Annotated in this window: 41 protein-coding genes; 31 read left to right on the top strand and 10 right to left on the bottom strand. The window is 57.2% G+C overall.

The features are described 5' to 3' along the window. Positions 1 to 98: 98 nt before the first annotated feature. Together clpS and clpA are read left to right on the top strand one after the other, a co-directional pair. Positions 99 to 416 carry an ATP-dependent Clp protease adapter ClpS gene (gene clpS, locus ACKLKD_RS21105; RefSeq protein WP_025712978.1) on the top strand — a complete coding sequence of 106 codons (318 nt, stop codon included), beginning with the start codon at positions 99 to 101 and terminating at the stop codon, positions 414 to 416. A gap of 30 nt (positions 417 to 446) precedes the next feature. Beyond that, positions 447 to 2726, top strand: a complete 2280-nt coding sequence (gene clpA, locus ACKLKD_RS21110) for an ATP-dependent Clp protease ATP-binding subunit ClpA (RefSeq protein ID WP_025712977.1) — start codon at positions 447 to 449, stop codon at positions 2724 to 2726. 113 nt (positions 2727 to 2839) lie between these two features. Here the strand turns inward: clpA and infA are convergent, their stop codons facing one another. The 5 genes from infA to trxB all read right to left on the bottom strand — a co-directional run bounded on the left by infA (position 2840) and on the right by trxB (position 8724). Further along, the gene (gene infA, locus ACKLKD_RS21115) at positions 2840 to 3058 is read right to left on the bottom strand and encodes a translation initiation factor IF-1 (RefSeq protein WP_001040187.1); all 219 of its coding nucleotides are present in this window, start codon (positions 3056 to 3058) and stop codon (positions 2840 to 2842) included. Between the two features lie 350 nt (positions 3059 to 3408). Then, complete coding sequence (gene aat, locus ACKLKD_RS21120; RefSeq protein ID WP_025712976.1) at positions 3409 to 4113, bottom strand: leucyl/phenylalanyl-tRNA--protein transferase; 705 nt, start codon at positions 4111 to 4113, stop codon at positions 3409 to 3411. A 39-nt stretch (positions 4114 to 4152) separates the two neighbouring features. After that, the gene (cydC, locus tag ACKLKD_RS21125; protein ID WP_080897567.1) at positions 4153 to 5874 is read right to left on the bottom strand and encodes a heme ABC transporter ATP-binding protein/permease CydC; all 1722 of its coding nucleotides are present in this window, start codon (positions 5872 to 5874) and stop codon (positions 4153 to 4155) included. Continuing rightward, positions 5875 to 7641, bottom strand: a complete 1767-nt coding sequence (gene cydD, locus ACKLKD_RS21130) for a heme ABC transporter permease/ATP-binding protein CydD (RefSeq protein WP_080897566.1) — start codon at positions 7639 to 7641, stop codon at positions 5875 to 5877. A 114-nt stretch (positions 7642 to 7755) separates the two neighbouring features. Then, positions 7756 to 8724: a thioredoxin-disulfide reductase gene (gene trxB / locus ACKLKD_RS21135; protein WP_004201366.1), complete on the bottom strand. Its 969-nt coding sequence runs from the start codon at positions 8722 to 8724 to the stop codon at positions 7756 to 7758. Positions 8725 to 9258: 534 nt separating this feature from the next. Here trxB and lrp point away from each other — a divergent pair. From lrp to ACKLKD_RS21180, 9 genes are all read left to right on the top strand, one after another. Beyond that, positions 9259 to 9753: a leucine-responsive transcriptional regulator Lrp gene (lrp, locus tag ACKLKD_RS21140; protein WP_000228469.1), complete on the top strand. Its 495-nt coding sequence runs from the start codon at positions 9259 to 9261 to the stop codon at positions 9751 to 9753. A 135-nt stretch (positions 9754 to 9888) separates the two neighbouring features. Then, positions 9889 to 14118 carry a DNA translocase FtsK gene (gene ftsK / locus ACKLKD_RS21145; protein ID WP_080897565.1) on the top strand — a complete coding sequence of 1410 codons (4230 nt, stop codon included), beginning with the start codon at positions 9889 to 9891 and terminating at the stop codon, positions 14116 to 14118. A gap of 122 nt (positions 14119 to 14240) precedes the next feature. Next, positions 14241 to 14852 carry an outer membrane lipoprotein chaperone LolA gene (gene lolA, locus ACKLKD_RS21150; protein ID WP_004201368.1) on the top strand — a complete coding sequence of 204 codons (612 nt, stop codon included), beginning with the start codon at positions 14241 to 14243 and terminating at the stop codon, positions 14850 to 14852. Positions 14853 to 14860: 8 nt separating this feature from the next. Further along, positions 14861 to 16204, top strand: coding sequence for a replication-associated recombination protein RarA (gene rarA, locus ACKLKD_RS21155; protein ID WP_025712972.1), 1344 nt, complete (start codon positions 14861 to 14863; stop codon positions 16202 to 16204). A gap of 91 nt (positions 16205 to 16295) precedes the next feature. Continuing rightward, positions 16296 to 17588 carry a serine--tRNA ligase gene (gene serS / locus ACKLKD_RS21160; RefSeq protein WP_049162601.1) on the top strand — a complete coding sequence of 431 codons (1293 nt, stop codon included), beginning with the start codon at positions 16296 to 16298 and terminating at the stop codon, positions 17586 to 17588. Positions 17589 to 17785: 197 nt separating this feature from the next. Next, positions 17786 to 20224, top strand: a complete 2439-nt coding sequence (gene dmsA / locus ACKLKD_RS21165; RefSeq protein ID WP_080897564.1) for a dimethylsulfoxide reductase subunit A — start codon at positions 17786 to 17788, stop codon at positions 20222 to 20224. A gap of 10 nt (positions 20225 to 20234) precedes the next feature. Next, positions 20235 to 20852, top strand: a complete 618-nt coding sequence (locus tag ACKLKD_RS21170; RefSeq protein WP_025712969.1) for a DMSO/selenate family reductase complex B subunit — start codon at positions 20235 to 20237, stop codon at positions 20850 to 20852. 1 nt (position 20853) lies between these two features. Continuing rightward, positions 20854 to 21717 (top strand): dimethyl sulfoxide reductase anchor subunit family protein, encoded by an 864-nt coding sequence (locus tag ACKLKD_RS21175; RefSeq protein WP_025712968.1) that lies wholly within the window; start codon positions 20854 to 20856, stop codon positions 21715 to 21717. A gap of 275 nt (positions 21718 to 21992) precedes the next feature. Then, positions 21993 to 23141 carry an MFS transporter gene (locus tag ACKLKD_RS21180; protein ID WP_025712967.1) on the top strand — a complete coding sequence of 383 codons (1149 nt, stop codon included), beginning with the start codon at positions 21993 to 21995 and terminating at the stop codon, positions 23139 to 23141. Positions 23142 to 23304: 163 nt separating this feature from the next. Here ACKLKD_RS21180 and pflA read toward each other — a convergent pair whose 3' ends face one another. The 4 genes from pflA to ycaO all read right to left on the bottom strand — a co-directional run bounded on the left by pflA (position 23305) and on the right by ycaO (position 29575). Beyond that, on the bottom strand, positions 23305 to 24045 hold the full coding sequence (gene pflA, locus ACKLKD_RS21185) for a pyruvate formate lyase 1-activating protein (RefSeq protein WP_002898145.1): 741 nt from the start codon (positions 24043 to 24045) through the stop codon (positions 23305 to 23307). A gap of 192 nt (positions 24046 to 24237) precedes the next feature. Further along, positions 24238 to 26520: a formate C-acetyltransferase gene (gene pflB / locus ACKLKD_RS21190; protein ID WP_025712966.1), complete on the bottom strand. Its 2283-nt coding sequence runs from the start codon at positions 26518 to 26520 to the stop codon at positions 24238 to 24240. A 51-nt stretch (positions 26521 to 26571) separates the two neighbouring features. Then, entirely contained in the window at positions 26572 to 27429 is an 858-nt protein-coding gene (gene focA / locus ACKLKD_RS21195; RefSeq protein WP_025712965.1) for a formate transporter FocA, read from the bottom strand. A 385-nt stretch (positions 27430 to 27814) separates the two neighbouring features. Next, on the bottom strand, positions 27815 to 29575 hold the full coding sequence (gene ycaO / locus ACKLKD_RS21200; RefSeq protein ID WP_087805792.1) for a 30S ribosomal protein S12 methylthiotransferase accessory factor YcaO: 1761 nt from the start codon (positions 29573 to 29575) through the stop codon (positions 27815 to 27817). Between the two features lie 116 nt (positions 29576 to 29691). On the opposite strand from ycaO, the gene ACKLKD_RS21205 reads away from it, so the two are divergent. From ACKLKD_RS21205 to ACKLKD_RS21265, 13 genes are all read left to right on the top strand, one after another. After that, complete coding sequence (locus tag ACKLKD_RS21205; RefSeq protein ID WP_080897561.1) at positions 29692 to 30384, top strand: DUF421 domain-containing protein; 693 nt, start codon at positions 29692 to 29694, stop codon at positions 30382 to 30384. A gap of 188 nt (positions 30385 to 30572) precedes the next feature. After that, positions 30573 to 31661, top strand: a complete 1089-nt coding sequence (gene serC / locus ACKLKD_RS21210; RefSeq protein WP_025712962.1) for a 3-phosphoserine/phosphohydroxythreonine transaminase — start codon at positions 30573 to 30575, stop codon at positions 31659 to 31661. A gap of 73 nt (positions 31662 to 31734) precedes the next feature. Continuing rightward, the gene (gene aroA / locus ACKLKD_RS21215; protein WP_087805786.1) at positions 31735 to 33018 is read left to right on the top strand and encodes a 3-phosphoshikimate 1-carboxyvinyltransferase; all 1284 of its coding nucleotides are present in this window, start codon (positions 31735 to 31737) and stop codon (positions 33016 to 33018) included. 174 nt (positions 33019 to 33192) lie between these two features. Continuing rightward, positions 33193 to 33876: a (d)CMP kinase gene (gene cmk, locus ACKLKD_RS21220; protein ID WP_080924437.1), complete on the top strand. Its 684-nt coding sequence runs from the start codon at positions 33193 to 33195 to the stop codon at positions 33874 to 33876. Between the two features lie 133 nt (positions 33877 to 34009). Then, positions 34010 to 35683: a 30S ribosomal protein S1 gene (rpsA, locus tag ACKLKD_RS21225; RefSeq protein ID WP_002898162.1), complete on the top strand. Its 1674-nt coding sequence runs from the start codon at positions 34010 to 34012 to the stop codon at positions 35681 to 35683. Positions 35684 to 35834: 151 nt separating this feature from the next. Continuing rightward, positions 35835 to 36122, top strand: coding sequence for an integration host factor subunit beta (ihfB, locus tag ACKLKD_RS21230; RefSeq protein ID WP_002898165.1), 288 nt, complete (start codon positions 35835 to 35837; stop codon positions 36120 to 36122). Positions 36123 to 36325: 203 nt separating this feature from the next. Further along, entirely contained in the window at positions 36326 to 38584 is a 2259-nt protein-coding gene (locus ACKLKD_RS21235) for a ComEC family protein (RefSeq protein ID WP_087805788.1), read from the top strand. A 36-nt stretch (positions 38585 to 38620) separates the two neighbouring features. Continuing rightward, the gene (gene msbA / locus ACKLKD_RS21240) at positions 38621 to 40369 is read left to right on the top strand and encodes a lipid A ABC transporter ATP-binding protein/permease MsbA (protein WP_004201387.1); all 1749 of its coding nucleotides are present in this window, start codon (positions 38621 to 38623) and stop codon (positions 40367 to 40369) included. Next, positions 40366 to 41346 carry a tetraacyldisaccharide 4'-kinase gene (lpxK, locus tag ACKLKD_RS21245; protein WP_025712958.1) on the top strand — a complete coding sequence of 327 codons (981 nt, stop codon included), beginning with the start codon at positions 40366 to 40368 and terminating at the stop codon, positions 41344 to 41346. Before msbA ends, lpxK begins: the two co-directional genes overlap by 4 nt. A gap of 54 nt (positions 41347 to 41400) precedes the next feature. Then, positions 41401 to 42630, top strand: a complete 1230-nt coding sequence (locus ACKLKD_RS21250) for a winged helix-turn-helix domain-containing protein (protein ID WP_080897557.1) — start codon at positions 41401 to 41403, stop codon at positions 42628 to 42630. A 63-nt stretch (positions 42631 to 42693) separates the two neighbouring features. Further along, positions 42694 to 42876, top strand: a complete 183-nt coding sequence (gene ycaR / locus ACKLKD_RS21255; protein ID WP_012542316.1) for a protein YcaR — start codon at positions 42694 to 42696, stop codon at positions 42874 to 42876. Beyond that, positions 42873 to 43619, top strand: a complete 747-nt coding sequence (kdsB, locus tag ACKLKD_RS21260) for a 3-deoxy-manno-octulosonate cytidylyltransferase (protein ID WP_025712956.1) — start codon at positions 42873 to 42875, stop codon at positions 43617 to 43619. The genes ycaR and kdsB overlap by 4 nt, the downstream gene beginning before the upstream one ends. Before the next feature lie 136 nt (positions 43620 to 43755). Further along, positions 43756 to 44649, top strand: coding sequence for a YcbJ family phosphotransferase (locus ACKLKD_RS21265; RefSeq protein ID WP_080924439.1), 894 nt, complete (start codon positions 43756 to 43758; stop codon positions 44647 to 44649). Here the strand turns inward: ACKLKD_RS21265 and elyC are convergent. Continuing rightward, complete coding sequence (elyC, locus tag ACKLKD_RS21270; RefSeq protein WP_025712954.1) at positions 44626 to 45405, bottom strand: envelope biogenesis factor ElyC; 780 nt, start codon at positions 45403 to 45405, stop codon at positions 44626 to 44628. The genes ACKLKD_RS21265 and elyC overlap by 24 nt on opposite strands. A gap of 121 nt (positions 45406 to 45526) precedes the next feature. On the opposite strand from elyC, the gene cmoM reads away from it, so the two are divergent. From cmoM to ACKLKD_RS21305, 7 genes are all read left to right on the top strand, one after another. Continuing rightward, positions 45527 to 46327 carry a tRNA uridine 5-oxyacetic acid(34) methyltransferase CmoM gene (gene cmoM / locus ACKLKD_RS21275; protein WP_080897555.1) on the top strand — a complete coding sequence of 267 codons (801 nt, stop codon included), beginning with the start codon at positions 45527 to 45529 and terminating at the stop codon, positions 46325 to 46327. After that, positions 46324 to 47646, top strand: a complete 1323-nt coding sequence (mukF, locus tag ACKLKD_RS21280) for a chromosome partition protein MukF (RefSeq protein ID WP_087805790.1) — start codon at positions 46324 to 46326, stop codon at positions 47644 to 47646. The genes cmoM and mukF overlap by 4 nt, the downstream gene beginning before the upstream one ends. Further along, on the top strand, positions 47627 to 48331 hold the full coding sequence (gene mukE / locus ACKLKD_RS21285; RefSeq protein ID WP_025712951.1) for a chromosome partition protein MukE: 705 nt from the start codon (positions 47627 to 47629) through the stop codon (positions 48329 to 48331). Before mukF ends, mukE begins: the two co-directional genes overlap by 20 nt. Next, the gene (gene mukB / locus ACKLKD_RS21290; protein WP_025712950.1) at positions 48331 to 52779 is read left to right on the top strand and encodes a chromosome partition protein MukB; all 4449 of its coding nucleotides are present in this window, start codon (positions 48331 to 48333) and stop codon (positions 52777 to 52779) included. Before mukE ends, mukB begins: the two co-directional genes overlap by 1 nt. Before the next feature lie 199 nt (positions 52780 to 52978). Next, on the top strand, positions 52979 to 54769 hold the full coding sequence (gene ldtD, locus ACKLKD_RS21295) for a L,D-transpeptidase (protein ID WP_025712949.1): 1791 nt from the start codon (positions 52979 to 52981) through the stop codon (positions 54767 to 54769). A gap of 301 nt (positions 54770 to 55070) precedes the next feature. After that, complete coding sequence (locus ACKLKD_RS21300) at positions 55071 to 55622, top strand: YcbK family protein (protein ID WP_087805794.1); 552 nt, start codon at positions 55071 to 55073, stop codon at positions 55620 to 55622. 13 nt (positions 55623 to 55635) lie between these two features. Next, positions 55636 to 56283, top strand: a complete 648-nt coding sequence (locus ACKLKD_RS21305; protein WP_025712948.1) for an MBL fold metallo-hydrolase — start codon at positions 55636 to 55638, stop codon at positions 56281 to 56283. Positions 56284 to 56344: the final 61 nt, after the last annotated feature.

A 56344-nucleotide genomic window follows, 5' to 3' on the forward strand; every position in this document is an offset into this window, starting at 1 on the left:
GTTATCTATGATCTATTGTAGATTTGTGATGAGCATAACCTCTGGTCATCGACAGGCCTCCGCCTGTTGGCAACAGCAACCGATGATGAACACTGACGATGAGTAAGAGAGATTGGCTGGACTTCGAGCAACTGGTTGACGACGAAGTTCGTGATGCGATTAAACCGCCATCTATGTATAAAGTGATATTGGTCAATGATGACTACACTCCAATGGAGTTTGTTATTGACGTGTTACAAAAATTCTTTTCTTATGATGTTGAACGTGCAACGCAACTGATGCTCACGGTTCACTATGAAGGTAAGGCGATTTGTGGCGTATTTACCGCGGAAGTGGCGGAGACCAAAGTCGCTATGGTGAATCAGTACGCGAGGGAGAACGAGCATCCATTGCTGTGTACGCTGGAAAAAGCCTGAATACAGGCATGAAAATTGGGGGAGGTGCCTATGCTCAATCAAGAACTGGAACTCAGTTTAAATATGGCTTTCGCCAGAGCGCGCGAGCACCGTCATGAGTTTATGACTGTCGAGCACTTGCTGCTGGCTCTGCTAAGCAACCCCTCGGCCCGTGAGGCCCTGGAAGCGTGTTCTGTGGACCTGGTGGCATTGCGTCAGGAACTTGAAGCCTTCATCGAACAAACCACACCCGTCCTGCCGGCAACGGAAGAAGAGCGCGACACCCAGCCGACGCTGAGCTTTCAGCGTGTGCTGCAGCGCGCTGTCTTCCACGTGCAATCTTCTGGCCGCAGCGAAGTAACCGGCGCTAACGTGCTGGTGGCGATTTTTAGCGAGCAGGAGTCGCAGGCCGCCTACCTGCTGCGTAAACATGAAGTGAGCCGACTTGATGTGGTGAACTTCATTTCTCATGGCACACGCAAAGACGAGCCGAGCCAGTCTTCCGACAACAGCGGAAGCCAGCCTGGTAATGAAGAGCAAGCCGGCGGGGAGGAACGTATGGAAAACTTCACCACCAACCTCAATCAGCTTGCTCGCGTTGGCGGCATTGATCCCCTGATTGGCCGTGAAAAAGAGCTGGAGCGCGCCATTCAGGTTCTGTGCCGTCGGCGTAAAAATAACCCGCTGTTGGTGGGTGAATCCGGCGTCGGCAAAACTGCAATCGCCGAAGGCCTTGCCTGGCGTATTGTGCAGGGTGATGTGCCGGAAGTGATGGCCGACTGCACTATTTACTCGCTCGACATTGGTTCTCTGCTGGCAGGCACCAAATATCGTGGCGATTTTGAAAAACGCTTTAAAGCGTTGCTCAAACAGCTGGAACAGGATACCAACAGCATCCTGTTTATTGATGAAATCCACACCATTATCGGTGCGGGAGCGGCGTCTGGCGGGCAGGTCGATGCGGCTAACCTGATCAAACCGCTGCTTTCCAGCGGCAAGATCCGGGTAATTGGCTCCACCACCTACCAGGAGTTCAGCAACATCTTTGAGAAAGATCGTGCGCTGGCCCGTCGTTTCCAGAAGATCGATATCACCGAACCGTCGGTGGAAGAGACTGTCCAGATCATCAATGGCCTGAAGCCGAAGTACGAAGCGCACCATGACGTGCGTTATACCGCTAAAGCGGTGCGTGCGGCGGTTGAGCTGGCGGTGAAATACATTAACGATCGTCATCTGCCGGATAAGGCAATTGACGTCATTGACGAAGCGGGCGCGCGGGCGCGCTTAATGCCGGTCAGCAAGCGTAAGAAAACGGTCAACGTGGCGGATATCGAATCAGTGGTAGCGCGCATTGCGCGGATCCCTGAGAAGAGCGTCTCCCAGAGCGATCGCGATACGCTGAAAAACCTGGGCGATCGTCTGAAAATGCTGGTCTTTGGTCAGGACAAAGCCATTGAGGCGCTGACCGAAGCCATCAAAATGGCGCGCGCCGGGCTGGGCCATGAGCACAAACCGGTTGGGTCATTCCTGTTCGCCGGGCCTACCGGGGTTGGGAAAACCGAAGTGACCGTGCAGCTGGCGAAGGCGCTGGGTATTGAGCTGCTGCGTTTTGACATGTCCGAATATATGGAACGTCATACCGTCAGCCGTTTAATCGGGGCGCCTCCGGGCTACGTTGGCTTCGATCAGGGCGGGCTGCTGACCGATGCGGTGATTAAACATCCGCACGCGGTGCTGCTGCTCGATGAGATCGAAAAAGCGCATCCGGATGTGTTCAACCTGCTGCTGCAGGTGATGGATAACGGGACGCTGACCGATAACAACGGCCGTAAAGCGGACTTCCGCAACGTGGTGCTGGTGATGACCACCAATGCCGGGGTGCGGGAAACTGAACGTAAATCGATTGGTCTTATCCAGCAGGACAACAGTCCGGATGCGATGGATGAGATCAAGAAGATCTTTACGCCGGAGTTCCGTAACCGCCTCGACAACATTATCTGGTTCGATCATCTGTCTACCACGGTGATCCATCAGGTTGTCGATAAGTTTATCGTCGAGCTGCAGGTTCAGCTGGATCAGAAAGGCGTCTCCCTGGAAGTAAGTCAGGAAGCGCGCGACTGGCTGGCAGAGAAAGGCTACGACCGGGCAATGGGGGCACGGCCAATGGGACGCGTCATTCAGGACAACCTGAAAAAACCGCTGGCGAACGAGCTGCTGTTTGGCTCGCTGGTCGATGGTGGTCAGGTGACGGTTGCCCTGGACAGCGCGAAAAACACGCTGACCTACGACTTCCAGAGCGCACCGAAGCACAAACCGGAAGCCGCCCACTAAGCATCTCTCCCGCATAAAAACCGGCCTCAGGCCGGTTTTTTTTGCTGATGCAGAAATGAAAAGACCGGGAATATCCCGGCCTTCAGCATCTGACGCCTTAGCGGCGAAAACAATCAGCGACTACGGAAGACAATGCGGCCTTTGCTCAGGTCGTACGGGGTCAGCTCAACAGTCACTTTGTCGCCCGTCAGAATGCGGATGTAGTTTTTACGCATTTTACCGGAGATATGCGCGGTTACCACGTGACCGTTTTCCAGTTCTACGCGGAACATAGTGTTAGGCAACGTTTCAAGTACGGTGCCCTGCATTTCAATATTGTCTTCTTTGGCCATCTAGTCCTCTGGGGTATCACTACCGTAGTTTTGAACCGGCAAGATAATGCCGAAGTTCATCATGTAAGTAAAGTTTTACGTATCTACCCTGAATCATTCACCTTGCCGTAAGGCGCATAGTCAGCACACCGGCAACGGAAATATGACGGGTATGAATCGCCGAAGTAGTTTTGGCGCATTGCCCGGGACACACACGGCCATGCCGCGTGACAGGCGCAAACGTAAAGGGGAGTGACAGAACGATGGGCGTTATCTGACTCTTATTATTCCCAAACGGCGGCGGGGCAACAGGCAGAAGCTACTCTACCGCGCAATTATACCATCCTGACGCAAAATGTGCTGAAAACATTTTATTGCACGCCGGGAAATAGCACCCGCGGTACCCAAAATCGTTCAGGCAGACGGTAACCACGTAATACCGAGAGATAGTCCAGATAATCGCGGCGAGGAATATCCATTGCCCCTAATGAAGCGGTATGGTTGTTCAGCACCTGACAGTCAATTAATTTACCGCCGCTCTGCGCAAAAGCCTGGCAGAATACCAGCAGCGCAGTTTTAGAGGCATTTTCCGCCCGGCTGAACATCGACTCGCCGCAAAACAGCGCCCCCTGCGCTACGCCGTACATTCCTCCCACCAGCGTATTCTCCTGCCAGACTTCAATGGAGTGAGCATGGCCCAGCTCATGTAGTTGATGATAGGCGCGAACGATACTGCTGGTTATCCAGGTGCCTTCGTCACGATCGCTGGCGCAGCCTTCAATCACCGCGCCAAAGGCGTGATTGAGTGTGACGCGGTAGGGCGAACGCTGATGAAAGCGTTTCATGCTGCGGCTGAGATGGAACCGCTCCGGCCAGAGTACCGCCCGGGGATCGGGCGACCACCAGAGGATCGGGTCGCCGGGAGAAAACCAGGGGAAAATACCGCGCTGATAGGCCATCAGCAGCCGCGCGGGGCTCAGATCGCCGCCGAGCGCCAGCAGGCCGTTAGGTTCTCGCAGGGCGCCTTCCGGAGAGGGGAAGGCGATAGAGTGCCGGGAGAGCTGAACCAGACGCATTTTAACCTCAATACGCATCAGCAAAAATTAGATAATAGCCTACAGACGCTGTTTAAACTGGAAGTACCGGCCCTGTTTAGCGAGCAGCTCCGCGTGACTACCTTGCTCAATTATCTGGCCGTTGTCCATGACTATTATCTGTTTAAAACGCGCCAGGCCCCGCAGGCGGTGGGTGACCATCAGCACAGTTTTCTCGCGCATCACTTCCGCCAGCAGATGCAGGATCTGGCTTTCGGTGCCCGCATCCAGGCCTTCTGTCGGTTCATCGAGCAACATCAGCGGCGCATCGTGGAGCAATGCACGGGCAATGGCCAGCCGGCGCAGTTCGCCGCCGGAGAGCTGGCGTCCGCCTTCGCCCAACCAGCTGTTCAGTCCGCTATCTTCCAGCAGTTTTTCCAGACCCACTTTCTCGAGCGTCGCGCAGAGCGTTGCGTCATCAGAACCAGGCGCCGCCAGCAACAGGTTGTCGCGCAGGGTGGCGCTGAACAGATGCACCCGCTGCGGCACCACGCTCATCGCCTGACGCAGGCTGGCTTCGCTGATCTGTGACAGCGGCTGGTCGTTGAGCAAGATCTCCCCCTGTGTCGGGTCCCAGGCGCGGGTAAGCAACTGCAACAGCGTCGATTTTCCGCAGCCGGTTCGCCCAAGGATGGCGATATGCTCTCCGGCGGCAATCTGCAGGGAGATATCCTCCAGAGCAGGGGAGGGCTGCTGCGGGTAGCGGAACGTGACCTGTCTGAAGGTTAAGGCCACCTGTGCTGGCACGTTGGCTTCACTCTCAACAAAGGTAACCTCCGGCTGCTGATCGATGATCTGCGAAATCCGCCGCGCGGAGGCGATCACCTGGCCTAAATGCTGGAAAGCGCCAGTGACCGGTGCCAGAGCTTCGAAGGCCGCCAGCGCGCAGAACACGAACAGGGCGATCAGCGCCCCTGGCTGACTGTTGCCGCCGATGCCGGCGGAGGCCAGCCAGAGCATGGCCACTACGGCGATGCCACCGATTAACAGCATTACCGCCTGCGAAAGCGCGGTCAGCTCGGCCTGACGGCGCTGTGCGTCCTGCCAGCTGAGCTCGGTCTTTTCCATTTGTGCGCGGTAGCGGTCGCTGGCGTTAAATACCATCAGCTCCGCCTGACCCTGCAGCCAGGCGGTGAGCTGTTGGCGATACTGGCCGCGCAGCTGCGTCATACTCTCTCCGGCCGGTTTACCCGCGCGATAGAACAGCGGCGGCATGACCAGCAGGGTCACCAGCATGATGCCGCCGAGTGTCAGCGCGAGGGTGACGTCGAGCAGGCTTAATCCGCAGGTCACCACCACAATCACCACCAGGGCGCCGACCAGCGGCGAAATGACCCGCAGGTAGAGATGATCCAGGGTATCGACGTCGGCTACCACGCGGTTGAGCAGTTCACCCTGGCGAAAACGCGCCAGCCCCGCTGGCGAGAGGGGGAGTAGTTTGCTGAAGGTGAAGACGCGCAGGTGCTGCAGCACGCGGAAGGTCGCGTCGTGGCTAACCAGGCGCTCAAAATAGCGCCCGGCGGTACGGATAATCGCCGCGCCGCGAACGCCCGCGGCAGGCAGCATATAGTTAAAACTGTAGATCCCGGCGACGCCCACCACCGCTGAGGCGGAGAGGAACCAGCCGGAGAGCGTCAGCAGGCCGATGCTGGCCAGCAAGGTCACAATGGCCAGCACGACGCCAAGCAGCAGCATCCATTTATGGCGTTTATAGAGTGCCAGATAGGGTAAGAGCGCGCGCATTTAAATCTCCTCCTGACGATGGGCCAGCAGCGCCGAGAAGACCCCGCCAGCGCGGGCCAGCGTGGCGTAGTCGCCCTGTTCGATTATCTGTCCGTTCTGCATCACCCAGACGGCGTCCCAGTCTGCCAGCCCCTCGAGCTGGTGGGTGACCAGCAGCGTGGTTTGTTGGGTGGAGGCGTGGGTCAGGGCCTGCATGACCCGCTGTTCGCTATGGGCGTCGAGGCTGGCGGCGGGCTCATCCAGCAGCAGCAGGCGGCAGGGCACCAATAGCGCGCGGGCGACCGCGATACGCTGCGCCTGGCCAACCGACAGACGACCCGCCTGATCGCCCACGGCGGTATGGATCCCCTGTGGCAGCAGAGAGATGAATTCGCTGACCCAGGCCTTGTCGAGCGCCAGCCGAAGCTGCGCTTCGCTGGCTTCGGGCCATGCCAGCAGCACATTCTCCCGCAGCGTGGCGGCAGGTAGCTGGGGATTCTGCCCCACCCAGCTCAGCAGGCGGCGCCAGCGTTCGGCGTCCAGCTCGCGCAGCTCTGTGCCGTTGATCTTCAGCGAACCCTCATAGGGCAAAAAGCCGAGCAGTGTGTTGAGTAAAGAGCTTTTCCCGGATCCGCTCTGGCCGACCAGCACCACACGAGCGCCGGCCGGCAGTGAAAAGTTAAGCGGCCCGGCCAGGACTTTACCTTCCGGAGATTTGATCACCAGATCGCGCGCTTCCACGCCAATCAAATCGTTATCATTTAAGGTTTTCTCGCCGCGCTCCACCTGGGTCAGCGGGGTTTCCATAAACGTTTTCAGGCTATCCGCGGCGCCTACGGCCTGGGCTTTGGCATGGTAGAAGGTGCCCAGATCACGTAAGGGCTGGAAAAATTCCGGGGCGAGGATCAGCGTCAGAAATCCCGCCATCAGCGTAACGCCCGCGCCATAGTGGCCGAAGTTCAGCTCGCCAAGATAAGAGAAGCCGAAGTAGACCGCTACCAGCGCAATGGACAGGGAGGTGAAAAACTCCAGAACCCCGGAGGAGAGGAAGGCCAGGCGCAGGACTTCCATGGTGCGTTGGCGAAAATCCTGCGAGGCGTCGCGAATATTATCGGTTTCTGCCTGACCGCGATGAAAAATACGTAAGGTTTCCATGCCGCGCAGGCGGTCGAGGAAGTGGCCGCTGAGGCGGGCCAGCGCCTGGAAGTTACGCCGGTTGGCGTCGGCGGCGCCCATTCCGACCAGCGCCATGAAAAGCGGGATCAGCGGGGCGGTGCCGAGAAGGATTAGCGCGGCGGCCCAGTTAATCGGAAAAATCGTGATAACGATCAGCAGCGGCACGCAGGCCGCCAGCGTCATCTGGGGCAGGTAGCGGGCATAATAATCGTGCATGTCGTCGATTTGCTCAAGAATAAGCGTTGCCCAGCTGCCGGCCGGTTTGCCCTGAATCCACGCCGGGCCTGCCTGCTGGAGACGGTCAAGAACCTGGCGGCGAATCTCATAGCGGATATGCTGCCCGGCCTGAAAGCCGACCCGCTCACGCAGCCAGACCACCCAGGCGCGCAGCACAAAGGTGAGTATCAGCAGGGTCAGCGGGAGCAGCAGGGCGGTCGCTGGAATATTCTCCATCACCATTCGGTGCAGGATCCGCGCCAGGAACCAGGCCTGCGCCACGATCAGCAGACCGCTCGCCACGCCAAGCAGGCGGGAAATCATCAACCAGCGACGGGAGATAATACTTTGCTGTTTTAACCAGCGGGTTAACTCTTGTTGACGGGTTTTATTCATTGCGCGCTTTGCAGGTGTCGTTATGGGAATATTAGGCACGGCAATGTTACATCGCGGCAAAAATAAAGGCGACTTTTCGTCGCCTTCTTTACCTTTGTTACTGACTTGTAAAGATTATTTGCAAGCGTCAGCCAGACCGTCGAGGTACCGTTCGGCGTCCAGCGCCGCCATACAGCCGGTGCCCGCAGAGGTGATCGCCTGACGGTAGATATGGTCCATGACATCGCCAGCGGCGAATACACCCGGAATGCTGGTCTGAGTGGCGTTGCCATGGATCCCGGACTGCACTTTGATATAGCCGTTTTCCAGTTCCAGCTGACCTTCAAAGATGGCGGTGTTCGGGCTGTGGCCAATGGCAACGAACAGGCCTGCCACTTCCAGAGACTCGACGTTGTCGCTGTTTTTGGTATCGCGCAGACGCAGGCCGCTGACGCCCATCTGGTCGCCAGTCACTTCTTCGAGGGTACGGTCGGTATGCAGCACGATGTTACCGCTTTCGACTTTGTCCATTAGACGCTTGATGAGGATTTTTTCCGCACGGAAAGAATCGCGGCGGTGGATCAGATGTACCTCAGAGGCGATATTCGACAGATACAGAGCCTCTTCAACTGCGGTGTTGCCGCCGCCGATGACTGCTACTTTCTGGTTGCGATAGAAGAATCCGTCACAGGTGGCGCAAGCGGAAACGCCGCGGCCTTTGAATGCCTCTTCGGAAGGCAGACCCAGGTAACGGGCGGAAGCGCCAGTGGCGATGATCAGGGCGTCACAGGTGTACTCGCCGCTGTCGCCTGTCAGACGGAACGGGCGGTTTTGCAGATCGACGCGGCTGATATGGTCGAAAATGATCTCGGTTTCAAATTTGGTGGCATGCTCGTGCATGCGCTCCATCAGCAGCGGACCGGTGAGATCGTTCGGATCGCCTGGCCAGTTTTCCACTTCCGTCGTGGTGGTCAGCTGACCGCCTTTTTCCATCCCGGTGATCAGCACCGGCTGCAGGTTGGCGCGTGCGGCATAGACCGCCGCGGTGTATCCCGCAGGTCCAGAACCAAGGATAAGCAGTTTACTGTGTTTGGCTGTGCCCATGAGATCCCCATAATAATTGGCATACATTGGGCTGGGATTGTAGGGAATTTGTTGTCGTAAAAAAAGAGCACAGCGATTTTGTTAACGATGTATGCAATAGAAGCGACCGATGAATGGGGGGGTTTACCGGCGAACAATATAACTATTTCTACTGTCGGCGGGACAATTATAAGACGAAAAAATGAGAATCAACCAGGGCGGATGATGAATATCTGGCATCTTGTACTAAAAATCGATGTTTTGCTTTGACAATCCCCTGTGCTTTTGCGAAAACATTCAAGGAAGAAGAAAAGCAGTATTTGGCGTGCGGCGAATTTTCATGCACGCAAATGCCATTTTTATCCGGGTTAACGAAATCTACGCATGGTGTGGACAGACGCCATGCGTGATGTCGGTGACTGCCGTCAGGCAACGGGCTTCTCACGTACCCCTGGGTTACCCAATGTCGTACGCGGGTAATAACAGGATGGGCTCTGGCAGTGAAGGCACAGGGCCGGAACAGGAGTAGGGAAGGAATACAGAGAGACAATAATAATGGTAGATAGCAAGAAGCGCCCTGGCAAAGATCTCGACCGCATTGATCGTAACATCCTGAATGAATTGCAAAAAGATGGGCGAATTTCTAACGTCGAGCTTTCTAAACGGGTGGGACTTTCTCCGACGCCTTGCCTTGAGCGTGTGCGTCGTCTTGAAAGACAGGGTTTTATTCAGGGCTATACGGCGCTGCTCAATCCGCATTATCTGGATGCATCACTTCTGGTATTTGTTGAGATTACTCTGAATCGTGGCGCACCGGATGTGTTTGAGCAATTTAACGCCGCAGTGCAAAAACTTGAAGAAATTCAAGAGTGTCATCTGGTTTCCGGTGATTTCGACTATCTGTTGAAAACCCGCGTGCCGGATATGTCAGCGTATCGTAAATTACTGGGTGAGACCTTGCTGCGCCTGCCGGGCGTTAACGACACCCGTACCTACGTGGTGATGGAAGAAGTCAAGCAAAGTAATCGTCTGGTTATTAAGACGCGCTAACACGGAACAGGTGCAAAATCGACGTAGTTTGATTACACTCCTGTTAATCCATACAGCAACAGTGCCGGGGAGACCCGGCGCTGTTGTCCGTTTTAGCAGCAGGCAGGAAACAGCCTGATACCTGGAGAGCCTTTCTTGAGCCAGGAATACACCGAAGACAAAGAAGTCAAACTAACCAAACTCAGCAGCGGGCGCCGACTCCTTGAGGCGATGCTCATCCTTTGCTCCCTCTTCGCCATCTGGCTGATGGCGGCACTACTGAGCTTTAACCCCTCGGATCCAAGCTGGTCGCAAACGGCATGGCATGAGCCTATTCATAATTTAGGCGGTGCTCCCGGCGCGTGGCTTGCCGATACCCTCTTTTTTATTTTTGGCGTCATGGCCTACACCATCCCGGTGATCATTATCGGGGGATGCTGGTTTGCCTGGCGACACCAGGAAAACGACGAATACATTGATTACTTTGCCGTTTCCCTACGCCTCATTGGCGCGTTAGCTCTGATTCTGACCTCTTGTGGTCTGGCGGCGATTAACGCCGATGATATCTGGTACTTTGCCTCAGGCGGGGTGATCGGCAGTCTGCTGAGCACCACGCTGCAACCGCTGTTGCACAGTAGCGGCGGCACTATCGCCCTGTTGTGCATTTGGGCTGCCGGCCTGACGCTATTCACCGGCTGGTCATGGGTCAGTATTGCGGAAAAACTGGGCGGCGGTATCTTGTCGGTGCTCACCTTTGCCAGCAACCGTACCCGCCGGGACGATACCTGGGTCGATGAAGGCGAATACGAAGACGACGAGGAAGAGTACGACGACGAAGAGGCGGCCAAGCCGCAGGAGTCGCGTCGCACCCGCATCTTACGCAGCGCGCTGGCGCGGCGTAAGCGTCTGGCCGAGAAGTTTACTAATCCCATGGGGCGTAAAACTGACGCTGCGCTTTTCTCCGGCAAACGGATGGACGACGGGGAAGAGGCGGTGCAATACAGCGCCAGCGGGGCGCCTGTCGCCGCCGACGATGTACTGTTTTCCGGGGCCAGCGCCGCGCGACCTGCGGATGATGATGTCCTTTTCTCCGGCGCCAGCGCCGTTCGTCCCGGTGATTTCGACCCTTACGATCCGTTGCTGAATGGCCACAGTATCGCTGAGCCGGTGGGCGCAGCGGCGGCGGCGACTGCCGCGCCGCAGGCGTGGGCGGAATCACCTGCGGGCCATCAGGGCGCAGCGCCGGTTTACCAGCCGGAAGCCAGCTATCCGCCGCAGCCGGCGTACCAGCCAGAGCCCGCGCCTTTCCAGCAGACCGCCTATCAGCCTCCTGCTGGCCAGCCTGCGCCGCAGGCGTACGATCCGCTTACCGGGCAACCTGTAACACAGACGTATCAGCCAGCGCCAAACCAGCAGCCGGCTTACGATCCGTATGCCGGACAACCGGCGCCGCAGGCGTATCAGCCTGAACCCGCGCCGTACCAGCAGCCGGCTTACGATCCGTATGGCGGACAACCGGCGCCGCAGGCGTATCAGCCAGAGCCAGCGCCGTTCCAGCAGCCGGCTTACGATCCGTATGGCGGACAACCGGCGCCGCAGGCGTATCAGCCAGAGCCAGCGCCGTTCCAGCAGCCGGCTTACGATCCGTATGCCGGTCAGCCAGCGCCGCAGACGTATCAGCCAGAGCCTGTGCCAAATCAGCAGCCGGCTTACGATCCGTATGCCGGGCAGACAGCGCCGCAGGCGTATCAGCCAGAGCCCGTGTCAAATCAGCCGCCGGCTTACGATCCGTATGCCGGACAACCAGCGACACAGACATATCAGCCAGAGCCAGGGCCGGTGCCTGCAGCGGAGCCAGAGCCTGAGGTTGTCCAGGAAGAAGTGAAGCGTCCGCCGCTCTATTACTTCGAGGAAGTGGAAGAGAAGCGCGCGCGTGAACGGGAGCTGCTGGCTTCCTGGTATCAGCCTATTCCTGAACCAGAAAGCCCGATCGCCACCAAACCATTGACGTCGCCTGCCGCACCGTCCAAACCGCCGGTGGAGTCAACCGTGGTCTCTGCGGTCGCGGCAGGGGTGCATCAGGCAACGGCCGCCAGCGGCGGCGCGGCAGCGGCAACCTCTGCGACGGCGGCGTCCGCTGCGGCTGCGCCATTATTTAGCCCGGCGTCGAGCGGACCGCGAGTTCAGGTGAAAGAAGGCATTGGGCCAAAACTACCGCGGCCAAACCGCGTTCGTGTCCCGACGCGTCGGGAGCTGGCCTCCTACGGCATCAAGCTACCGTCGCAGCGGGAAGCTGAACAGCGTGCGCGACAGGCGGAGCGTAACCCGCATTACGATGATGAGCTGCTCTCGGATGAGGAAGCGGATGCTATGGAGCAGGATGAACTGGCTCGCCAGTTCGCTGCCACTCAACAGCAACGCTATGGTCATCGCTGGGAAGACGATAGCGCGACGGATGATGATGATGCCGACACCGCGGCGGAAGCGGAGCTGGCGCGCCAGTTTGCCGCTACCCAGCAGCAGCGCTACGCTACCGAGCAGCCGCCCGGAGCCAACCCGTTCTCGCCGGCGGATTACGAATTCTCGCCGATGAAGGCGCTGGTCAATGACGGACCGAGCGAGCCGCTGTTTACGCCGACGCCGGAAGCCCAGCCGCCGCAACCGGCTCCGCACTATCAACAACCGGCCGTTGCTCCGCAGCAGGGTTATCAACCTGCGCAGCATCAGCCTGTACACCATCAGCCAGTGTCGCCGCCGCCGCAGTCATACCAGACTGCGCCGCCTGTGCAGCACCAACAACCGGTTGCCCAGCAGGGGCATCAGCCGGCCGCGCCTGCGCCGCAGGAGAGCCTGATCCACCCGCTGCTGATGCGTAATGGCGATAGCCGTCCGCTGCAAAGACCGACTACGCCATTGCCGTCGCTGGATCTGTTAACCCCACCGCCGAGCGAAGTCGAACCGGTGGATACGTTTGCTCTTGAGCAGATGGCGCGCCTGGTAGAAGCGCGTCTGGCCGATTTCCGTATTAAAGCGGATGTCGTCAACTACTCGCCGGGGCCGGTGATCACCCGTTTCGAGCTTAATCTCGCGCCAGGGGTGAAGGCCGCGCGTATCTCTAACCTGTCGCGCGACCTGGCGCGTTCACTGTCCACGGTTGCCGTGCGCGTGGTGGAAGTTATTCCGGGCAAACCGTATGTCGGCCTGGAATTACCAAACAAAAAGCGCCAGACCGTCTACCTGCGTGAAGTGCTCGACAACGCCAAGTTCCGTGATAACCCATCGCCATTGACCGTGGTGTTGGGTAAAGACATCGCAGGCGATCCGGTGGTAGCCGATCTGGCGAAAATGCCGCATCTGCTGGTGGCTGGTACCACCGGTTCTGGTAAGTCAGTCGGCGTCAACGCCATGATCCTCAGCATGCTCTACAAGGCGCAACCGGAAGATGTGCGTTTCATCATGATCGACCCGAAAATGCTCGAGCTGTCGGTCTACGAAGGTATTCCGCATCTGCTGACCGAAGTGGTCACCGACATGAAAGACGCCGCCAATGCGCTGCGCTGGAGCGTCAACGAGATGGAGCGCCGCTACAAGCTGATGTCGGCGTTGGGCGTGCGTAACCTGGCGGGCTATAACGAGAAAATCGCTGAGGCCGCGCGCATGGGGCGTCCGATCCCGGATCCGTACTGGAAGCCAGGCGATAGTATGGATGCCGTGCATCCGGTGCTGGAAAAACTGCCGTATATCGTGGTGCTGGTGGATGAATTCGCCGACCTGATGATGACCGTCGGTAAGAAGGTGGAAGAGCTGATTGCTCGCCTGGCGCAGAAAGCGCGTGCCGCGGGGATCCACCTGGTGCTGGCGACGCAGCGTCCGTCAGTGGATGTTATTACCGGCCTGATTAAGGCCAACATCCCGACGCGTATCGCCTTTACCGTATCGAGTAAAATTGACTCGCGTACCATTCTCGATCAGGGCGGTGCGGAATCGCTGCTCGGGATGGGGGATATGCTCTACTCCGGGCCGAATTCCACTACGCCGGTACGTGTCCACGGCGCATTTGTGCGCGACCAGGAAGTCCACGCCGTGGTTCAGGACTGGAAAGCCCGCGGCCGTCCGCAGTACGTCGATGGCATTACCTCGGACAGCGAAAGCGAAGGCGGCGGCGGTGGCTTTGATGGCGGCGAAGAGCTGGACCCGCTGTTCGATCAGGCGGTCAGTTTTGTGACCGAGAAGCGTAAAGCGTCGATTTCCGGCGTGCAGCGTCAGTTCCGCATCGGCTATAACCGTGCCGCGCGCATTATCGAACAGATGGAAGCGCAGGGCATCGTCAGCGAGCAGGGCCACAATGGTAACCGCGAAGTGCTGGCGCCACCGCCCTTTGAATGAGTGCAAAGTTGGGTAAATAAGCGCAAAATCAGCCAATTCTTCTGTCCCGCCGCCGTCGGCGGTCCTACATTAGGGACAGAAGAGGCTCCCGCGTCGGGAGTGACGCACATTAAGGAAGAACAATGAAAAAACTCGCAATCACCTGTGCATTACTGTCTGGTATGGTCGTCAGCCAGGTCTGGGCAGATGCGGCCAGTGACTTGAAAAGCCGTCTTGATAAAGTGAGCAGCTTCCATGCCAGCTTCACGCAAAAAGTGACCGACGGCAGCGGTAACGCCGTGCAGGACGGACAGGGCGACCTGTGGGTAAAACGCCCTAATCTGTTTAACTGGCATATGACCCAGCCGGATGAAAGCGTTCTTGTCTCGGACGGCAAAACGCTGTGGTTCTACAACCCGTTCGTGGAGCAGGCTACGGCAACCTGGCTGAAAGACGCCACCAGCAACACGCCGTTTATGCTGATCGCTCGCAATCAGTCCAGCGACTGGCAGCAGTACAATATCAAGCAAAACGGCGATGATTTTGTTCTGACACCGAAAAGCGGCAGCGGTAACCTGAAGCAGTTCACGATCAACGTCGGTCGGGACGGCACCATCCATCAGTTCAGCGCCGTCGAGCAGGACGATCAGCGCAGCAGCTATCAGCTGAAATCGCAGCAGAACGGCGCCGTCGACGCATCTAAGTTCACCTTTACGCCGCCGAAAGGGGTGACGGTGGACGATCAACGTAAGTAGAGGCGAAAGTGAGCAATCTGTCGCTCGATTTTTCCGACAATGCGTTTCAACCTCTGGCCGCTCGCATGCGGCCAGAAAATTTAGCGCAGTATATTGGCCAGCAGCATCTGCTGGCGCCGGGTAAACCCCTGCCGCGGGCCATTGAGGCCGGGCACCTGCATTCGATGATCCTCTGGGGACCGCCGGGTACCGGCAAGACCACCCTCGCGGAAGTGATTGCCCGCTACGCCAGCGCCGATGTCGAACGGATCTCGGCGGTAACCTCCGGCGTGAAAGAGATCCGCGAGGCTATTGAGCGCGCGCGGCAGAATCGCAACGCTGGCCGGCGAACCATCCTGTTTGTTGACGAAGTGCATCGCTTTAATAAAAGTCAACAGGATGCCTTTCTGCCGCATATTGAAGACGGCACCATCACTTTTATCGGTGCGACCACCGAAAACCCCTCCTTTGAGCTTAACTCGGCGCTGCTCTCCCGCGCTCGCGTCTACTTACTGAAATCGCTGACCACCGACGATATCGAGCAGGTGCTTGACCAGGCGATGAACGATAAGTCCCGCGGCTACGGCGACCAGGATATTATTCTGCCGGATGAGACCCGCAAGGCCATCGCCGAACTGGTGAACGGCGACGCGCGTCGGGCGCTGAATACCCTGGAAATGATGGCCGATATGGCCGAGAGCGATGACTCGGGCAAGCGGGTGCTGAAGGCGGAACTGCTGACCGAGATCGCCGGTGAGCGCAGCGCGCGTTTTGATAACAAAGGCGACCGGTTCTACGATTTGATTTCCGCCCTGCATAAGTCGGTGCGCGGCAGCGCGCCGGATGCGGCGCTCTACTGGTACGCGCGGATCATCACCGCCGGGGGCGATCCGCTGTACGTTGCTCGCCGCTGCCTGGCAATTGCCTCGGAAGATGTCGGCAACGCCGACCCGCGGGCGATGCAGGTCGCTATTTCGGCCTGGGATTGCTTTACCCGCGTCGGGCCGGCGGAAGGCGAACGGGCGATTGCTCAGGCCATTGTCTATCTGGCCTGCGCGCCGAAAAGCAACGCCGTCTACACTGCCTTTAAAGCGGCGCTGGCCGACGCGCGGGAGCGTCCTGACTATGACGTTCCGGTGCATCTGCGCAATGCGCCGACGAAGCTGATGAAAGAGATGGGTTACGGGCAGGAGTATCGTTACGCTCATGACGAACCCAACGCCTATGCCGCCGGCGAGCAGTACTTCCCGCAGGAAATGGCGCAAACGCGCTATTATCGCCCGACAAACCGGGGGCTTGAGGGCAAAATTGGCGAAAAGCTCGCCTGGCTCGCTGAACAGGATCAAAATAGCCCGATAAAACGCTACCGCTAATTGAGGCGTTGCGGTAAGGTTATTACTCTATTTCCGTGGCCGTAGTCTGCGGCCATTTTTCTTTATTTAATTCGATAAGCACAGGATAAGCATGCTCGATCCCAATCTGCTGCGTACCGAGCCAGACGCAGTCGCAGAAAAACTGGCACGCCGGGGCTTTAAGCTGGATGTAGATAAACTTCGCGCGCTTGAAGAGCGTCGTAAAGTTCTGCAGGTGCAAACGGAAAACCTGCAGGCGGAGCGTAACTCCCGATCGAAATCCATTGGCCAGGCGAAAGCGCGCGGGGAAGACATCGAGCCATTACGCCTGGAAGTGAATAAACTTGGCGAACAGCTGGATGCCGCGAAATCCGAGCTGGAAACGTTGCTGGCAGAAATTCGCGATATCGCGCTGGCAATCCCGAATATTCCTCATGATGACGTACCGGTTGGCCGTGATGAAAACGACAACGTCGAAGTTAGCCGCTGGGGAACGCCGCGCCAGTTCGATTTCGACGTGCGCGATCACGTCACGCTGGGTGAAATGCACGGGGGACTGGATTTTGCCGCCGCCGTTAAGCTGACCGGCTCGCGCTTTGTGGTGATGAAAGGCCAGCTGGCCCGCCTGCACCGTGCTCTGGCGCAGTTCATGCTGGATCTGCACACTGAACAGCATGGCTATAGCGAAAACTATGTCCCGTACCTGGTAAACCAGGACACCCTGTATGGCACCGGTCAGCTGCCGAAATTCGCCGGCGACCTGTTCCATACTCGTCCGCTGGAAGAAGAAGCTGACAGCAGCAACTACGCGCTGATCCCGACGGCAGAAGTGCCGCTGACCAACCTGGTGCGCGATGAAATCATCGACGAAGACGACCTGCCGATCAAAATGACTGCCCATACACCGTGCTTCCGCTCTGAAGCCGGGTCTTATGGTCGTGACACCCGTGGTCTGATCCGTATGCACCAGTTCGACAAGGTTGAAATGGTGCAGATCGTCCGTCCGGAAGACTCCATGGCGGCGCTGGAAGAGATGACCGGCCACGCTGAGAAAGTGCTGCAGCTGCTGGGCCTGCCGTACCGTAAGGTCGCGCTGTGCACCGGCGATATGGGCTTCAGCGCCTGTAAAACCTACGATCTGGAAGTGTGGGTCCCGGCGCAGAACACCTACCGTGAAATCTCTTCCTGCTCTAACGTCTGGGATTTCCAGGCGCGGCGTATGCAGGCTCGCTGCCGCAGCAAGTCCGACAAGAAGACCCGTCTCGTTCATACCCTGAATGGTTCTGGCCTGGCGGTCGGTCGTACCCTGGTGGCGCTGATGGAAAACTATCAGCAGGCCGATGGCCGTATCGAAATTCCGGAAATTCTGCGCCCGTATATGCGCGGCCTCGAATATATCGGCTAAACGTTTCTCTCTCCCTAAAAGCGCCTGCGGGCGCTTTTTTTACGCCCTTATTGATACCGGGCAATAATCCATTCTACGAATGCAGTGATACTCCCTTTGGATTAAATCAGCATAAAAAACCAATAATATTTCAAAGCATTATATATATGACTATATAGCGCTTATCAGTTTATTGTGAGCAACCAAAGCGAGTATCCATGAAAATTAAAGCCCCCGATGCTTTACTGGCTGCTGAGGTAAGCCGCCGTGGTTTAATGAAAACCACGGCGATTGGCGGCCTGGCGCTGGCCAGCAACGCACTAACGTTACCCTTTACCCGGATGGCGCATGCCGCAGATACGCCTGCCCCGACCAGCGAGAAGGTGGTCTGGAGCGCCTGCACTGTCAACTGCGGTAGCCGCTGCCCGCTGCGTATGCACGTGGTGGATGATGCGATTAAGTACGTAGAAACCGATAATACCGGCGATGACAACTACGATGGCCTGCATCAGGTTCGCGCTTGTCTGCGTGGCCGCTCGATGCGCCGTCGTGTCTATAATCCGGATCGCCTGAAGTACCCGATGAAGCGCGTTGGTAAACGCGGTGAAGGGAAATTCGAGCAAATCAGCTGGGAAGAGGCCTTCGATATCATCGCCAGCACTACGCAGCGGCTGATTAAAGAGTACGGCAATGAATCTATCTATCTGAACTACGGCACCGGTACGCTCGGCGGGACGCTGACTCGTTCCTGGCCGCCGGGCAAAACGCTGATTGCCCGCCTGATGAACTGCTGCGGCGGCTATCTCAACCACTACGGCGATTACTCGTCAGCGCAGATTGCCGAGGGCCTCAATTATACCTACGGCGGCTGGGCCGACGGCAATAGCCCGTCGGATATTGAAAACAGCCAGCTGGTGGTGCTGTTCGGCAATAACCCCGGCGAAACGCGGATGAGCGGCGGCGGGGTGACCTACTACCTTGAGCAGGCGCGGCAGAAATCTAATGCCCGCATGATCATCATCGACCCGCGCTATACCGATACCGGCGCCGGGCGCGAAGATGAGTGGATCCCGATTCGCCCAGGTACCGATGCGGCGCTGGTATCGGGTCTGGCGTGGGTGATGATCACCGAGAATCTGGTCGATCAGCCGTTCCTTGATAAATACTGCGTGGGATACGACGAGAAAACTTTGCCCGCCGATGCGCCAGCCAATGGTCACTACAAAGCTTACATTCTTGGCCAGGGCGCTGATGGTATCGCCAAAACGCCGGAGTGGGCCTCGACGATTACCGGTATTCCGCGCGAACGCATTGTTAAACTGGCGCGCGAAATTGCCACCGCCAAACCGGCCTATATCAGCCAGGGCTGGGGCCCGCAGCGTCACGCCAACGGCGAAATCGCCACCCGGGCTATCTCGATGCTGGCTATCCTGACGGGTAACGTCGGGATCAACGGCGGCAACAGCGGCGCGCGCGAGGGCTCCTACAGCCTGCCGTTTGAGCGCATGCCGACGCTGGAGAATCCGGTTCAGACCAGCATCTCGATGTTTATGTGGACAGATGCGATTGAACGCGGTCCGGAAATGACCGCGTTGCGTGACGGGGTGCGTGGTAAAGATAAGCTCGACGTGCCGATCAAAATGATCTGGAACTATGCGGGCAACTGTCTGATCAACCAACACTCCGAGATCAACCGTACTCACGAGATCCTGCAGGACGACAAGAAGTGCGAGATGATTGTAGTCATCGACTGCCATATGACTTCGTCAGCGAAATACGCCGATATTCTGCTGCCGGACTGCACTGCCTCCGAGCAGATGGATTTCGCGCTGGATGCTTCCTGCGGCAACATGTCCTATGTCATCTTTGCCGATCAGGCCATCAAACCGCGTTTCGAATGCAAAACCATCTATGAGATGACCACCGAGCTGGCTAAGCGCCTCGGCGTGGAAGAGAAGTTTACTGAAGGCCGTACCCAGGAAGGGTGGATGCGCTATCTGTATGAGCAGTCGCGTAAAGCGATGCCCGACCTGCCGGATTTCGACACCTTCCGCCAGCAGGGCATTTATAAGCAGCGCGATCCGCAAGGACACCATGTGGCCTACAAAGCCTTCCGCGAGGATCCGCAGGCCAATCCGCTGACCACGCCGTCGGGCAAGATTGAAATCTATTCGCAGGCGCTGGCGAAAATCGCCGCCACCTGGGAACTGCCGGAAGGGGATGTCATCGATCCGTTGCCGATATACACCCCGGGCTTCGAAAACTATAACGACCCGCTGACGGCGAAATACCCGCTTCAGTTAACCGGCTTCCACTATAAATCGCGCGTTCACTCGACCTACGGCAACGTTGATGTGCTGAAGGCCGCCTGTCGGCAGGAGATGTGGATTAACCCCATCGACGCCCGCAAGCGCGGCATTGCCAACGGCGATCGCATTCGCATCTTCAACGACCGTGGTGAAGTGCATATCGAAGCGAAAGTAACGCCGCGCATGATGCCCGGCGTTGTCGCGCTGGGGGAAGGGGCCTGGTATAACCCGGACGCCTCGCGCGTGGATCAGGCGGGCAGCATTAATGTGCTGACTACCCAGCGTCCGTCGCCGCTGGCGAAGGGGAACCCGTCGCATACCAACCTCGTTCAGGTTGAGAAGCTGTAAGGAGTAACCGATGACAACTCAGTATGGATTTTTTATTGATTCCGCCCGTTGCACCGGTTGCAAGACCTGCGAACTGGCCTGTAAGGACTACAAGAACCTGACCCCGGAGGTCAGTTTCCGCCGCATCTATGAGTATGCCGGCGGTGACTGGCAGGAAGACAACGGTGTCTGGCAGCAGAACGTTTTTGCTTATTACCTCTCCATCGCCTGCAACCACTGCGAAGATCCGGCCTGTACCAAGGTTTGTCCGAGCGGCGCAATGCACAAGCGCGAAGATGGTTTTGTGGTGGTCAACGAAGATGTCTGTATTGGCTGCCGCTACTGCCATATGGCCTGTCCGTATGGCGCGCCGCAGTACAACGCCGACAAAGGCCATATGACCAAGTGCGATGGCTGCCATGAGCGCGTCGCCGAGGGGAAAAAACCGATCTGCGTCGAGTCCTGCCCGCTGCGGGCGCTCGATTTCGGTCCGATTGCCGAGCTGCGCGCAAAGCACGGCCAGCTGGCCGCGGTGGCGCCGCTGCCGTCGGCGCATTTCACCCGGCCGAGCATTGTGATCAAACCTAACGCCAATGCCCGGCCGTGTGGTGATACCACCGGTTACCTGGCGAATCCGAAGGAGGTGTGAGATGGGTAACGGATGGCATGAATGGCCGCTGATGATCTTTACAGTCTTTGGCCAGTGCGTCGTGGGCGGCTTTATCGTCCTGGCGCTGGCGCTGATGACGGGCAAACTTTCCCGTGAGCAGGAGCAGCGCGTCGTGGGGAGCATGTTCGGCCTGTGGGTATTGATGGGGATCGGTTTTGTTGCCTCGACGATGCATCTCGGTTCACCGCTACGGGCCTTTAACTCGCTCAATCGTGTGGGGGCTTCATCGCTGAGTAATGAAATAGCCAGCGGGGCGATCTTCTTCGCTGTCGGCGGAATTGGCTGGCTGCTGGCGGTGTTCAAAAAGTTGCCAGCCAGTTTGCGTAGCCTGTGGCTGGTGGTGACCATGGTGCTGGGCGTGATCTTCGTCTGGATGATGGTGCGGGTCTACAACACCATCGACACGGTGCCGACCTGGTACACCGTCTGGACGCCGCTGAGCTTCTTCCTGACGCTGTTTATCGGCGGTCCACTGTTGGGCTACCTGCTGCTGCGCGTCGCAGGTGTTGACGGTTGGGCGCTGCGCCTTCTGCCGGTGGTGACTTTGCTGGCGCTGCTGGTCAGTATGATTGTGGTGCTGATGCAGGGGAGTGAGCTCTCTACCATCCGCAGCTCAATCCAGCAGGCCTCCAGCCTGGTGCCAGATTACGGCGCGCTTATGGCCTGGCGCGTGGTGCTGTTGGCGCTGGCCCTGGCCTGCTGGTGTGTGCCGCAGCTTCGTGGGCGTAAACCGGCGGTTTCGCTGCTCGGCCTGGCCTTTGTTCTGGTGCTGGCGGGCGAGATGATTGGCCGCGGCGTATTCTATGGTCTGCATATGACCGTGGGGATGGCTGTCGCCAGTTAATCGGCGTCATCATGCCGGCGCAGGCGTGCCGGCATGATGAAAACGTGCTGTCGATAGATGAAATTTTTCGACTGTAATTAACGCCGGGATTTATTAATAAATTAAGAAAAACAACAGCGTATTATCTGTTGCCTCACCTTTCCCCCTTCTGTGGATAAAAAACTTCTATCGTGCCCTGCAAAACCGCGTCAGGCCTGATTTCAGGTGGATTGACAATGTTTTTAGCGGTGGCATGATGCGCTCGCGATCTGAACATTCCTCACGGTTTTTTACCCATGACCATCTATACCCGGCCAGTGCAAATGCTGCTCTGTGGCCTGCTTTTACTGACCCTGGCGATAGCGGTGCTGAATACGCTCGTCCCGCTCTGGCTCGCCCATGAAAATATGCCAACCTGGCAGGTCGGCATGGTGGGGTCATCCTATTTTACCGGCAACCTGGCCGGTACGTTGCTGGCTGGCTGGGTGATTAAACGCCTGGGGTTTAACCGCAGCTATTATCTTGCGTCGTTAATTTTCGCCGTCGGCTGCGTAGGGCTGGGGATCACCGTTGGCTTCTGGACGTGGCTAAGCTGGCGTTTTATCGCTGGTGTAGGTTGTGCAATGATCTGGGTGGTGGTGGAAAGCGCGCTGGTTTGCAGCGGGACTTCCCGCAGCCGTGGTCGCCTGCTGGCGGCATATATGATGGTCTATTATGTCGGAACGGTGCTGGGCCAGCTGATGGTCAGTAAATTACCCACCGATTTAATGAGCGTCCTGCCGTGGGTGACCGGGCTGGCGCTGGCGGCGATCCTGCCGCTGCTGTTTACCCGCATTATGGGGCAGGCTGAGGAGCCACATGAAACGGTACGTATCTGGCCGATGCTGAAGCTGCGCCAGGCGCGCCACGGGGTCAATGGCTGCATTATTTCGGGTATTGTCCTCGGTTCGCTGTATGGCCTGATGCCGCTGTGGCTGAACCATCAGGGCGTCAGCGACGCCGGTATCGGCTTCTGGATGGCGGTGATGGTTAGTGCGGGTATCCTCGGCCAGTGGCCGGTAGGGCGCCTGGCTGACCGCTATGGTCGCCTGCTGGTGCTGCGGGTGCAGGTTTTTGTAGTGATCATCGGCTGTCTGGCGATGCTTAGTCAGGCGGCAATGGCGCCGGCGCTGTTTGTGCTTGGGGCATCCGGTTTCACGCTGTATCCGGTGGCGATGGCCTGGGCCTGTGAGAAAGTGGAGCACCATCAGCTGGTGGCGATGAATCAGGCGCTGCTGATGAGCTATACCATCGGTAGTCTGCTGGGTCCGACTCTGACGGCGATGCTGATGCAGAACTTCTCCGACAACCTGCTGTTTATCATGATCGCCAGCGTGTCGTTTATCTATCTGCTGACGCTGCTGCGCAAAGCCGGACATCATCCGACGCCGGTGGCGCACGCATAACCATTCTGACGTGTAGCGAAGGCTGCACGTCAGCTGTTTCTATCGCATGCTTTCCACTGCAAAGACGGCATTGCGCTTTTCATGAGGATCAATGGCGGGGCTGGAACGATTTCCAGTGTCGCTTCGGGCCGGCGTAAGCGCACCACCGACCCTGATGAGGCTCTTAGTACATCACCTTGTGACCATACTGCTCAAGAATACCTTTCACCCGCTCCATGGTCTCTTTCTTCGGCGGGTGGACGCCGTCCAGCTTGTACTCTTCACCCATCGCCACCCATTTGTGTTTGCCCAGCTCATGGTAGGGCAGCAGCTCGATTTTCTCGACGTTGCCCATATCGCGGGTAAATTCGCCCAGACGATGCGCGGAGTCATCATCGTCTGACCACCCCGGAACCACGACGTAGCGGATCCAGACATTGATATTCTTTTTCGCCAGATACTGGGCAAACTCAAGGGTACGGTGGTTAGAAACGCCGACCAGGTTCTGGTGGATTTCATCGTTCATCTGCTTGAGATCCAACATCACCAGGTCAGTCACTTCCAGCAGCTCGTCGATAACCGGATCGTAGCGACGGACGAAGCCGTTGGTATCCAGACAGGTATGAATCCCTTCTTTTTTACAGGCGCGGAACCAGTCGCGAACAAACTCCGCCTGCAGGATCGCCTCGCCGCCCGACGCAGTAACGCCACCGCCGGAAGCGTTCATAAAGTGACGATAGGTCACCACCTCTTTCATTAACTCTTCAACGGTAATTTCTTTGCCGCCGTGGGTATCCCAGGTGTCACGGTTATGGCAGTACAGGCAGCGCATCAGGCAGCCCTGGAAAAAGGTAATAAAACGGATGCCCGGGCCATCGACGGTGCCACAGGATTCAAAGGAGTGAATGCGACCAATAACTGACATTGCGGTGTTTTCTCCAGATGTGGCCCATCCGGGGCCGTGTTGGTGCACAGCTCAGCGGCTGTGTCGAGTCTGTTTTGACAGGTACCCAAAGTATAGATAACTGGCAAAGCAGGCTGGGGCAGGGAAGCACTTGTTAAAAAGGCCCCACTGGTGTGGGGCCTTTATTGTACGCTTTTTCAGTCAGACTGGGAATTACATGGTCTGAGTGAAGGTACGGGTAATAACGTCCTGCTGCTGTTCTTTAGTCAGGGAGTTAAAACGTACAGCGTAGCCAGATACGCGGATGGTCAGCTGCGGATATTTTTCCGGGTTTTCCATCGCGTCGAGCAGCATTTCGCGGTTCATGACGTTCACGTTCAGGTGCTGACCACCTTCGATGGACGCTTCATGATGGAAGTAACCATCCATCAGGCCCGCCAGGTTGGTCTTACGAACTTCGTCATCTTTACCCAGCGCGTTCGGTACGATAGAGAAGGTATAAGAGATACCATCTTTCGCGTAAGCAAACGGCAGTTTAGCTACGGAGGTCAGAGAGGCAACAGCACCTTTCTGGTCACGGCCGTGCATTGGGTTAGCACCTGGTCCGAACGGCGCGCCAGCGCGACGACCGTCTGGGGTGTTACCGGTTTTCTTACCATACACGACGTTAGAGGTGATGGTCAGAACAGACTGAGTCGGGATAGCGTTACGGTAGGTGTGCAGTTTCTGAATTTTCTTCATGAAACGTTCAACCAGGTCAACGGCCATGTCATCGACGCGAGCATCGTTGTTACCAAACTGTGGGTATTCGCCTTCGATTTCGAAGTCGATAGCCAGACCGTCTTCATCACGAATCGGTTTAACTTTCGCATATTTGATAGCAGACAGGGAGTCAGCCGCAACGGACAGACCAGCGATACCACACGCCATGGTGCGGATAACGTCACGGTCGTGCAGCGCCATCAGAGAGGCTTCGTAGCTGTACTTGTCGTGCATGTAGTGGATGATGTTCAGGGCGGTGACATACTGTTTAGCCAGCCAGTCCATGAAGTGATCCATGCGTTCCATCACTTCGTCGAAGTTCAGGACGTCGCCTTTGATCGGCTCAGATTTCGGACCCACCTGCATTTTCAGTTTTTCATCCACGCCGCCGTTGATAGCGTACAGCATGGTTTTCGCGAGGTTAGCGCGAGCACCGAAGAACTGCATTTGCTTACCAACAACCATCGGGCTGACGCAGCATGCGATAGCGTAGTCGTCGTTGTTGAAGTCCGGACGCATCAGGTCATCGTTCTCATACTGCAGAGAAGAGGTATCGATGGACACTTTCGCGGCGAATTTCTTGAAGCTCAGCGGCAGTTTTTCAGACCACAGGATGGTGATGTTCGGCTCCGGAGACGGCCCCATGGTGTACAGGGTGTTCAGGAAGCGGAAGCTGTTTTTGGTGACCAGAGTACGGCCATCAACGCCCATACCACCGATGGATTCGGTTGCCCAAATCGGGTCGCCGGAGAACAGTTCATCATATTCCGGGGTACGCAGGAAGCGAACCATACGCAGTTTCATGACCAGGTGGTCAACCATTTCCTGCGCGTCTTGCTCGGTGATTTTACCAGCCTGCAGGTCACGTTCGATGTAGATATCCAGGAAGCTGGAGGTACGACCGAAGGACATTGCTGCGCCGTTCTGAGATTTAACGGCAGCCAGGTAACCGAAGTAGGTCCACTGGATTGCTTCCTGAGCGGTAGTCGCCGGGCCGGAGATGTCGTAGCCATATTTAGCTGCCATCTCTTTGATCTGGCCCAGTGCGCGGTGCTGTTCAGCGATTTCTTCGCGCAGACGAATGGTTGCTTCCAGATCTTCGCCGCTTTCCAGTTTCGCCTGCAGAGAGTTGAACTGGGCGAATTTGTCTTTCATCAGGAAGTCGATACCGTACAGCGCAACGCGACGGTAGTCACCGATGATACGACCACGGCCGTAAGCATCCGGCAGACCGGTCAGCACGCCGGATTTACGGCAGCGCAGGATGTCCGGGGTATAGACATCGAAAACACCCTGGTTGTGGGTTTTACGGTATTCAGTGAAGATTTTTTTCAGCATCGGGTCCAGCTCGCGATTGTACGCTTTGCAGGAACCTTCAACCATTTTGATACCACCGAACGGGATGATCGCACGTTTCAGCGGTGCTTCGGTCTGCAGACCAACGATTTTTTCCAGACCTTTCTCGATGTAGCCTGCGTCGTGAGAGGTAATAGTGGAAGCGAGGGCTGTGTCGAAATCAACAGGCGCGTGAGTGCGGTTTTCCTGTTTTACACCTTCCATTACGCTGTCCCACAGCTTGGTGGTCGCTTCAGTCGCGCCAGCCAGGAAGGATTCGTCACCTTCATATGGGGTGTAGTTTTTCTGAATAAAGTCACGGACGTTGACTTCATTCTGCCAGTCACCTTTCGCAAAACCTTCCCAGGCTGTGGCTAACTTTTCATTAAGCTCGGACATGTAACACCTACCTTCTTAAGTGGATTTTTTATTTACTGCCTGAAACAACCCTTAGTGATGGTCGTTGCCACGCAGGTAAATGACCCAGTATGTCAACCCGACCAGCAGACCCCCGCCGATAATGTTCCCGATGGTTACCGGAATCAGGTTATCAGTGATGAAGTTCATAACGGTCAGGTGAGAGAAACTTTCCGGAGTTGAACCGACTGCGGTCCAGAATTCCGGGCTCGCAAAATCGCGGATTACGATACCCATCGGGATCATAAACATGTTGGCGATGCTGTGCTCAAAGCCGCTGGCAACAAACATCGCTACCGGCAGGACCATGATCATCGCTTTATCCATCAGGCTACGACCGGAATAGCTCATCCATACGGCGAGACAAACCATCAGGTTAGCGAGGATACCGAGGCACACTGCCTCCACAAAAGTATGGTGCATTTTGTGGTCAGCGGTTTGCAGGACGTTTAGCCCCCAACCGCCGTTGGCAGTCATATATTCGCCGGATAACCACATCAGCAGCACAAACAACAGCGCGCCTACCAGGTTACCAAAATAGACGTTGAGCCAGTTTTTTGCCAGTTGCCCCCAGGTAATTCGACCGCTGGCTTTCGCCACCACGATCAATACTGTAGAGGTAAAGAGGTCAGCGCCGCAGATAACACACAGAATCAGACCCAGGGAAAAACAGACCCCACCAATAAGCTTGGCAATCCCATAAGGCATCGCGGCAGTGCCGGTGGTCGCGGTGATATAGAATACGAAAGCGATAGAGATGAAAACGCCAGCGGTGATCGCCAGATAAAAGGTCTTCATCGGATGCTTCGTTGCTTTATAGACACCTGCTTCTTCGGCGACTTTCGCCATCGCGGCAGGGAGCAAAAGATCAAAAGGGTTGTCAGCTTTCACACTAACTCTCTCTTTATATAAGTTGGCGGTGAGATACTAACAAAGCATTATAGAAGGGAAATTGATATAGATCATATCACACCGGAACTATAAGCCTTTTTAGTGTGTGGTTTTTGCTTTTACATGCATTAACCATATGAATTATAAGTGAAAAATAAATTTTAAAATTTATAAATTATGTTGAATATTTTCATTTTTGCCCGGATTTTTGCGTTAATTATAATGGAGTATATTAATTGAATTTAACAATTGGTAAATGAAATAAAACCAATATTTACCATTAATTAACTTTGCAACTACAAATTTTAGGAGCCATTTTACCAGGATAAAACAACGGAGCCGCGAAGGGCTCCGTTTTTGGCAACACCAACGGCGTCATTGGAGCTTATTTTGCCCAGAAAGCCGCTTTTGCCCGCTGCAGTTTTTCATAAGCCTTTAGCAGCGACTGATGGGCCGGGAAGGCCTGCAGATCGCTATCGACAGCCTGAAGGCCATAGAATGGCGCTTCGCCGCTCAGCGCCGCGCTGGCGGCTTCGACCGCGTCGGCACCATACATGCGGATGAATGCGTTCAGGTATTGCAGCGGCTGACGCTCCTCTTCCTGGCTCAGCAGCAGCAGAGTTTGCAGGCAGCGATAGTAGTTGGCTCGTTCCGCACTGAAGACCGATGCGTTGAATTCCATGGTCCACTCGGTCCAGATCAGCGCCTGTTCCAGATCGCCGCCGGCCAGCGCCAGCATAGCTTTTAGCTCGCCAACGCGCAGGGTATACCAGCCGTTGTCTTTCCCGGTGGCGAGACCCAATAGTTCGCGAACGCGGATGAAATCATCCAGGCCTTCGTCATCCATTTGTTCGATGAGCGCCAGATAATCTTCTTTTTCCCACTCGCTGCCCGGCAGAGACAGAATGGTTTCGCGCAGATGAGCGCCCATGCTGTTGTTCGCCAGCCACAGATCTTCCGCCGGATAAATATCCGACATCCCCGGGACGATGATACGGCAGGCGTAAACGCCCAGGTGCTCATAGTCGGCGATGTACACTTCTTTATCTTCGGCCTTGAAGATGGCCATCAGAGTAGCGAACTCTTCTTCGGTGGTGCCGGAGAAGCTCCAGTCAACGAACGGATAGTCGGCATCCTGCTTGAACATATCCCAGGAGATCAGGCCGCTGGAGTCGATGAAGTGGGTTTCGAGGTTAGCGTGTTCGGCGACTTCTTCATCGTCGAAGGTCGGCGGCGTAAAGACGTCGAGGTCTTTCAGGCTGCGGCCCTGCAGCAGTTCTGTGACCGTACGCTCCAGCGCCACGCCGAAGTCCGGGTGGGCGCCAAAAGAGGCGAAGCAGGTGCCGTTAGCTGGGTTAAACAGCACGACGCAGATAACCGGATATTTACCACCCAGCGAGCCATCGTAGGCAAAAATTGGGAAACCTTCGGCTTCCAGTTTAGCGATCGACTCTACGACGCCTGGATAGCGCGCCATCACTTCCGCCGGGATCTCCGGCAGGCTGATGCTTTCGGCGATGATGCGGTTTTTAATGTGACGTTCAAAGACCTCAGACAGACCCTGCACTCGCGCTTCGTTACGGGTGTTTCCTGCGGACATGCCGTTGGAAACGTACAGGTTACCGACAATATTCATCGGAATATAAACCGTTTCACCGTCGGACTGGCGGGTAAAGGGCAGGCCGCACACGCCGCGCTCATCGTTCCCGGACTGCAGATCCACCAGCATGCTGGCCGTCAGTTGATCGTCTGGATCGTAGAAGGCGCGCAGGCGGGTATCCAGCAAACCTTCCGGTACTTCGTCATCTTCAGTCAGCGGGAACCACTTTTCGTTCGGGTAATGAACAAACGGGCCGTTAGCGATGGTGTCGCCTAACCAGAAGTCGGCGAAAAAATAGTTGGTGGACAGACGTTCGAAATATTCGCCCAGCGCGGAGGCCAGGGCTGCCTTTTTGGTGGCGCCTTTACCGTTGGTAAAGCACAGCGCGCACGCTTTATCGCGAATGTGAACGGACCACACGTGCGGCACCGGGTTCAGCCACGAGGCCTCTTCGATATCAAATCCGAGGTCGAGCAATTTTTGCTGGAAGCGAGCGATGGAATCTTCCAGGGCGGCATCTTTGCCGGGAATAAACGTTTGGGTCATGGCGATCACTTTTGTCGTACGGAAAGCGCGCAATGATACGGCTTTTATCTGACAGGTGCTATCTCCATCATCTGGCTATGCTTAGAGGCATCTTATGACCCACAGGGAGATGATTGATGAAAGCCTTTGACTGGCAGCGGATGGCGCTCGATAAAGTGCCGGTGGAATTCCTGGCCGAGGTGGCGTTACGCAGCCTCTACACCTTCGTTCTGGTTTTTATATTCCTCAAAATTACCGGACGACGCGGGGTGCGGCAGATGTCGCTGTTTGAGGTGCTGATTATTCTGACCCTCGGCTCGGCGGCGGGTGACGTGGCGTTTTATGATGATGTACCGTTGCTGCCAGTGCTGGTGGTTTTTATCACGCTGGCGCTGCTGTATCGCGGCATTATGTGGTTGATGGGGCACAGCGAAAAGCTGGAGGATCTGCTGGAAGGTAAACCTATCGTGGTGGTGGAGGAGGGGCAACTGGCCTGGGAGAAGCTGCATGCGGAAAACGTGACCGAATTTGAGTTTTTTATGGAGCTGCGGGTCAACAGCGTCGAGCAACTTGGCCAGGTGCGGCTGGCGATCCTTGAAACCAACGGACAGATCAGCGTCTTTTATTATCCCGATGAAGAGGTGAGAGCCGGGTTATCGATCCTTCCTGCGCACTGCACCACCCGCTACACGACCATTCCGCAAGAGGGGATCTATGCCTGCGTGCGCTGCAGCATGGTGATGGCGATGCAGGCGGGTGAAAAGCGAATATGTGCACGCTGTGCAAATGCAGAATGGTCGAAGGCCAGCCGAGCGAAACGGCTCACCTGACAGCAAATATGTCGGTTTTATTACGTCAAGCCGATAGATTCTGTTGTGTGACGGCGGCCGCGTTTTGCTGTCGGCGAGTTTTAGCCATTGCGGACCGTGTCACTGAATGATAAAACCGATAGCCACAGGAATAACTTATGCCCGCGGCGGTTCGCGGGCAAAACAACATAGCAACGTGGTGAGGGGAAATGGCTCAGGTCTATAACTTCAGTTCGGGCCCGGCAATGCTGCCGGCGGAAGTACTCAAACTGGCTCAGCAGGAACTGTGCGACTGGCACGGTCTGGGTACGTCGGTCATGGAGATCAGTCACCGTGGTAAGGAGTTTATCCAGGTGGCAGAAGAGGCAGAACAGGATTTTCGCGCTCTGCTGAACATCCCTTCCAACTATAAAGTGTTGTTCTGCCACGGCGGTGGCCGCGGCCAGTTCTCCGGGATCCCGCTGAACATCCTCGGTGATAAAAACGTCGCGGACTATGTGGACGCCGGCTACTGGGCGGCCAGTGCGGTTAAAGAGGCGAAGAAATACTGTTCACCAAACGTTATCGACGCGAAAATCACCGTCGACGGCAAGCGCGCTGTGACGCCGATGAGCGAATGGCAACTGACCCCGGGGGCAGCCTATCTGCATTACTGCCCGAACGAAACCATTGACGGTATCGCGATTGATGAGACGCCGAATTTCGGCGACGACGTCATCGTAACCGCCGATTTCTCCTCCACCATTCTGTCCCGCGAAATTGACGTTAACCGTTTCGGCGTTATCTACGCCGGCGCACAGAAGAATATCGGCCCGGCGGGGCTGACGCTGGTCATCGTGCGTGAAGATCTGCTGGGCAAAGCCAGTGTGGCCTGCCCGTCAATTCTTGACTACACCGTGTTAAGCGAGAACGACTCGATGTTTAACACGCCGCCGACGTTCGCCTGGTATCTGGCTGGTCTGGTCTTTAAGTGGCTGAAACAGCAGGGCGGCGTTGCCGCGATGGATAAAATCAACCAGCAGAAAGCCGAACTGCTGTATGGCGTTATCGATAACAGCGGCTTCTACCGTAACGATGTGGCGCAGGCCAACCGCTCACGCATGAACGTGCCGTTCCAGCTGGCGGACAGCGCGCTGGACAAACTGTTCCTCGAAGAGTCGTTTGCAGCCGGGCTGCACGCGCTGAAGGGCCACCGCGTGGTGGGCGGCATGCGTGCCTCCATCTACAACGCCATGCCGCTGGACGGCGTGAAGGCGTTAACCGACTTTATGCTGGACTTCGAACGACGCCACGGTTAATCGCCTGTTTATTTCTTCCTCCCCGCGGCCTGTCTGCGGGGTTTTTATTCTGTTTGTTTGAGAGTGAAGTTTGATGGAATCCCTGACGTTACAACCCATCGCACGCGTAGAGGGCACCGTGAACCTGCCAGGTTCGAAAAGCGTCTCCAACCGCGCGCTGCTGCTGGCTGCTCTGGCCCGCGGCACGACGGTGCTGACCAACCTGCTGGACAGCGACGATGTGCGCCATATGCTGAATGCCCTGAGTGCGCTGGGGGTTCAATACACCCTGTCTGCCGACCGCACCCGTTGCGAAGTGACCGGCAACGGCGGCCCGCTGCGCGCTGCTGCGGCGCTGGAACTATTCCTCGGCAACGCCGGTACCGCGATGCGCCCGCTGGCGGCGGCCCTGTGCCTTGGCAGCAACGATATTGTGCTGACCGGCGAACCGCGGATGAAAGAGCGCCCGATCGGTCATCTGGTGGACGCCTTGCGTCAGGGCGGCGCTCAGATCGACTATCTTGAGCAGGAAAATTATCCACCGCTGCGCCTGCGCGGCGGTTTTCAGGGCGGGAACGTCGAGGTTGACGGCAGCGTCTCCAGCCAGTTCCTGACCGCGCTGCTGATGACCGCGCCGCTGGCGCCGCAGGATACTCTCATCGCCATTAAGGGCGATCTGGTATCGAAACCCTACATCGATATTACGCTGCATCTGATGAAAACCTTTGGCGTTGAGGTGGACAATCAGTCTTATCAGCGCTTTGTGGTACGCGGCAATCAACAATATCAGTCGCCGGGAGATTACCTGGTGGAAGGTGATGCCTCATCGGCCTCGTATTTCCTCGCCGCTGGCGCTATTAAGGGCGGTACGGTGAAAGTTACCGGTATTGGCCGCAACAGCGTACAGGGCGATATCCGTTTCGCCGACGTACTGGAAAAAATGGGCGCCACTGTCACCTGGGGCGACGATTTCATCGCCTGTACCCACGGCGAGCTCAAGGCTGTCGATATGGATATGAACCATATCCCGGACGCTGCGATGACCATCGCCACCGCCGCGCTGTTCGCGCAAGGGACCACTACCCTGCGCAATATCTACAACTGGCGGGTCAAGGAGACGGACCGTCTGTTCGCCATGGCGACCGAACTGCGTAAAGTAGGCGCCGAGGTGGAAGAGGGCGAAGATTATATTCGCATCACCCCGCCAGCGGCGCTGAAATATGCGGAAATTGGCACCTATAACGACCACCGGATGGCGATGTGCTTCTCGCTGGTGGCACTGTCTGATACACCGGTGACCATCCTTGATCCTAAATGTACGGCCAAAACGTTCCCTGACTATTTTGAGCAGCTGGCGCGGATCAGTACCCTCGCCTGAGTAAAACTTTGTCATCCCGCGGGCTGATGTCCTGTCAGCCCGCTATAATTGCGCAAAACTTCTGCTTTTCATTTCCTGTAGTCCGTAATTTACAAGCAATGCTCACTTTCCGGCGTATTGATGCGTATAATGCGCGGCGTTTATATTCCATGCGCCTTGCTGAAGGAGAAAAAGATGACGGCGAATATTCCGGTAATCACCATTGATGGGCCTGGCGGTGCGGGTAAAGGTACGTTGTGCAAGGCAATGGCGGAGGCGCTGGGCTGGCATCTGTTAGATTCAGGCGCGATCTATCGCGTTCTGGCGCTGGCGGCGCTGCATCATCATGTTGATGTGGAGTCCGAAGAGGCGCTGGTGCCTCTGGCTGCCCATCTTGATGTGCGCTTTATTTCTACTGACGGTACCCTGGAAGTGGTGCTGGAAGGGGAAGATGTCAGTAGCGAAATTCGCACTCAGGAGGTCGCCAATACCGCCTCGAAAGTGGCCGCTTTCCCGCGCGTTCGCGAAGCGCTGCTGCGCCGCCAGCGCGCCTTCCGCGAACTGCCGGGACTCATCGCCGACGGTCGCGATATGGGAACGGTGGTTTTCCCGGACGCGCCGGTGAAAATTTTCCTTGATGCCTCGGCCGATGAGCGGGCGCATCGCCGCATGCGGCAGTTGCAGGAAAAGGGCTTTGATGTTAACTTTGAACGTCTTTTGTCCGAGATAAAAGAGCGTGACGATCGCGACCGAAATCGCGCCGTGGCGCCGCTTGTCCCGGCTGCCGATGCATTAGTTCTCGATTCAACCGAACTAAACATTGAGCAAGTGATTGAAAAAGCGCTACAATATGCGCGCGAAAAATTGGCTGTTGCGTAAGCCTTAACCGGTAACGCGCCAAAGCCTCCGAATTATAGCAGTACCCCGCGGCAATGGATGGTCAGCGGGTATGTGAAACAACCCCATCCGGCACGGAGCCAGGTGGACGTTAATATTAACCTGAAGATTAAACATGACTGAATCTTTTGCTCAACTGTTTGAAGAATCCTTAAAAGAAATCGAAACCCGCCCGGGTTCCATCGTTCGTGGTGTTGTTGTTGCTATCGACAAAGACGTAGTACTGGTTGACGCCGGTCTGAAATCTGAGTCCGCCATTCCGGCTGAGCAGTTCAAAAACGCCCAGGGCGAGCTGGAAATCCAGGTTGGTGACGAAGTTGACGTTGCTCTGGATGCAGTAGAAGACGGCTTCGGTGAAACTCTGCTGTCCCGTGAGAAAGCTAAACGTCACGAAGCTTGGATCACGCTGGAAAAAGCTTACGAAGACGCTGAAACTGTTACCGGTGTTATCAACGGCAAAGTTAAAGGTGGCTTCACTGTTGAGCTGAACGGTATTCGTGCGTTCCTGCCGGGTTCCCTGGTAGACGTTCGTCCGGTGCGCGACACGCTGCACCTGGAAGGCAAAGAGCTTGAGTTTAAAGTCATCAAGCTGGACCAGAAGCGTAACAACGTTGTTGTTTCTCGTCGTGCCGTTATCGAATCCGAAAACAGCGCAGAGCGCGATCAGCTGCTGGAAAACCTGCAGGAAGGCATGGAAGTCAAAGGTATCGTTAAGAACCTCACTGACTACGGTGCATTCGTTGATCTGGGCGGCGTTGACGGCCTGCTGCACATCACCGATATGGCCTGGAAACGCGTTAAGCATCCGAGCGAAATCGTAAACGTTGGCGACGAAATCACTGTTAAAGTGCTGAAGTTCGACCGCGAGCGTACCCGTGTATCCCTGGGCCTGAAACAGCTGGGCGAAGATCCGTGGGTAGCTATCGCTAAACGTTATCCGGAAGGTACCAAACTGACCGGTCGCGTGACCAACCTGACCGACTACGGCTGCTTCGTTGAAATCGAAGAAGGCGTTGAAGGCCTGGTGCACGTTTCCGAAATGGATTGGACCAACAAAAACATCCACCCGTCCAAAGTTGTTAACGTTGGCGATGTAGTGGAAGTTATGGTTCTGGATATCGACGAAGAGCGTCGTCGTATCTCCCTGGGTCTGAAGCAGTGCAAATCTAACCCATGGCAGCAGTTCGCGGAAACCCACAACAAGGGCGACCGTGTTGAAGGTAAAATCAAGTCTATCACTGACTTCGGTATCTTCATCGGCCTGGACGGCGGCATCGACGGCCTGGTTCACCTGTCTGACATCTCCTGGAACGTTGCAGGCGAAGAAGCAGTTCGTGAATACAAAAAAGGCGACGAAATCGCAGCAGTTGTTCTGCAGGTTGACGCAGAGCGTGAGCGTATCTCCCTGGGCGTTAAACAGCTGGCGGAAGATCCGTTCAACAACTACGTTGCTCTGAACAAGAAAGGCGCTATCGTTGTTGGTAAAGTGACTGCAGTTGACGCTAAAGGCGCAACCGTAGAACTGGCTGACGGCGTAGAAGGTTACCTGCGTGCTTCTGAAGCATCCCGTGACCGCGTTGAAGACGCAACTCTGGTTCTGAGCGTTGGCGACGAAGTTGAAGCGAAATTCACCGGCGTGGATCGTAAGAACCGCGTAGTGAGCCTGTCTGTACGTGCGAAAGACGAAGCGGAAGAAAAAGACGCTATCGCTACCGTGAACAAGCAGGAAGACGCGAACTTCTCCAACAACGCCATGGCTGAAGCGTTCAAAGCAGCGAAAGGCGAGTAATCTCTGTCATTCAGGTAATAACAACCTGAATAGTGACGAGTTTACTTGACAGATTGCAGGATTCGTCCTGTAATCAAGCACAAAGGGCGGCTACGGCCGCCCTTGTTTAAGCTGTTAGCTAATTTTTGCCTTGAAGGAAACCGGAGGAATAATGACCAAGTCAGAATTGATTGAAAGACTTGCCAGCCAGCAATCTCACATTCCGGCGAAAGCGGTGGAAGATGCTGTTAAAGAAATGCTGGAACATATGGCCTCAACGCTTGCTCAAGGTGAGCGCATTGAAATCCGCGGTTTCGGCAGCTTCTCTCTGCACTATCGAGCACCTCGCACCGGACGTAACCCGAAAACTGGTGATAAAGTCGAACTGGAAGGTAAGTACGTTCCGCACTTTAAGCCCGGGAAAGAATTACGTGACCGCGCCAATATTTATGAAGGATAAGTTGCACAACGTGCAACCTGTCTGACGATAAAAAGCACCTTCGGGTGCTTTTTTTGTGCCCATCATTTGCGTCCAGCTTCGCAAAAAGAGCGAGCCGGAGTGCAACCGATACGATTGTCTGGAAAGCGCTACGCACACCTGGATTTTCTGGCAGGACGCCAGCGTTGCCTTGCGTCACACTGCCCGCTCACAGGGAGGTGTTTATGCGTTTTCCATGGCTTGCCGGATGCGCCATCATTGCGATGCTGCCGCTCCTCTGGCTACCCACGTTGCCGGGCCCGGGCATCCTGGCGGGGGCGGGTGTCCTGGCGCTGCTGCTGATCCGCTGGTGTAGGCCGGCTATCCCCTGGGTGACGATGACGCTCCTGCTGATGATCTGGGGAGTATTGAGCGCGTATCAGGCCCTGTGGCCCACGCAGCACCTCACCGGTGCCACCCGGCAGGCGGAAGTGATCCTCAGCGAGACGGATGGCCAGACCCTGCATCGAGGCCAGATTGTGCGCCTGGCGGGTCGCTATCTGTTTCCTCCGGTTGGTGTGACGCTGTACGGAGATCTCACCCCCGGCTCAGCCTGCGCGGGACAACACTGGCTGATGACGCTGCGCCTGCGCCCAGTGCACGGCCAGCTCAATGAAGGGGGCTTCGACAGCCAGCGCTATGCGCTGGCCCAGCACCGGCCGCTGAGCGGAGGGATCGTCGCCGCTTCCGCGCTGGATACCCGCTGCAGTCTGCGCGCCCGCTATCTGGCGTCGCTGACCCGGCGTCTGGAGCCTTATCCCTGGCGTGCGGTGATATTGGGATTAGGGATGGGGGAGCGGCTGGCCCTGCCGACGGAGATAAAAGCCCTGATGCAAAATACGGGCACCTCCCATCTTATGGCCATCTCAGGTCTGCATATCGCCCTGGCAGCATCTCTTATCGTGCTGCTGCTGCGCGGTATGCAGGCTCTTTTCCCGGGCAGCTGGATCGGCTGGCGAATGCCGCTGCTGGCCGGGCTGCTCGGCGCCATCGGCTACGCCTGGTTGACCGGTATGCAGCCGCCGGCACTGCGAACCTGCGTAGGGCTTGCGGTCTGCTGCGCTTTGCGTTTGTCGGGCCAGCGCTGGACGGCGTGGCAGGTGTGGCTCTGTTGTCTGGGAGCGATACTCATTGCCGACCCGCTGGCGGTCCTGTCGCAAAGCCTGTGGCTGTCCGCTTTTGCCGTGGCGGGGCTGATCTTCTGGTTCCAGTGGCTACCGCTTCCTGCCGGGCGCTGGCCGTGGAAGGCCTTAATGGCTCTTGTTCATTTGCAGGCTGGCGTGACGCTGCTGCTGATGCCGTTGCAGCTGTTGCTATTCCACGGCATAAGCCTGACGTCCATGGCGGCTAATTTACTGGCGGTACCGTTAGTCACCCTGCTGGCGGTGCCGCTTATTCTGACCGCGATGCTGGTGCATCTCACGGGGCCGGAGATAGTGGAGTCGCTACTCTGGCTGGCGGCCGATCGCGTGCTGGCGGTATTGTTCTGGGGATTAAGACGTTTACCGGACGGCTGGTTGACGCTTGATGCTCGCTGGCTGTGGATCAGTAGCCTGCCGTGGCTGTTGGTGATGGGCTGGCGTTTTCAGAGCTGGCGGCATTCACCGGCGCTGTGTCTCAGCGTGCTGTTTTTGCTGATGTGGCCATTCGGCCGACAACCACCTGCGGACGAATGGCGGGTGACGATGTTGGATGTCGGGCAGGGGTTGGCGATGGTGATTGAGCGTCACGGTAAGGCGCTGTTGTATGATACCGGGCCAGCATGGCCGCAGGGTGACAGCGGTCAACAGGTGATTATCCCATGGCTGCGCTGGCACCATCTACAGCTGCAGGGCATTGTGCTGAGCCATGAGCATCTTGATCATCGCGGCGGCCTTAATTCAGTGCTACAGGCATGGCCGCAGGCGTGGGTGCGCAGCCCTTTAGGCTGGGCGCGGCATCTGCCGTGTCATCGCGGCGAGCGCTGGCAGTGGCAGGGGCTTACTTTCCAGGCGCTTTGGCCGCTGCCAGGCAGCACGGCCAAGGGGAATAATCACTCGTGTGTGGTGCGGATCGATGATGGTCGCTCCAGCATCCTGCTCACCGGCGATATTGAACGTCAGGCGGAGCAGGCGATGATCAGCCGCTACTGGCAGCATCTGACATCTACACTTATTCAGGTTCCCCACCACGGCAGTAATACCTCCTCCAGCGCGCTGTTGGTCCGCCGGGTGGATGGCGCGGCCGCGCTGGCCTCTGCTTCGCGCTACAATGCGTGGCGGATGCCCTCGTATAAGGTCGTTCAGCGCTATCGCCAGCGGGGGTATCGCTGGTTCGCTACGGCGCAGCTGGGGCAGATAACGGTGGTTTTTTCCACAGAAGGGTGGCAAATCCACAGCTTACGGGATCAAGTTTTACCGCGTTGGTATCATCAGTGGTTTGGCGCGCCCGCCGATAACGGGTAGAATATGCGGCTATTTCAACACAAGCTGGTTTATTGAATGCAGAACGATAAAGATCTCTCCACGTGGCAGACCTTCCGCCGACTTTGGCCGATTATCGCACCGTTTAAAGCCGGGCTAATCGTAGCGGCGGTGGCGTTAGTGCTTAACGCGGGCAGTGACACCTTCATGTTATCGCTTCTTAAACCGTTATTGGATGATGGTTTTGGTAAAACGGATCGCTCAGTGCTGCTATGGATGCCGCTGGTGGTTATCGGACTGATGGTGCTGCGTGGGATCACCAGCTACATCTCGAGCTATTGTATCTCCTGGGTTTCCGGCAAAGTTGTGATGACCATGCGTCGTCGCCTGTTCGGCCACATGATGGGCATGCCGGTGGCCTTCTTTGACAAGCAGTCTACCGGAACGCTGCTGTCACGTATCACCTATGATTCTGAGCAGGTCGCCTCCTCCTCTTCCAGCGCGCTGATCACCGTGGTCCGTGAAGGGGCATCGATTATCGGCCTGTTTGTGATGATGTTCTATTATAGCTGGCAGCTGTCGCTGATCCTGATCGTGCTGGCGCCGATTGTGTCAGTGGCGATCCGCGTGGTCTCCAAGCGCTTTCGCAATATCAGTAAAAATATGCAGAACACGATGGGGCAGGTCACCACCAGCGCCGAGCAGATGCTGAAAGGACACAAAGAAGTGCTGATGTTTGGCGGCCAGGAAGTAGAAACCAAACGGTTTGATAAGGTCAGCAACAAGATGCGTCTGCAGGGCATGAAAATGGTTTCTGCCTCTTCCATCTCTGATCCAATCATTCAGCTTATCGCCTCACTGGCGCTGGCCTTTGTCCTGTATGCCGCCAGCTTCCCGAGCGTGATGGACACCCTGACCGCCGGGACCATTACCGTGGTCTTCTCCTCGATGATTGCGCTGATGCGTCCACTGAAGTCGCTGACCAACGTCAATGCCCAGTTCCAGCGCGGGATGGCGGCGTGCCAGACGCTGTTTGCGATCCTCGATTCCGAGCAGGAAAAAGACGAAGGTACGCGGGTCATTGAGCGGGCGAAAGGCAATCTCAAGTTCGAGAACGTCACCTTTACCTATCCGGGTCGCGAAGTGGCCGCGCTGCGCAATATCAATCTCGATATCCCGGAAGGGAAAACCGTCGCCCTGGTGGGACGATCCGGGTCGGGTAAATCGACCATCGCCAGCCTGATCACACGCTTCTACGATGTCGACGACGGGCAGATCCTGCTGGATGGCCACGACCTGCGCGAGTACAAGCTGAGCTCGCTGCGCGATCAGGTGGCGCTGGTGTCACAGAACGTGCACCTGTTCAACGATACCGTCGCCAACAATATCGCCTATGCGCGAACCGAAGAGTACAGCCGCGAGCAGATAGAAGAGGCCGCGCGGATGGCCTACGCCATGGACTTCATCAATAAGATGGACAATGGTCTGGATACCATCATCGGCGAAAATGGCGTGATGCTGTCCGGCGGTCAGCGCCAGCGTATTGCTATCGCCCGTGCGCTGCTGCGCAACAGCCCGATCCTGATCCTTGATGAAGCCACCTCGGCGCTGGATACCGAGTCCGAGCGTGCCATTCAGGCGGCGCTGGATGAGCTGCAGAAAAACCGTACCTCGCTGGTTATCGCCCACCGTCTGTCGACCATTGAGCAGGCCGACGAAATCGTGGTGGTTGAAGACGGGCGGATCGTAGAGCGCGGAACGCACCACGACCTGCTGGAGCATAAAGGCGTGTACGCTCAGCTGCATAAGATGCAATTCGGCGAATGATCGCACGTATCTGGTCCGGGGAATCGCCGCTGTGGCGCCTGCTGCTGCCGCTCTCCTGGCTGTATGGCCTGGTGAGTGCGGTTATTCGCCTCAGCTATCAGCTGGGGTGGCAAAAAGCCTGGCGCGCGCCGGTGCCGGTGGTGGTGGTCGGTAACCTCACCGCCGGCGGTAATGGCAAAACGCCGGTGGTGATCTGGCTGGTGGAGCAGTTGCAGCAGCGCGGTATTCGCGTTGGCGTCGTGTCTCGCGGCTACGGCGGTAAAGCTGAACGCTATCCGCTGGTGTTGGACGACAGGACCAGTACGGCGCAGGCCGGTGATGAACCGGTGTTAATCCATCAGCGTACCGGCGCGCCGGTCGCTGTCGCTCCGCTGCGCAGCGACGCGGTAAAAGCATTGCTCAGCGCGCACGATCTGCAGATTATCGTGACCGACGACGGGTTGCAGCACTATAAGCTGGCGCGGGACAGAGAAATTGTCGTTATCGACGGCGTGCGCCGCTTTGGCAACGGCTGGTGGTTACCGGCCGGGCCGATGCGCGAGCGGGCGTCGCGCTTGCAAAGCGTTGATGCAGTTATCGTTAACGGTGGCGTAGCGCGTCCGGGGGAGATCCCGATGCAACTGCGTCCTGGGATGGCGGTTAACCTGCTTACCGGCGAACGTCGCGATGTCTCGACTTTCACGAACGTAGTGGCGATGGCCGGCATCGGCCATCCGCCGCGCTTTTTCGCCACCCTTGAAAACTGTGGCGTCCAGCCGGTTAAAACCGTAGCCCTGGCGGACCATCAGGCGCTGAGTCAGGCCGACGTCGCCGCTCTGGTAACCGCCGATCAGACGCTGCTGATGACCGAGAAAGACGCGGTGAAATGTCGCGATTTCGCCGCCGCGAACTGGTGGTATTTACCGGTCGACGCCATAATGGCCGATGAACGCGCACAGCGGTTGCTCGCGGACTTAGCGACGTTGGCGCAACGTTAACCGAGGCGCCGGCTTTGCCCGCCGCTGTGCTGGAATTCCTGACGGAGAACCTGCATGTCGGTATTGCAATTATCGCTTAACGAGGCGCGCCATCTTCATCTCGCGGCGCAGGGGGTGTTAAAAAAGCCCCGGCGTCGCGCTCGCCCGAATGACATCCTTTCTACCATTCAGCAGATGTCGCTGCTGCAAATCGATACTATCAACGTGGTGGCCCGCAGCCCCTACCTCGTGCTGTTCAGTCGCCTGGGTAACTATCCACAGCACTGGCTGGATGAGTCGCTGCGTAGCGGCGAACTGATGGAGTACTGGGCGCATGAAGCCTGTTTTCTGCCTCGCAGCGACTTTGCCCTGGTGCGCCATCGTATGTTGAATCCTGACAATATGGGCTGGAAATACCATCGCGCGTGGATGGAGGAGCATGCCGGGAGTATTGCCGAGCTGCTGGCGCATATCGGGCAAAACGGCCCGGTTCGCTCGGCGGATTTTTCCCACCCACGCAAAGGTGCCAGCGGCTGGTGGGAGTGGAAACCGCATAAGCGCCACCTCGAAGGATTGTTTACTGCCGGTGAAGTGATGGTGGTAGAGCGGCGTAACTTTCACCGTGTCTATGATTTAACCCGGCGAGTGATGCCGCATTGGGACGACGCGCGCGACGCGCTTTCCCGCGATGAAGCAGAGGCCATCATGCTGCGCAACAGCGCCCGCAGTCTCGGTATCTTTCGCCCCCAGTGGCTGGCCGATTACTATCGCTTACGTCAGCCTGCGTTACCGGCTCTGCTGGCGGCCTGGCAGGAAGAGGGCCTCGTGGTGCCGGTTAATGTCGAAGCCCTTGGCGAGATGTGGCTGCATCGCGACGCGCTGGCGCAGCTGGAGTCCGCGCCCGGCGGTAAACTTACCCCCAGCCATAGCGCCGTGCTCTCTCCCTTCGACCCGGTGGTCTGGGATCGAAAACGCGCCGAGCAACTGTTTAACTTTAGCTATCGTCTGGAGTGCTATACGCCGGCGCCGAAGCGGCAGTATGGCTATTTTGTACTGCCCTTGCTGCACCAGGGTAAGCTGGTTGGGCGAATGGACAGTAAAATACATCGCAAACGCCGGGAGCTGGAGATCTTCTCCCTGTGGCTGGAGGACGGGGTGAAGATCACCCGAGGTCTGGAACAGGGGCTGCGCCGGGCGATTAACGACTTCGCGCGCTGGCAATCGGCGGAACGGATCCTGTGCCAACGCCTGCCGGAAGGGCTGTTTATCGGCCAGACACAAGGGTGGGAAATCGACGCCGATTGATCCCGGCGTCAAGCTTCCTGTGATATGCTGCTGAGAAATCTATCCGGTCCATCAGGAGGAAACATGGATCATCGTTTACTTGAAATCATCGCCTGCCCGGTCTGTAACGGTAAGCTTTATTACAGTCAGGATAAGCAAGAACTTATTTGCAAACTTGATAGTCTGGCGTTTCCGCTGCGCGATGGTATTCCTGTGCTGCTGGAGACAGAGGCCCGAGCGCTGACGGTTGAAGAGAGTCACTCATGAGTTTCGTGGTTATTATTCCTGCGCGTTTCGCCTCTACGCGCCTGCCGGGAAAACCACTGCAGGACATTAACGGCAAACCGATGATTGTCCATGTGCTGGAGCGTGCGCGCGAATCCGGCGCGGATCGCATTATTGTCGCCACCGATCACGAAGAAGTCGCCCGGGCGGTTGAAGCCGCCGGCGGCGAGGTCTGTATGACCCGTGCCGATCATCAGTCCGGCACTGAACGGCTGGCGGAAGTGGTGGAGAAGTGCGCGTTCAGTGATGACACTATTATCGTCAATATTCAGGGCGATGAGCCGATGATCCCGCCGGCGATCGTTCGCCAGGTGGCGGAGAATCTGGCGTCCAGCAGCAGCGGAATGGCAACGCTGGCGGTACCGATCCACGATGCGGAAGAGGCGTTTAATCCAAATGCGGTGAAAGTGGTGATGGATGCGCAAGGTTATGCGCTTTATTTCTCCCGTGCCACCATACCCTGGGATCGCGATCGCTTTGCTCACTCCCGTGAGACCATCGGTGATTCCCTGCTGCGTCACATCGGCATCTATGGCTACCGCGCCGGCTTTATTCGTCGCTATGTCAGCTGGGCGCCGAGCCCGCTGGAGCAAATTGAAATGCTCGAGCAGCTACGCGTGCTGTGGTATGGCGAGAAAATCCATGTCGCCGTGGCGGCCGAAGTGCCCGGCACCGGTGTCGATACCCCGGAAGATCTGGAGCGCGTGCGCGCTGAGCTGCGTTAGTCCTCTTTCCCCTCCCGGCGGGAGGGGATATTCCCGCCGGTTTTCGCTTTTTTTGCCCCTTTTTGATCTTATCCGATGACAACCCAGGTGCGGGCGCTCATTATGAAACCAGTAGTGTTCATAGGGGTAATCGACAATGGAACAGTTGCGAACCGAACTCAGTCATCTGCTGGGCGAAAAGTTAAGCCGGGTGGAGTGTGTCAGTGAACAAGCCGCTACGGCGCTGTGGTCGCTGTATGATGCGCAGGGAAACCCGATGCCGCTGCTGGCGCGAAGTTTCACCACGCCCGGCGTGGCGCGGCAACTGGCATGGAAGATCTCCACCCTCGCGCGCAGTGGTACGGTGCGTATGCCGGTGGTTTACGGCGTGATGACGCACGAAGAGCATCCCGGACCAGATGTGCTGCTGCTTGAGCGCCTGCGCGGCGTACCGGTGGAGGCGCCGACGCGCACCCCGGCGCGCTGGGAGCAATTGCAGGAGCAAATCGTCGAGGCGCTGTTGGCCTGGCATCGTCAGGACAGCGGCGGCTGCGTGGGAATGGTCGACAATACCCAGGAAAACCTGTGGCCGAACTGGTACCGCCAGCGGGTAGAGATATTGTGGAGCACCCTGAACCTGTATCAGGACACCGGCCTGACCATGCAGGATAAGCGCCTTTTGTTCCGCTCCCGCGAGTGCCTTCCGGAGCTGTTCCGTGATTTCAATGACAATGCTGTGTTGGTGCATGGTAACTTCACCCTGCGCAGCATGCTCAAAGACCCGCGCAGCGATCAGCTGCTGGCGATGGTCGGTCCGGGGATGATGCTGTGGGCGCCGCGCGAGTATGAACTGTTCCGCCTGGCCGAGGGGGGCCAGGCCGAGCAACTGCTATGGCGCTACCTGCAGCAGGCGCCAGTTTCCGAGGCATTCGTCTGGCGGCGCTGGCTCTATCTGCTGTGGGATGAGGTGGATAGTCTGGTCAATACCGGGCGCTTTGATCGCGCCCGTTTCGACCTCGCGAGCAAATCACTCCTGCCCTGGCTCGTCTGAGCTACCTTTCAGCCATTGCCAGATGCGACCGAGCGTTTCATAGCCGACACGGTCGCTGTGCATCAACCACACGGGAGACGGGATGGCCCGCTCCCATGGATTAAGCGCTGAGGTCACCGCTAACTGATTGGCCGGCGCGGGCAGCGGATCCAGCCCGGCATGACGAAAGAAAATCATCGCCCGCGGAAGGTGTGACGCCGAGGTCACCAGCAGGAAGGGCGCATCGCCGATGGCACGCTTCACTGCAAGGGCTTCCTCTTCCGTATCTTTTGGCCGATCGAGCACAATGATATCGCTGCGCGGTACGCCGAGGCTCTCCGCCACTCTCGCGCCAGCTTCCGCCGTACTCACGGGATTCGTTTTCGCCGCCGCGCCGGTAAAAATCATTTTCGAGCCGGGATTCGCCTGCCACAGGCGGATGCCCTCCGTCAGGCGCGGCAGACTGTTATTGATAAGGTTAGAGCTTGGCGCCCACTCCGGGTTCCAGGTATAGCCACCGCCCAGTACCACCACGTAGCTTGCCGGCTGCTCGCCGCGCCAGGTGGGATAGCTATCTTCTATCGGTTTCAGCAGGCTGTCGGCCACGGGCTGCAGGCTCAGTAGCGCCAGCAGCAGCCAGCCGAGGCTCACGCAAAACTTCCCGGTACGTTGAAAGCGGCTAAACCACAGCAGACCGATCCCGATACCGATCAACAACAACAGGGCGGGAAGCGGCAGCAGCAGACCGCCGACAATCTTTTTTAGCGTGAAAAGCATGCCAGATGGTTCCTTTTTTAACCATATAACCAAAGTTATGTTCGGATCTTATAACAGATCGCTTCATTCTCTCCGTGGGTATGACAAAATAGCGGTTTTGTGTTGGCTTGTGGAGTCGCCCGTGCAGGATCGCAATTTCGATGACATTGCTGAAAAGTTTTCGCGCAATATTTACGGCACCACAAAAGGCCAGTTGCGTCAGGCGATCCTCTGGCAGGATCTGGAACCTTTACTGGCGCAGCTGGGGCCGGGACCGCTGAGGGTGCTGGATGCCGGCGGCGGTGAAGGGCAAACGGCCATCAAAGTCGCGCAACTGGGCCATCACGTGACGCTGTGCGATCTCTCCGCTGAAATGGTGGCGCGTGCCCGCAAGGCGGCTGCCGATAAAGGTGTGATCGACAACATGCATTTTGTACAATGCGCGGCTCAGGATATTGCACAGCATTTGGAAAGCCCGGTCGATCTGGTACTGTTTCATGCGGTGCTGGAGTGGGTGGCGGAGCCCCAGACGGTGCTGCGTACGCTCTGGTCGACGCTGCGTCCTGGCGGTGGGCTGTCGTTGATGTTCTACAATGCTAACGGCCTGCTGATGCACAATATGGTGGCCGGTAATTTCGATTACGTACAACTGGGCATGCCAAAAAAGAAAAAACGCACGCTGTCGCCGGATTATCCGCGTGAACCGCAGCAGGTTTATCACTGGCTGGAAGAGATTGGCTGGCAGATTGTCAGCAAAACCGGCGTGCGGGTGTTTCATGATTATCTGCGTGAAAAACGCCAACAGCATGACAGCTATGCGGCGCTGCTGGCGCTGGAGACGCGCTACTGTCGTCAGGAGCCGTATCTCAGCCTGGGCCGTTATATTCATGTCACCGCGCTTAAGAGCCAGGCTCATAGCCGCAGATGCAAGGATAAAGTATGAGTGAATTTTCCCAGACAGTCCCCGAACTGGTTGCCTGGGCCAGGAAAAATGATTTTTCTATCTCGCTGCCGGTCGACAGACTCTCTTTTCTGCTGGCGATTGCCACCCTGAATGGCGAACGGCTGGAAGGGGAAATGAGCGAGGGAGAACTGGTGGATGCGTTCCGCCACGTCAGTGATGCGTTTGAGCAGACCAGCGAAACCATCAGCCAGCGCGCCAATAACGCAATTAACGATTTGGTGCGCCAGCGTCTGCTGAACCGCTTTACCAGCGAAGTAACTGAAGGCAATGCAATCTATCGCCTGACGCCGTTGGGGATCGGGATCACCGATTACTATATTCGTCAGCGCGAATTCTCGACGCTGCGTCTTTCGATGCAGCTATCGATCGTCGCCGGTGAGCTGAAGCGCGCGGCGGACGCGGCGGAGGAGGGGGGCGATGAATTCCACTGGCATCGCAACGTTTTTGCGCCGCTGAAATATTCCGTGGCGGAAATTTTCGACAGCATTGACCTGACGCAGCGCATCATGGATGAGCAGCAGCAACTGGTGAAAGACGATATCGCGCAGTTGCTGAATAAAGACTGGCGGGCGGCGATTTCCAGCTGTGAATTGCTGCTGTCGGAAACCTCCGGCACGCTGCGCGAACTGCAGGATACGCTGGATGCGGCGGGGGACAAACTGCAGGCGAATCTGCTGCGCATTCAGGATTCGACCCTGGCGCGCGACGATTTGCATTTTGTCGACCGGCTGGTATTCGACCTGCAAAGCAAACTTGACCGCATCGTCAGCTGGGGTCAGCAGGCCATTGACCTGTGGATCGGCTACGACCGCCACGTGCATAAGTTTATCCGTACCGCTATCGATATGGATAAAAACCGCGTCTTCGCCCAGCGTCTGCGCCAGTCGGTACAGACCTATTTTGATGAGCCGTGGGCGCTGACTTACGCCAACGCCGATCGTCTGCTGGATATGCGTGATGAAGAGATGGCGCTGCGCGATGAAGAGGTCACCGGCGAACTGCCAGCGGATCTTGAATTTGAAGAGTTTAACGAAATTCGCGAGCAGCTGGCGGCGCTAATTGAAGCGCAGCTGACGGTGTATAAAGAGAAAGGTATACCGTTGGATCTCGGCCTGGTGGCGCGCGAATTCCTGGCGCAGTATCCGCGCGGGCGTCATTTCGACGTGGCGCGGATCGTCGTGGATCAGGCGGTACAGCTGGGCGTGGCCCAGGCAGATTTCACCGGACTGCCGGCAAAATGGCAGCCGATTAATGATTACGGAGCCAAGGTACAGGCGCATGTCATCGACAAATATTGAACAAGTGATGCCGGTTAAGCTGGCGCAGGCGTTGGCCAATCCGTTATTTCCGGCGCTGGACAGCGCCCTGCGCGCGGGCCGGCATATCGGTCTCGACGAGCTGGATAATCACGCATTTTTGATGGATTTTCAGGATTACCTGGAAGAGTTTTACGCTCGCTATAACGTCGAGCTGATCCGCGCGCCGGAGGGGTTCTTCTACCTGCGCCCGCGCTCCACTACCCTGATTTCGCGCTCGGTGCTGTCGGAGCTGGATATGATGGTGGGCAAAATTCTTTGCTATCTCTATCTCAGCCCCGAGCGTCTGGCAAACGAAGGCATTTTCACCCAGCAGGAGCTTTATGACGAGCTGCTGACCCTGGCGGATGAGGCCAAACTGCTGAAGCTGGTGAACAACCGTTCCACCGGCTCCGATCTTGACCGCCAGAAGCTGCAGGAAAAGATGCGTGCGTCGCTTAACCGCCTGCGCCGTCTGGGGATGGTGTGGTTTATGGGCCACGACAGCAGCAAATTCCGCATCACCGAATCGGTATTCCGCTTTGGCGCCGATGTGCGCGCCGGCGACGACCCGCGCGAGGCGCAGCGCCGATTGATCCGCGACGGGGAAGCGATGGCCCTGGAAAATCACCTGCAGCTCAATGATGAGAATGAAGAAAACCAGCCGGATAGCGGGGAGGAAGAGTAATGATTGAACGCGGTAAATTTCGCTCGCTGACGCTGGTTAACTGGAACGGCTTCTTTGCCCGAACCTTTGATCTTGACGAACTGGTTACCACCCTCTCCGGGGGGAATGGCGCCGGTAAGTCGACGACCATGGCGGCCTTCGTCACGGCGCTGATCCCCGATTTAACCCTGCTGCACTTCCGTAACACCACCGAGGCGGGGGCCACCAGCGGCTCGCGCGATAAAGGCCTGCACGGTAAGCTGCGCGCCGGGGTCTGTTACTCCGTGCTTGACGTGATCAACTCCCGCCATCAGCGCGTGGTGGTCGGCGTGCGTCTACAGCAGGTTGCCGGGCGCGATCGCAAAGTCGATATCAAGCCTTTTGCCATTCAGGGGTTGCCGACCTCCATCCTGCCGACCCAGCTGTTGACCGAGACGCTCAACGATCGCCAGGCGCGCGTCGTCAGTCTCAACGAGCTGAAAGACAAGCTGGAGACGATGGAAGGGGTCCAGTTCAAGCAGTTTAACTCGATAACCGAGTACCACTCGCTGATGTTCGATCTGGGCGTCGTGGCGCGTCGTCTGCGTTCCGCCTCCGATCGTAGCAAATACTACCGCCTGATCGAGGCCTCGCTGTACGGCGGGATCTCCAGCACCATTACCCGCTCGCTGCGCGACTATCTGCTGCCGGAAAACAGCGGCGTGCGTAAAGCGTTCCAGGACATGGAAGCGGCGCTGCGGGAAAACCGCATGACCCTGGAAGCCATTCGCGTCACGCAGTCCGACCGCGATCTATTCAAACACCTGATCAGCGAAGCCACCAACTACGTGGCGGCGGACTATATGCGTCACGCCAACGAGCGGCGCATTCATCTTGATAAGGCGCTGGAGTATCGTCGCGATCTCTTCACCTCGCGTTCGCAGCTGGCGGCGGAACAGTATAAGCACGTCGACATGGCGCGCGAGCTGCAGGAGCATAACGGTGCCGAAGGCGATCTGGAAGCGGATTACCAGGCCGCCAGCGATCATCTGAACCTGGTGCAGACGGCGCTGCGTCAGCAGGAAAAAATCGAGCGCTACGAAGCAGATCTCGATGAGCTGCAGATCCGTCTGGAAGAGCAAAATGAAGTGGTGGCGGAAGCTGCCGATCAGCAGGAAGAGAACGAAGCCCGCGCTGAGGCCGCCGAGCTGGAAGTGGATGAGCTTAAAAACCAGCTTGCCGACTATCAGCAGGCGCTCGACGTCCAGCAGACCCGCGCCATTCAGTATAACCAGGCGCTGCAGGCGCTGGAGCGCGCGAAGGCGCTGTGCCATCTGCCGGACCTGACGCCGGAGAGCGCCGACGAGTGGCTGGAAACCTTCCAGGCGAAAGAGCAGGAAGCGACGGAGAAAATGCTGTCGCTGGAACAAAAAATGAGCGTGGCGCAAACCGCGCACAGCCAGTTTGAACAGGCCTACCAGCTGGTGGCGGCGATTAACGGCCCGCTGGCGCGCAACGAAGCCTGGGACGTGGCGCGCGAATTGCTGCGCGACGGCGTGAACCAGCGCCATCAGGCCGAGCAGGCGCAGGGGCTGCGCAGCCGCCTCAATGAGCTGGAGCAGCGTCTGCGCGAGCAGCAGGACGCCGAGCGCCAGCTGGCCGAATTCTGCAAGCGCCAGGGCAAACGCTACGAGATCGACGATCTGGAAACGCTGCATCAGGAGCTGGAAGCGCGCATCGCGTCGCTGGCCGACAGCGTGTCTAACGCTCAGGAGCAGCGCATGGCGCTGCGCCAGGAGCTGGAGCAGCTGCAGTCGCGCACTCAGACGCTGATGCGCCGGGCGCCGATCTGGCTGGCGGCGCAGAACAGTCTTAACCAGCTATGCGAGCAGAGCGGCGAGCAGTTTGAGTCCGGCCAGGAGGTCACCGAATATCTGCAGCAGCTGCTGGAGCGTGAGCGCGAGGCTATCGTTGAACGTGACGAGGTCGGTGCCCGCAAACGCGCCATCGATGAAGAAATCGAGCGTCTCAGCCAGCCGGGCGGTTCGGAAGATCCGCGCCTTAACGCGCTGGCGGAACGCTTTGGCGGTGTTCTGCTGTCTGAGATCTACGATGACGTCAGCCTGGACGATGCGCCGTACTTCTCCGCGCTGTACGGCCCGTCGCGCCATGCGATCGTGGTACCGGATCTGTCGCAGGTGGCGGAGCAGCTCGAAGGACTGGAAGATTGCCCGGAAGATTTGTATCTGATCGAAGGCGACCCGCAGTCGTTTGACGACAGCGTATTCAGCGTTGACGAGCTGGAAAAGGCGGTGGTGGTGAAGATTGCCGACCGCCAGTGGCGTTATTCGCGCTTTCCAACGCTGCCGCTGTTTGGTCGCGCGGCGCGTGAAAACCGCATTGAAACACTGCATGCCGAGCGTGAATCGCTGTCTGAGCGTTTCGCCACCCTGTCGTTCGATGTACAAAAAACCCAGCGTCTGCACCAGGCCTTTAGCCGCTTCATCGGCAGCCACCTGGCGGTGGCTTTCGAGGACGATCCGGAAGAAGAGATCCGCAAGCTTAACAGCCGCCGCGGCGAGCTGGAGCGTGCGCTGAGCGCCCATGAAAACGATAACCAGCAGAACCGCGTGCAATACGAGCAGGCGAAAGAGGGCGTGTCGGCGCTTAACCGTCTGCTGCCGCGCCTGAACCTGCTGGCGGATGATACGCTGGCCGATCGTGTGGACGAGATCCAGGAACGTCTGGATGAAGCCCAGGAGGCGGCGCGCTTTATTCAGCAGCACGGCAATCAGCTGGCGAAGCTGGAGCCTATCGTTTCGGTGCTGCAGAGCGACCCGGAGCAATTTGAACAGCTGAAAGAAGATTACGCCTATGCGCAGCAAACCCAGCGCGAAGCGCGTCAGCAGGCTTTTGCCCTGGCGGAAGTCGTGCAGCGCCGGGCCCACTTTAGCTACTCCGATTCGGCGGAAATGCTCAGCGGCAACAGCGATCTCAACGAGAAGCTGCGCCAGCGCCTGGAGCAGGCGGAATCCGAACGCAGCCGCGCGCGCGAGGCGATGCGGACCCATGCGGCGCAGCTCAGTCAGTACAATCAGGTGCTGGCCTCGCTGAAGAGCTCGTATGACACCAAGAAAGAGCTGCTCAACGATCTGTATAAAGAGCTGCAGGACATTGGCGTGCGTGCTGATGCCGGCGCGGAAGAGCGCGCGCGTCAGCGTCGCGATGAGCTGCATATGCAGCTGAGCAATAACCGCTCCCGTCGCAATCAGCTGGAGAAAGCGTTGACCTTCTGCGAAGCGGAAATGGATAACCTGACCCGTAAACTGCGCAAGCTGGAGCGCGATTACTGCGAAATGCGTGAGCAGGTGGTGACCGCCAAGGCGGGCTGGTGCGCGGTGATGCGTCTGGTGAAAGACAACGGCGTCGAACGTCGTCTGCATCGCCGCGAGCTGGCCTATCTCTCCGCCGACGATCTGCGGTCGATGTCGGATAAAGCGTTGGGTGCGCTGCGTCTGGCCGTCGCCGATAACGAACACCTGCGCGATGTGCTGCGTATTTCGGAAGATCCGAAGCGTCCGGAGCGCAAAATTCAGTTCTTCGTTGCCGTTTACCAGCATCTGCGCGAGCGTATTCGTCAGGATATTATTCGCACCGATGATCCGGTGGAAGCGATCGAGCAGATGGAGATCGAGCTCAGTCGCCTGACCGAAGAGCTGACCAACCGCGAACAAAAGCTGGCGATCAGCTCACGCAGCGTGGCCAATATTATTCGCAAAACTATTCAGCGTGAGCAGAACCGTATTCGGATGCTCAACCAGGGGCTGCAGAGTGTCTCCTTTGGCCAGGTCAACAGCGTACGGCTGAACGTTAACGTACGCGAGACCCACTCGACGCTGCTCGACGTGCTCTCCGAGCAGCATGAGCAGCATCAGGATCTGTTTAACAGCAATCGTCTGACCTTCTCGGAGGCGCTGGCTAAGCTTTATCAACGTCTGAATCCGCAGATCGACATGGGACAGCGCACACCGCAAACCATCGGCGAAGAGCTGCTCGACTACCGCAACTATCTGGAGATGGAAGTGGAGGTTAACCGTGGTTCCGACGGCTGGCTGCGCGCCGAGTCCGGCGCACTGTCGACGGGGGAAGCGATCGGTACCGGGATGTCGATTCTGGTGATGGTAGTCCAGAGCTGGGAGGATGAGTCCCGTCGTCTGCGCGGCAAGGATATCTCACCTTGCCGTCTGCTGTTCCTCGACGAGGCGGCGCGTCTTGACGCCCGCTCTATCGCCACCTTGTTCGAGCTGTGCGAACGACTGGAGATGCAGCTGATTATCGCGGCACCAGAAAATATCAGTCCGGAGAAAGGCACCACCTATAAGCTGGTACGTAAAGTGGTTAACAACCATGAACACGTCCATGTGGTGGGGCTGCGCGGGTTTGCCGCGCCGCTGCCGGAAACCGTACCGGGGACGGCCGACGCCTCCTGAGGATGCGGCCAAATTCTGGCGGGGAAGCGGTGAAAAGGGCAACGTTAAGTTGCCCTTTTTGCTATCCAGTTCGGTATGCCTGGATGGTATAATCTTTAAGCTTCTTTACATTAGGTAAGGCAAAAGCCTTTTCGTCTTTATATACTGAAAAAGAGCCCCAATTTTGTGGGCAGCAATGTGTGACAACAGGGGGCAAGGGATGTTGCTAAAGAAACGGTATGGTCGTCCATTGTCAGCGCTCAGTCTGAGCCTGGCACTGGCATTTGCTCCGCTGTTCAATGTCCAGGCCGCAGAGCCTGAAGTCGTACCAGGTGATAGTTCCGCAACGCCTGGCGAGCTTTCCGTCGCGCTGGCGCAAAGCGATGGGCAATCACCGGCGGTCGCGAAGCTGGCCGGTGAGCAGCCGCTGTCGATGGAAGCCGCGGCGCACAGTCGCGCGCAGATCGAGGCGCTGTTGCCGGCTGGCTACAAACCCGTCTTTATGAATCCGCTGGTGTCGCTGTACGCCGCCAGGGATATGAAACCGATGTGGGAAAACCGTGAGGCCGTGCAGGCGTTTCAGCAGCAGCTGGCGGAAATTGCCATCGCCGGTTTTCAGCCACAATTTACCACCTGGGTCAGCCTGTTGACCGATCCCGCCGTCAGCGGCATGGCGCGCGATGTGGTGTTGTCGGATGCCATGATGGGCTATCTGCACTTTATCAGCGGCATCCCCACCCAGGGGACTCGCTGGTTATATAGCTCGACACCGTACAAGATGGCGACCCCGCCGCTGTCGGTCATTAACCAGTGGCAGCTGGCGCTGGACAATGGTTCTCTGCCGGCGTTTATCGCCGGCCTGGCGCCGCATCATCCGCAATATGAGGCCATGCACCAGTCGCTGCTGGCGCTGGTGGCTGATTCACGACCATGGCCGCAGATGACCGGCAGCGGCTCGCTGCGTCCCGGCGAGTGGAGCAATGATATCGGCGCCTTGCGCGAGATCCTCCAGCGTACCGGCATGCTGGAGAATACCGCGAATATCGTTCTGCCCGGCGACGTGGTGAGCCCGTCGGCGAAGAAGAAGAGTAAACCTGCGGCGCGCGGTGTGTACGATCGCCAGCTGGTGGAGGGCGTTAAGCGCTTTCAGGCCATGCAGGGGCTGGGGGCAGATGGCGTTATCGGCCAGTCCACCCGCGACTGGCTTAATGTCTCCTCGGCGCAGCGTGCAGGGGTGCTGGCGCTAAACATTCAGCGGCTACGTCTGCTGCCGGGCAAATTGTCCACCGGCATTATGGTGAATATTCCTGCGTTCTCGCTGGTCTATTACCAGGACGGCAGTCAGGTGCTGGCTTCACGGGTGATCGTGGGGCGTCCGGACCGCAAAACGCCAATGATGAGCAGTGCGCTGAATAACGTGGTGGTCAATCCGCCGTGGAACGTACCGCCGACCCTGGCGCGCAAAGACATTCTGCCGAAAGTGCGTAACAATCCCGGCTATCTGGAGCAGCATGGCTACACCGTGATGCGCGGCTGGAACAGTAAAGAGGCGATTGATCCTTACCGGGTCGACTGGTCGACCATTACGGAGAACAATTTGCCGTTCCGTTTTCAGCAGGCGCCCGGGGCGCGTAACTCGCTGGGGCGCTATAAATTTAATATGCCGAGTTCGGATGCCATCTATCTGCACGATACGCCGAACCATAATTTGTTCCAGAAAGATGTTCGCGCGCTCAGTTCAGGTTGTGTGCGGGTGAATAAGGCTTCGGAGCTGGCCAATATGCTGCTGCAGGATGCAGGCTGGAATGACACGCGTATTTCCGATGCTCTGAAGCAAGGGGACACGCGTTATGTCAATATCCGGCAAAATATACCGGTAAATTTATATTACTTAACCGCGTTTGTAGATGCTGATGGACGTACACAATATCGAACAGATATTTACAATTACGATATCACCGCGCGATCCAGCGCACAAATTCTGACGAAAGCTGAACAATTAATCAGGTAAATGAAGTAGTTCAATGGATTCTGTTGTCCTAGCACTGGGTAAAACAGGCGCTGCTCCTCTGCAGCGCCCGATTTTCCTGGGGTGAGGCTGCCTTGACGTTGGCAATAATGCCCGGTAAGGTGCCTTTCGTGCGCCAGAAGTGCATATACATATCATTCCGCTCAATGCGTAGCGTGATTAGCGCGAACGTTCTCCTTTGCCAGGCAGATCATGGCCGTGGCGAGCGATAGCGTGCTGATTCTCAGCATCGTGTAAGGCGGAAAAAGTATATAACGATTCATTGACTGTAGACCTGATTATCATGGACAAATTTGACGCTAATCGCCGCAGATTGCTGGCGTTGGGTGGTGCTGCGCTGGGTGCTGCCGCCATTCTCCCTGCGCCGGCATTTGCCACCCTCTCGACCCCCCGTCCGCGTATTTTGACGCTGAATAACCTGCATACTGGTGAATCGCTCAAGGCGGAGTTTTTCGATGGCAGAGGCTATATTCAGGATGAATTAGCAAGACTTAACCATTTTTTCCGCGATTATCGCGCGAACAAAATTAAGTCCATCGATCCAAATCTGTTCGATCATCTTTATCGGTTGCAGGGATTACTTGGCAGCAACAAACCTGTCCAGCTTATCTCTGGTTATCGTTCCCTCGATACCAATGATGAGCTCCGCGCACGAAGCCGTGGTGTAGCGAAACACAGCTATCACACCAAGGGGCAGGCCATGGATTTTCATATTGAAGGTATTTCGTTAAGCAATATTCGCAAAGCGGCGTTATCTATGCGCGCAGGTGGTGTAGGATATTACCCACGTAGTAACTTTGTGCATATTGATACCGGTCCCGTAAGGCACTGGTAACGAAAGGAGCGTCATGAACTATCGTATTATTCCGGTTACCGCGTTCGCGCAGAACTGTTCTCTTATCTGGTGCGAACAAACCCGGCTGGCGGCGCTGGTCGATCCTGGCGGCGATGCTGAACGTATCAAAGCGGTGGTGGCGGAGGCGGGCGTCACGCTGATGCAGATCCTGCTGACGCATGGCCATCTCGATCACGTCGGCGCCGCGGCGGAACTGGCGCAGCATTATGGCGTACCGGTTATTGGTCCGGAAAAAGAAGATGAGTTCTGGCTGGAAGGATTACCGGCGCAAAGCCGGATGTTCGGCCTGGAGGATTGCCAGCCGCTGCGTCCGGATCGCTGGCTCAATGAAGGCGATGTGGTCAATGTAGGGAATGTGGCGCTGCAGGTTCTGCACTGTCCGGGCCATACACCGGGTCACGTGGTCTTTTTTGATAATGCTTCCCGACTGCTGATCTCCGGAGATGTGATTTTCAAGGGCGGGGTGGGGCGCAGCGATTTTCCACGCGGCGACCATGGGCAGCTGATTGCCGCCATTAAGGATAAGCTGTTGCCGTTGGGTGATGACGTCACCTTTATTCCCGGCCATGGTCCGCTGTCCACGCTGGGTGAAGAACGGCGCAATAATCCGTTCCTGCAGGATGAGATGCCGGTCTGGTAACTGACCTGAGGCAAACTGATAAAAAAGGCCGCATTTGCGGCCTTTTTCTTTATATTTATAT

The sequence above is a fragment of the Klebsiella sp. 10982 genome, assembly GCF_048589245.1.
Taxonomy (GTDB): Bacteria; Pseudomonadota; Gammaproteobacteria; order Enterobacterales; family Enterobacteriaceae; genus Klebsiella; species Klebsiella quasivariicola.

Coding starts and splice junctions, on each gene's coding strand:
- aat (WP_025712976.1), bottom strand. CDS start 4,113: ATGCGTCTGGTTCAGCTCTCCCGGCACTCTATCGCCTTCCCCTCTCCG.
- lolA (WP_004201368.1), top strand. CDS start 14,241: ATGAAAAAACTCGCAATCACCTGTGCATTACTGTCTGGTATGGTCGTC.
- elyC (WP_025712954.1), bottom strand. CDS start 45,405: ATGCTTTTCACGCTAAAAAAGATTGTCGGCGGTCTGCTGCTGCCGCTT.
- ycaR (WP_012542316.1), top strand. CDS start 42,694: ATGGATCATCGTTTACTTGAAATCATCGCCTGCCCGGTCTGTAACGGT.
- lpxK (WP_025712958.1), top strand. CDS start 40,366: ATGATCGCACGTATCTGGTCCGGGGAATCGCCGCTGTGGCGCCTGCTG.
- dmsA (WP_080897564.1), top strand. CDS start 17,786: ATGAAAATTAAAGCCCCCGATGCTTTACTGGCTGCTGAGGTAAGCCGC.
- cydD (WP_080897566.1), bottom strand. CDS start 7,641: ATGAATAAAACCCGTCAACAAGAGTTAACCCGCTGGTTAAAACAGCAA.
- pflA (WP_002898145.1), bottom strand. CDS start 24,045: ATGTCAGTTATTGGTCGCATTCACTCCTTTGAATCCTGTGGCACCGTC.
- kdsB (WP_025712956.1), top strand. CDS start 42,873: ATGAGTTTCGTGGTTATTATTCCTGCGCGTTTCGCCTCTACGCGCCTG.
- mukB (WP_025712950.1), top strand. CDS start 48,331: ATGATTGAACGCGGTAAATTTCGCTCGCTGACGCTGGTTAACTGGAAC.
- cydC (WP_080897567.1), bottom strand. CDS start 5,874: ATGCGCGCGCTCTTACCCTATCTGGCACTCTATAAACGCCATAAATGG.
- ACKLKD_RS21265 (WP_080924439.1), top strand. CDS start 43,756: ATGGAACAGTTGCGAACCGAACTCAGTCATCTGCTGGGCGAAAAGTTA.
- ACKLKD_RS21250 (WP_080897557.1), top strand. CDS start 41,401: ATGTCGGTATTGCAATTATCGCTTAACGAGGCGCGCCATCTTCATCTC.
- pflB (WP_025712966.1), bottom strand. CDS start 26,520: ATGTCCGAGCTTAATGAAAAGTTAGCCACAGCCTGGGAAGGTTTTGCG.
- aroA (WP_087805786.1), top strand. CDS start 31,735: ATGGAATCCCTGACGTTACAACCCATCGCACGCGTAGAGGGCACCGTG.
- ACKLKD_RS21235 (WP_087805788.1), top strand. CDS start 36,326: ATGCGTTTTCCATGGCTTGCCGGATGCGCCATCATTGCGATGCTGCCG.
- ACKLKD_RS21300 (WP_087805794.1), top strand. CDS start 55,071: ATGGACAAATTTGACGCTAATCGCCGCAGATTGCTGGCGTTGGGTGGT.
- ACKLKD_RS21170 (WP_025712969.1), top strand. CDS start 20,235: ATGACAACTCAGTATGGATTTTTTATTGATTCCGCCCGTTGCACCGGT.
- serS (WP_049162601.1), top strand. CDS start 16,296: ATGCTCGATCCCAATCTGCTGCGTACCGAGCCAGACGCAGTCGCAGAA.
- mukE (WP_025712951.1), top strand. CDS start 47,627: ATGTCATCGACAAATATTGAACAAGTGATGCCGGTTAAGCTGGCGCAG.
- ycaO (WP_087805792.1), bottom strand. CDS start 29,575: ATGACCCAAACGTTTATTCCCGGCAAAGATGCCGCCCTGGAAGATTCC.
- ACKLKD_RS21180 (WP_025712967.1), top strand. CDS start 21,993: ATGACCATCTATACCCGGCCAGTGCAAATGCTGCTCTGTGGCCTGCTT.
- ACKLKD_RS21305 (WP_025712948.1), top strand. CDS start 55,636: ATGAACTATCGTATTATTCCGGTTACCGCGTTCGCGCAGAACTGTTCT.
- mukF (WP_087805790.1), top strand. CDS start 46,324: ATGAGTGAATTTTCCCAGACAGTCCCCGAACTGGTTGCCTGGGCCAGG.
- clpS (WP_025712978.1), top strand. CDS start 99: ATGAGTAAGAGAGATTGGCTGGACTTCGAGCAACTGGTTGACGACGAA.
- trxB (WP_004201366.1), bottom strand. CDS start 8,724: ATGGGCACAGCCAAACACAGTAAACTGCTTATCCTTGGTTCTGGACCT.
- ldtD (WP_025712949.1), top strand. CDS start 52,979: ATGTTGCTAAAGAAACGGTATGGTCGTCCATTGTCAGCGCTCAGTCTG.
- ihfB (WP_002898165.1), top strand. CDS start 35,835: ATGACCAAGTCAGAATTGATTGAAAGACTTGCCAGCCAGCAATCTCAC.
- msbA (WP_004201387.1), top strand. CDS start 38,621: ATGCAGAACGATAAAGATCTCTCCACGTGGCAGACCTTCCGCCGACTT.
- ACKLKD_RS21175 (WP_025712968.1), top strand. CDS start 20,854: ATGGGTAACGGATGGCATGAATGGCCGCTGATGATCTTTACAGTCTTT.
- lrp (WP_000228469.1), top strand. CDS start 9,259: ATGGTAGATAGCAAGAAGCGCCCTGGCAAAGATCTCGACCGCATTGAT.
- infA (WP_001040187.1), bottom strand. CDS start 3,058: ATGGCCAAAGAAGACAATATTGAAATGCAGGGCACCGTACTTGAAACG.
- serC (WP_025712962.1), top strand. CDS start 30,573: ATGGCTCAGGTCTATAACTTCAGTTCGGGCCCGGCAATGCTGCCGGCG.
- ACKLKD_RS21205 (WP_080897561.1), top strand. CDS start 29,692: ATGAAAGCCTTTGACTGGCAGCGGATGGCGCTCGATAAAGTGCCGGTG.
- cmk (WP_080924437.1), top strand. CDS start 33,193: ATGACGGCGAATATTCCGGTAATCACCATTGATGGGCCTGGCGGTGCG.
- clpA (WP_025712977.1), top strand. CDS start 447: ATGCTCAATCAAGAACTGGAACTCAGTTTAAATATGGCTTTCGCCAGA.
- rpsA (WP_002898162.1), top strand. CDS start 34,010: ATGACTGAATCTTTTGCTCAACTGTTTGAAGAATCCTTAAAAGAAATC.